Raw genomic sequence first — 57,671 nt, forward strand, 5'->3', positions numbered from 1 at the left:
CGTCTTATTGATTAACTCCATTTGTTTTTGATTAGGGAAGATACGAAACTTAAACGCCTTTTTAACTAACATGATTTCACCTCGCTTTACAGGAACGCACGTTCTAATTTTACCATGACAGTGAGTGTTTTGGCTATCGCCAACCTCCATTCATCTCCCCCTTATCGCTAAGCTAAATCTCATCACGCGCTTGAAGAGGGAGTCTTCTGTCGGATAAAGATAAAGATATGCCGGCAGAACCCAGGTATCAGGCCAACCAGGATGGCGGCAATATCTCTTTCCTTGGTCACTGTATTCTCTCCATATGCTGGCATATTTTCCTAACTTGATGTTTTTAATTCAAAAGTTTTAGAAAATTTTGTACAATTAAGACAAGAATGAGAGGAGGGTTTCTGTGAAACGGGAAGAATTAATTGCGCCAGAACAGTATAACTTTGTATCTGAGATAGAAAAGTATGCAGCTGATAAAGAAAAGGTTGCCCTGATATGGGAAAATGAAAGCGGAAACAAAGAGGAACTTACCTACAAGGAACTGGTGAATGAAGCCAATAAAACAGGCAGTGCATTGTTAAAGCTTGGACTGGTTCAAGGGGACAAAGTCCTCGTGATGATACCAAGAATGGCTGAAGCATATTCAGTTTATCTTGGTGCCCTTAAAGCAGGCTTAGTCGTTATTCCCTGTTCGGAACTTTTGCGAAAGAAGGATCTGGAGTACAGAATATCTCATGGGGACGTAAAAGCAGTTGTAACCTATCATTCATTTGCTGATCAGTTTGAGGAGTTAGAAGAGCTGAATGAAAAGCTGTTTTGCCTAACTATAGGCGGAGTGAGGAAAGGCTGGTTGAAGCTTGAGGATTTAAAGAAATCTGAGGACGAATCTCTGCAGGCTGCGGATACAAGCAGACATTCTTTTGCCTTCTTATCTTACACGTCAGGCACCACAGGAAATCCTAAAGGAGTTGTACATACACATGGCTGGGCTTATGCCCATCTTCGGACTGCAGCCTCTCACTGGCTTTCTATCAGTGAAAGAGATGTTGTGTGGGCAACAGCAGGTCCAGGATGGCAAAAATGGATTTGGAGTCCTTTTTTATCTGTGCTGGGAAGCGGGGCTGCAGGTTTTATCTATAATGGGAAATTTGATCCTCAAAAGTATCTTTCGCTGCTTGAGAAATATCAAATAAATGTCCTTTGCTGCACCCCGACAGAGTACAGGCTGATGGCAAAGGTTGATAACCTGGAAAGCTACTCTCTTCCTGAACTTCACAGTGCCGTCTCTGCTGGGGAACCTTTAAACAGAGAGGTCATTGATACTTTTAATAAATATTTTCATATTGATGTACGGGATGGTTATGGTCAGACAGAAAACACCTTGCTTGTAGGTGTGCTGAAAGGAATGCAGCTTAAGCCTGGCTCAATGGGCAAACCTACCCCGGGGAATCAGGTGGATATCATTGATGAAGAAGGTTTTCCTTGCAGTCCAGGAGTAGTGGGGGATATCGCAGTTCATGTCCAGACGCCGGCGCTGTTTCAGCAATATTACAAAGACCCGGAACGAACCGCCATGCAGTTCAGGGGTAACTATTATATTACAGGTGATCGTGCAAAAAAAGATGAGGATGGATACTTTTGGTTTGAGGGCAGGAGGGATGACATTATCATCAGCTCAGGGTACACAATCGGGCCATTTGAAGTGGAAGATGCCCTGGTGAAACACCCGCTTGTCAGAGAATGTGCAGTTGTGGCAAGCCCCGATGAGGTTAGAGGATCAGTCGTTAAAGCTTTTGTCGTATTAAAAGATGGGGCAGCTGATATGGAGACCGAAAATATTGTCTTACAGCTTCAGGAATATGTTAAGAAACTGACTGCCCCCTATAAATATCCGAGAAGAATTGAGTTTGTTCAGGAGCTGCCTAAAACAACTTCTGGTAAAATAAGAAGAATAGAGCTTAGAAACAAGGAACTGGGCAATTCTAAAACAGCACAGCAGTCTTAAAATTGAGAGACAGGCAACCGCTGCCTGTCTTCTCTTATTAAGGCTCTACAAGCGACAGGACGTCGGACAGTCATGCGTTGCCACAGGACGTGGCGCTCTTAGCATGACTTCCTTTACTACGCCTTCCGCTTTTCTACATTGTCCAGCTCCGCCGGCCAGCTGCTCGAGGTCATAAGCTGTCTTGGCCACAAGGGCAAAGAACGCCCTTCCGTCCAAGCCATCTTATGCTTGTCGCAGCTGAACAGGCCGGCTCCGCTTTTCGGTTTGTCCAGCTCCGCCGGCCAGCTGCTCGAGGTCATAAGCTGTCTTGGCCATAAGGGCAAAGAACGCCCTTCCGTCCAATCCATCTTATGCTTGTCGCAGCTGAACAGGCCGGCTCCGCTTTTCGGTTTGTCCAGCTCCAGGCGCCAGCGGCTCGAGGTCATAAGTCATCTTGGTCAAGAGGTCAAAGAGCGACCTCATGCCCAAGCTGCCTTATGCTTGTCGCCGCTGAGCAGGCGCCTTCCGCTTTTCTATTTGTCCAGCTCCACCGGCTAGGCCCTCGAGGTCATAAGCCAATCATCTAAAAAAGGCAAAGAGCGCCTTTTAGAGATGCTAGTCTTATGCTTGTCGGAGCCCGACACGACGTCGGACAGTCATGCGTTGCAACAGGACGTGGCGCTCTTAGCATGACTTCCTTTACGGCGGTTGCACTTTTCACATTGTCCAGCTCCACCGGCCAGCCCCTCGAGGTCATAAGCCAATCCGGCCTGAAGGTTAAAGAACAACCTTCATACCGGCTCGTCTTATGCTTGTCAGGGCTGAGCGGCGCCTTCTACTTTTCGGTTTATCCAGTTCCAGGCGCCAGCCCTTCGAGGTCATAAGCTGTCTTGGCCATAAGGGCAAAAAGCGCCCTTACGTCCAAGACATCTTATGCTTGTCAGGGCTGAGCGGGCGCCTTCCACTTTTCTACATTATCCAGTTCCAGGCGCCAGCCCCTCGAGGTCATAAGCCACCTTGGTCAAGAGGTCAAAGAGCGACCTCATGCCCAAGCCGTCTTATGCTTGTCGGGGCTGAGCGGGCGCCTTCAACTTTTAAAATAATCGGAGGAATTTTCATGCGGACTCTTTGGTATGGAGGAGCCATTTACACGATGGCTGCTGAATTTGAGCAGGTTGAAGCTGTTTTGACAGAAGGAGGAAAGATTGTTGCAGCAGGGACTTTGGATGATCTGAGGCATATGCCTGGAGAGATTAACAGAGAGAGAAATCTTCATGGGCAAACAATGATTCCCGGACTGGTGGACAGCCATCTGCACTTGATTGGTCACGGAGAAAGACTGCTGAGGCTCGACTTGACGGAGTGCAGCACGATAAAAGAGGTGCTGCAGCTGCTTCAGGAAAGAGCGAAGTCCCTTCCTCCCGGTGAATGGCTGATAGGGGAAGGATATAATGAGAACACTTTGGAGGAAAGAAGAATTCTTCATAGATTCGAACTTGATGAAGCATTGCCGAATCATCCAGTTTTACTGAAAAGAATTTGCCGGCATGCCATGATTGTAAATACCAGCGGGCTGGAGGCTGCGGGTATCCGTCATGATACCCCTAATCCAGATGGCGGCGTAATTGACCGGGATGATCACAATGAACTCACAGGCTATCTTTTGGACAGGGCTCAAGAGGCTGTTTATGAATGCCTTCCTGACGTATCATCGCACTATCTGGAGCATGCATTGAGAATGTCTATTGAGGATTGTCTCTCTAAAGGACTGACAGGCGGGCATTCTGAAGATCTGTCCTATTATGGAAACAGCCGCAAAACCTTTCATGCTTTTCAGCAAGTGCTGGGTGCCGAAAAAACAAAGTTCAGAGCACATCTGCTGGTCCATCATACAGTTGCGGAAGAGGTTCTGCTTCGCTGCAGTAACGAACAAACCGAGTTTGTTGAGCTGGGGGCCATGAAAGTTTTCGCCGATGGATCACTCGGAGGAAGAACAGCGCTTTTGAGCGAGCATTACTCAGATGACGAAACAACAAGCGGAGTATCCATTCATTCACAGCAGGAGCTGAACCGCCTTGTGAAAAAAGCGAGAGATATGCAAATGGAAGTTGCAGTTCATGCCATTGGTGACAAAGCATTTCAAATGGTATTGAATGCAATTGAGGAGCATCCTCCGGCAAAAGGGAAGCATGACAGGCTCATTCATGCGCAGATATTGACTCCTGAGTTAAGGATGAGGGCCAGTAAACTTCCTGTTATTCTTGATATTCAGCCTGGATTCGTCGTAAGCGATTTTCCCTGGGTGGAGGAACGTCTTGGAATTGAGCGGTTAAAGGAAAGCTTTGCCTGGAAAACGCTTTTAGAAGAGGGCTTTCATTGTGCAGGAGGATCCGATGCCCCGATTGAACCCCTTTCTCCTATTTATGGCATTCATACGGCTGTTAACAGAACCTCCAGCCATTCTCCGGATTTGAAGGAGAGTATGGAAAAAGAAAAGCTGACTGTATTTGAAGCGGTAGCCCTGTATACAGCTGGAAGTGCCTATGCAATACATAAGGAGCATCAGCGGGGACTGATAAAAGAAACTTTCGATGCGGATTTTACAATTCTAAGCCGTGACATCTTTCAGGTTCCGCAGGAATCTATAAAGGATATAACAGCATCCATGACTGTAGTGGCAGGAGAAATTGTGTACAAGAGTGACTTCCAGCCTGAAAAAGAGCCGCTGCTGCCTAATTAAAGGCAGGGCGGCTCTTTTGTAACAGGTTGTTTTTCAATTACAGGAACAGCCTGCGGCTTTCTATAGAAATGTTCTTTTTACTTTTTCCCAAAAAGAATTGTCTTTCAGTTTAACTGTTTTAATTTTTTTGCCGCTTAACGAAATCTCCAGCTTTTCCACATGGCGGATACTGAGAGCTTCATTATCCATCCCAATGACAGGATAATCATTTCCATCCTGTATAATTTTAAGGGTAAGCTTTCTTTCACCGCTGAGAATGAAGGAGGAACCAAGTGTCCTATATTCATTATTATTGAGAGAAGCGAGTTCGCTTACTTGTAGGCAGTCGAGCATCGGATCAACCACAGCGCCGTTAACTGACTTGGAATATGCGGTGCTGCCGGTCGGTGTAGCCACAATCATGCCGTCTCCCCTGAAGGTTTCAAAATGAAGGTCATCTATGTAGACGTCCATCGCAAAAGTTTTGATGATGCTTGAGCGGATAGAGCATTCGTTCAAACATTGAAAAGATGTCCCATGGTCTGCTGTCACAGTGAGTACAGGATATCTTCTGACTTCTATTTGCTCCTCCATCATTGCTTCTATCATTTTGCCTGTGTCATCAATGCTGAAATCACAGTACAGGCTGACATTCCCTTTTGTTGTTACCCCCACGTACAAGCAGTCATCCCTGAAATTCGATTGTCGCACTGCCTGCAAGAAAGTGCCGTCACCGCCGATGCTGACGATAATATTTGCCTGATGGTGATCTTCAACAACTGTAAACCGATATTTTTCAGCAAGCTCGATCAGGGAGCGCACCTTATCTGCCAGTTCTTTTTCCTGCTTGTAAAAAAAGTAAACATTACTGCGATCAGCCATTCAAATTCCTCCCTTTGGATTGGAAAGTATCTCCACACATAGAAAAAAAGTATGGTAAAATACTCTTTGTGTTCAGTGTACCATTTTTTTATGAGAGAGCAACGTTTTGGAAAAGGATACAGCACTTGGAAAAGAGGCTGAAAAAGGAGGAAGAGTGATGAACGGGAAAAGATGGAGTGCGCTCATTATTGCGGCTGTATTGTTTGTATTTGCTTCTATCACAAGCATACTTAGTATTGCAGGAGAACAGCAAAGCGCTTTTTCAGAAGCTTTCAGTTCTTCGGAAGCTTTTAGTGAAAATGTCTTAAGAGAAGGATCGCCAAACCAGAAAATTGCAGTGCTGACTGTTGATGGCGTCATACAGGATACTGGAGATGCTGGTTCACTTTTTGCAACAGGAGGTTATCATCATCAAAATTTCCTGAAAATGATCGACAAGGCTGCCCAGGATGAGAGTATTCAGGGCGTTATTCTGAAAGTAAACTCTCCCGGCGGAGGAGTCGTTGAAAGTGCAGAATTACATAAGCATTTAATGAAATTGAAAGAAGAAACCGACAAACCGGTATATGCTTCTATGACAACGACAGCAGCTTCAGGCGGCTACTATATTTCAACTGCAGCAGATAAGATTTTTGCTGCTCCTGACACTTTAACGGGATCTCTCGGTGTTATTATGCAGGGAATCAACTACAGCGGGCTTGCTGAAATGTACGGCGTGGAATTCAATACAATAAAAAGCGGGCCGTATAAGGATATTATGTCTCCTGCCAAAGAGATGTCAGAGGAAGAAAGAGACATCCTGCAGTCTATGGTAGACAATGCTTACCAAGGATTTGTAGACGTGATTGCCGAAGGGCGGGACATGTCTGAACAACAGGTGCGCAGCATTGCTGATGGCAGAATTTATGACGGACGTCAGGCAAAAGAGAACAATCTGATTGATGAATTGGCCTATTTTGACGATGTAATCGAAATACTAGGGGAAGATCTTGAGCTGAGTAATCCACAAGTGATTGAATATAAATCAGGAACAGGGCTTGGTTCACTTCTTTCCATGAGTTCTCAAAAGATATTCAGCGATGACTTCAAATTATTATCTATGCATGAACTCTTTACCCGGCCGAATTCGTCTCGCCTGATGTATTTATATGCTGAATAAGGAGGGTTCCAAATGGATGCAACGGTAAATGAAATAAAGCAGGAACATCCTCCTGTTGAAAGCAGAAAGATTGAATACCAAGAATATTTCAGTGGATTCTGGATAAGATTCTGGGCATATTTATTAGATTTGCTCATCATCATGAGCATTAACGGCATTTTAGTAAACCCTGTGTTTCGCCTTGCTGGATGGGAAACATCAGGAAATATGTTTGCACCGGTCAGCATCATCAAAGCCATTGTGTTTTTTGGATACTTTGTGCTGTTGACAAAATATCTCGGCCAGACCCTTGGGAAGATGACGTTTGGCATAAGAGTTGTCTCTTTGCATCCTGAGGGGCTGTCTTGGAAGACCATTTTGTTTAGAGAACTAGTGGGACGATACATCTCAAAAACGATTTTTATTGGCTATATCATTACGGCTTTTACAAAGAAGAAACAGGGCCTGCACGACCTGTTTGCTGATACTGCAGTTATCCATCAAGACCTTTACCTGAAAAAAGAGACGATGATACCTGCATCAAACACTCCCCAATAAACCTGCCATGAGGCAGGTTTATTTTTTTTGCACAAGGGCGATAATGAGGGATTGAAAGGAAGTGTGTACGGTGTGGTGGATATTATGGCTTTTTCTTATACTTGCTGCGGTTTTTATCCTGATGATTCCTTTTTTACGCATGACCATAACAATCAGCTTGAAACATATTGGGGATGATGACAGCATCAGCATCAAATTCAGAACTTTATTTGGGCTGCTGCGTTATACATTGAGAATCCCTATGGTGAAGGTGGACAATAGCTCCCCTGGTATTGAGCTAAGGAAGGAAAAGAATTTTGGGGAGGATCGGCAGGTGCCAGACTCACAGAAGCACTACGATAAAATAACCAAGAAAGATGTCCTGACTGATATTAAGGATATAAAGGAACTGTTAGAGCATATTGTTACTTTTCACGAGATAGTGAAAAGGTTTTTCCGAAAGGTAACTGTCACAAAGTTTGAATGGCATTCTCAGTTTGGTATTGGAGATGCTGCTGCAACTGGAGTACTGACCGGTGCAGCATGGTCCATTAAAGGGGCGCTGATTGGGATCCTAAGCAGTTATACCAGGCTATCGGTCCTGCCAGCCCTAAGCATTACTCCTGTTTTTGTACATAAAGATTCAAAAACAGTTCTGCACTGTATGATTCATTTCAGAATCGGGAATGCTATTTTGGCAGGGTTGCGTGTTTTGAAACATTGGAAGGGAGGACTTCCTTTTATCAGAAATCGTCCTTTTCCTTTCCTAACTCGCCAGCAGAATAATAAATCGGTCTAAGGAGGCAGAATTACTATGAGTGAACATCCAATACAAGGGTTAATGAAACATGCCATGGAAAATTTAAAAGAAATGATTGATGTTAACACCATTATAGGCGATCCTGTGGAAACACCGGATGGGAGCGTCATTCTAACAGTTTCCAAAGTTGGTTTCGGCTTTGCTGCCGGTGGAAGCGACTATAATGTTGCCGGCTTGGAAGAGCGCGGGGGCGACCATAACAGTGAACGCAAGATTCCTTTTGGCGGCGGTAGCGGTGGCGGTGTATCCATTACTCCTATTGCATTCTTAATTGTAGGAGCAAATGGAATCAAAATGCTTCATCTTGATGAGAGTACACATCTTTACGAAAAAATTCTCGATTCAGCGCCTAAGGCTATCGAGAAAATTCAGCAGATGTTTTCAAGCAAAGATAATGAATCCGGAGAACAAGGCGGAAAGCCGCTTCAAGCTCAAAACAGCATTTATGCAGAAGAAAAACAGGAAAAGAAGGATTTGGAATTTTAAAGCCAGCTGCTTGTCAGTTGGTTTTTTTATGTTGCTATGGCTTTTTGCTGTAACTGCTGAACCAGAAAAAACTGCCCGCCAGGTATCTGTCGTGAGTTGTTCCAGCCGAATCGTGTTCATTGCAAACTTTTCTGAAAAGCATTATAGTTACACTGTATATAATCTATCAGGGAGGCTGGTAATATGGCGAAAATCACGTTTAAAGGGAAAGAGGTTACTTTGCTGGGCAGTGAGTTAAAAGCCGGGGATAAAGCACCGGATTTTACAGTGCTTGCAAATGATTTATCTGAAGTTACTCTAGCTGATTCCAAAGGCCGTGCCCGTTTAATTTCAGTGGTGCCTTCTATTGATACAGGCGTATGCGATGCACAGACAAGAAGGTTTAATGAGGAAGCTTCGCAGCTGAACAATATGTCTGTCCTGACCATTAGTACAGACCTGCCGTTCGCTCAGCGCAGATGGTGCGGTGCCAACGGGATTGAAAATGTCCAAACGTTGTCCGATCACCGTGACATGTCATTCGGAGAAGCATATGGTGTATACATAAAAGAAATGCGCCTGCTTGCCAGAGCCGTATTTGTAATTGACAGCAATGATCAGGTTACCTATGCAGAATATGTGAGTGAAGCTACCAACCACCCGGATTATGAGGCTGTCATGGAGGCAGTCAGAGCGTTACAGTAAATGTTCAAACAAGCCTCAGTGTCAGTTAGATACTGAGGCTTTTCCATTAAAAGAGTTCAGGAGGAAAATACATGCAAGGCGGTACAAAAGTAGAAAAACTATTTGCAGGCATTAACGAAACTGCAGACTTGCTGGCAAGGGAGCTGGATCTTTCCTATATCGAAGCAGTGGCGGAAACAGGAGAAAATATGTTTCATGAAGCAATACTGCAGGAAGGACTAAGCGAAGTAAGTGAAAGGAAGCTGAATGGGGTTTACAGGCAGCTCCTGCTTGCCCAGTATAGCAAAGAAGAAATCCGAAAATCTTTTCAGCTTGCCATTTTAAAGGGATTAAAAGAAGGTTCCTCCCCTAACCACCAAATGACCCCTGACACTGTAGGAATTTTTATGGGCTATTTGGTTTCAAGGTTTACGGAGGGGCAAAACCATCTGACTATATTGGATCCTGCTGTAGGAGCGGGGAATCTTTTAACTACTGTTCTAAACAATCTGGGTGAACGAGAGGCTGAAAGCGTCGGTGTTGACGTGGACGAACTGCTCATTAAACTCGCATATATAAACGCTAATCTTCAAAAACACCCTGTTCAATTTTTTAATCAGGACAGCCTGCAGCCGCTATTGGTCGATCCGGCAGATATTATTGTCAGCGATCTGCCTGTCGGGTATTACCCAAATGATGCCGGAGCAAAGGCTTTTAAGCTTGCAGCAGAAAAAGGGCATTCCTATTCACATCACTTATTTATTGAACAAAGCCTGAACTATGCAAAGCCTGGAGCCTATTTGTTTTTGGTTATTCCAAATCAGCTGTTTCAATCTCAACAAGCTGATAGTCTGCGGGCCTATTTGAAAGAAACAGCATATGTGCAGGGACTCCTGCAGCTTCCGCTTTCCATGTTCGGATCTGAGAACCATGGCAAAAGCATTTTTATTCTTCAGAAAAAAGGTGAAGGAATTCAGCCGCCAAAAGAAGCCATGCTGTCAAAACTGCCGAAATTCAGCGATGCTGCTGCCATGAAATCTATTACCAATCAAATGAATACATGGTTTACTAACAACAAGTAAAGGTAAAAAGTAAAGGGATAAAAAATGAGGAGACCGAATACAAGGTCTCTTTTTTGTACCCTCATGAATACAAAGGGAGATACCCGCTGCATCCTTGTAACCGAGTGAAAAACAACGCAGAAGTTGAAAACAGAGTTCAAGAAAAACAGACTGCTGATCTTTTTCAGAAAATAATAACATTTGACTGTAAACGATTGCATCCTTTCAACCTACTTGAAATGTATAACTTGCAGTGTTTAAATGAAAAAGTCAGATATTTTTCGGGAGTTTGTAAAGAATAAATATGTGTTGATATCCAAGCGGTACATAATATAAAGGAGCGGTAAAAATATGGCAAAAGTTATTGCAATTAATGCAGGAAGTTCTTCCTTAAAGTTTCAGCTGTTTGACATGCCGTCAGAAGAGGTTGTAACGAAAGGGCTTGTTGAAAGAATCGGACTTGATAATTCTGTCTTTACCATTAGCGTAAATGATGAAAAGCAAGAAGAAATAACAGACATTGCAGATCACGCAGTGGCGGTGAAAATGCTTCTTAATAAGTTGACAGACCTTAACATTATTGAATCTCTTGATGAAATTGAAGGGATTGGACACCGTGTAGTACATGGAGGAGAGCTGTTCAATGACTCTGTACTGATCACTGAAGAAACTCTGGAACAGATTGAAGAGCTGTCCGACCTTGCTCCGCTTCATAATCCTGCAAACTTAGTAGGAATACAAGCCTTCCAAGAGGTGCTTCCTAATATCCAGGCAGTTGCAGTGTTTGACACAGCATTCCATCAATCCATGCCAGAGCAGTCTTTCCTGTACAGCCTTCCTTATGAATATTATGAAAAGTACGGCATCCGCAAGTACGGTTTTCACGGCACATCACATAAATATGTTTCTCAAAGAGCAGCAGAACTGCTTGGACGTCCTGTCGAACAGCTGAGACTTCTTTCCTGCCATTTAGGAAATGGAGCCAGTATTGCTGCAATTGAAGGCGGAAAATCTATTGATACCTCCATGGGCTTTACGCCGCTGGCTGGTGTAGCAATGGGGACACGCTCAGGTAATATCGACCCTGCTTTAATTCCTTTTATTATGGGCAAAACAGGGAAGACAGCTGATGAAGTTCTTGATATTCTTAATAAAAAGAGCGGATTGCTGGGTGTTTCCGGTTTATCAAGCGATCTTCGCGACATTCAGCAGGCTGCGGAAGCAGGAAATGACAGAGCCAGAACAGCTTTGGAGGTTTTCGCTAACCGTATCCATAAATATATCGGTTCTTATGCTGCAAGGATGTCAGGAATTGATGCCATCATCTTTACAGCCGGGATTGGTGAAAACAGCATTGAAATTCGTTCCCGTGTTTTAAAAGGGCTTGAATTTATGGGTGTTTACTGGGATCCTGCATTAAACGAGGTTAGAGGCGAAGAGGCATTTATCAGCTACCCTCACTCTCCCGTAAAGGTTCTTATTATTCCTACAAATGAAGAAGTGATGATTGCCAGAGACGTTGTACGTTTGACGCAATAACCATCACAGAAAAGGCGGTCCCAACAGGGCCGCCTTTTCTTTTGCATATCTGACTGTTTCTTGAGCTGCAGCCAAGGAAACGCTCCCAGATTCTTTATGCTATAATGGAGGAAAATAAAGGACGGGGGGAAGGTAATGAATTTTTCAAAAAGTGAACAAGTACTCCTGGATGAACTTCAACAATGGGAGAACAAACTGACAAAGAATGAAGGTTATGAACTGCCCGCCGCCTGGCATAACTGGGCTGAAAAGCAGATGGCTTCCATTCCGCCGGAACTTAAGAACAGTTTAACTCTCAAGCTGGATACTGCTGTTTTCCATTTAAACGCCTTCCTGCAAAGCTCCAGCCTGCAGCTGTCTGCCAGGGAGCAGATTTTAAAATCTGCTGCAGCAATAGACAGCCAAGCACGTGAAATAACAGATTTGAGAAATTTAAGCATAGACCAGCTGAATTATATAGCTGATATTCAGCTGTCAAAACAAAGGCTCTATTCATTGGTGCAAGGAGGGCTTACAGGTGCGGGAGGTTTGTTGTTTTTAGGGGCAGACCTGCCTGCGGCTATGATCCTGCAGCTGAGAACAGTTCAAACAGCGGCCCTGTGCTACGGCTATGAATTGAATACTCCCTATGAAACTATGACGATACTAAGGGTCTACCATGCGGCTCTCCTGCCGGGAAATCTGAAGAGCGCACGATGGAAAGAGCTCACAGAAGAACTGTATGAAAGGAAAGAAGAGCCGTTTTTCTATGATGGACCTGAAGAAATTGCGGACGAAGCAAGTTTAAGAGTTTATATAGGGCAGATAGCGAAGCTTTTTGTCCTATCTGCTTTAAGAAAAAAAGTACTCCAGGGAATACCGGTTTTCGGGTTGATTGCAGGGGCAGGCATTAATTACAAGCAGACCCGTGAGGTTGCCCAATTTGCTCAGAAATATTACCAGCTTCGAACTTTATCAGAGAAGAAAGGGTGAATGAAATATGAGCATTGTTCAGCATAGAGATCAAGCGCCTGCAAGTGTAGCAATCAAGGTGATTACTGTCAGTGATACGAGGAAGAAGGAAGATGACAGGAGCGGCGAGCTGATTGTATCCCTATTGAAAGAAGCCGGACATCAACTGATCGGGCATATCATTGTGAAAGATGAAAAATCCTTAATTAGAAGTGCTCTTTTGGATGGCTGTGAAAATAAAAATATAGATGCGGTGATTACGAACGGCGGTACAGGCCTGGCAAAAAGGGACGTTTCCATCGAAGCTTTAAAAATGATTGTTGAAAAAGAAATACCTGGTTTTGGAGAACTTTTTCGAATGCTCAGCTATCAGGAAGGCTTAAAGTCAGGAGCAATGATGAGCAGGGCTGCGGCCGGGATTTCGATGGATACAGTGGTGATCGCTCTTCCCGGTTCAACAGGAGCTGTAAAGCTTGCAATGGAAAAACTTATCCTTCCTGAGATAGGGCATCTTGTCTTTGAGGCAAAAAAAGATCTTTAGAGGTATATACTTTTCGCTCCTTCACAATAATAGAAAGACAGCTTGAATGAGGAGGAGTAGGATATGAGCGGCGAAAAAAGAATTACCCGGCAGACTTATTATTATGATCACCTTGGAGAACTTGAAACCAACTATCAAATTGCTGATGCCTACAGCAGCGGGGTCGTTGAACAGCAGTATGATTTGAATTTTCTTCAGGAGCAGCTCAGGCATTACCGGAAGGATCTATAAAGAATACTGTAGTGACGGTCAAAACAGAACATAGAAAAAAGCCATCAATCTAGATGGCTTCAGACTGTCGAGAAACTCTCGACAGTCTTTTATTTTTATCTGAAGTGTTTTAAATATTTGGATACCTGGACACAAGAGACTAAGCTTTGCGGCGCTGAAGGCAGTTAGGGGTTCATTAAGAAAATGCTCTTGCTGTAACTGGTTTTTTGCTTTGTTATACGATTTCAGAGTTACTATAACAAAACATCATATTCGTTACACAACTGAAGTCAATTCCAAAGCCAAAATTAACATAGTAATTGTATATAGCCTTTTCTACAAAAAAAGCGAAAGCCCGACGCTGTCGCTCAGCTTGTGGAGAAAGGTACTATATGTTTCTTCCACAAGCTCAAGCCATCAATCAAGATGGCTTTTTTCTATGTTCTATAGCTGCATGTAATAGTATATAAAAGGCAGAAGTTATAAAAAAACAAAGAAACCCAGGTGATGCGGCTTCAGGAAGACTGAAATAAAGAATTACCCCAAGAGCGATGGAAGCTCCTGCCGGCCAATTGATTCTCTTTGCGTTAAGAATATCTTCTTCTGAGATTCTGCATTTTTTTACAGCTAAAAAATCTGCTGCAATGACACCGGAAAGAGGGATCACAAAAGCACCGAGAAACGAAATATAGGCGGAGGCGCTTGTTACAAGGGAAGGCATTGTGCTTAACAGCACTGCTGCGGCTCCAAAAACTGCGGCACTGCGGATCCTCCCCAGTGAAGGAATGAAGTTAAGCAGGCTGAATCCTCCCGTATAGGCATTGCTTAAGTTAATTGAAAACATCGAGAGGATAGCACATAAAAAAATCCCGCCTGAAAGCAGAGGGTGGTCCGTCAGCAATGATGCCGCAACAAATGCATTATATTCCGCAAAAGCAGCGGCACTCGTGACTGCAAGAAATGCAGTCATCATGAATCCGGCCAGGTTTCCTGCGAAAATTCCTGCCATTCCTTGAACGGGAGTCTTGGCATATCTGGTCATATCAGCCGAAGCACTTACTCCAGATACATATTGAACGAACACAAGGCTACCATACAACATGATGGTGGAGAAAGGTGCAGCAGATTCTGCAGCATTGTTTGCAAGTGTTTTGAATGAAATTGTAGTAGAGTATAAATAAAGAGTGACTACCTGTCCTGCCAGCAAGAAAGGAAGAAAAAATTTGGCAGCCTTTTTGACTGCTTGAAAGCCCACTGCTGCAGTCACGACTATCAGCAGGCTCAGCAAAACAGAAACAATAATGGAATTGGGCGTAAAGCCTGTGTATGTTCTGATTGTTTCCATCACAATCATGGAACCCCCGATGGTTTGCACGGCAAACCAGTAAAGGGAGGTAGCTGTCCGTACCGGTGAGGCCAGATTTCTTGATAGCTGATATCCCAGTATCGAACGAAGGGCATACTGGCCTGGTATTCCCTTTAGGGAGCCGGGAAGTGATAGCAGAGACACAAAGATAAACGCAAGGGCAGCACCACATACAGTGGTGAAGAACGCTTGAGTGATACTGAGTCCGCCCTGAAGGACTGCGAGAGCGGGAAGCAGGAAATTGCCTGCATTTACCGAAAAAGCAAACTGTATAATAAAATAATCATGCCACGGTGTTTGTCTCAAATGGGCAGGTACAGGCTCAAGGCCAAACTGCTCTATTCCCGACCGTTTTTCCAACATGTGAGCCACAAGGGTTCCTCCTTAAAGGATTCATTATGATTATTGTAAGGCTCAAGGTAAAGAATCACAATCATACAAATATGTATTCCATAAACTGAGAGAGGGGCTGCATAAATGAGACATGCACTGGTAACTGCAGGCTCAAAAGGACTAGGAAGGAAGGCAGCCGAGCAGCTGCTTGAAATTGGACATTCAGTGACAGTTACTTACCGCCGGGATACAGAGGGAGTAAGGGAGCTGCAGGAGAAGTATTCCAAGCTGTCTGACCGGCTCCTTTTTATCCAGGGAGACGTTACAAAAAAAGAAGATCTATATAATATGGTAGATGAAAGTATTGCAGCCTTTGGAAGGCTCGACTTTCTGATTAATAATGCCGGTCCCTACATCTTTGAAAGAAAAAAACTTGCCGATTATACAGATGATGAATGGTATAACATGGTGGAAGGAAATTTAAGCGCCGTTTTCCATTTGTTTAAAAGAGCTGTTCCCCATATGAGAAAACAGGCATTCGGAAGAGTCATTACATATGGTTTTCAGGGGGCCGGCCATGCACCGGGCTGGGTGAACCGTTCCGCTTTCAGCGCTTCTAAGACCGGAGTTGCATCTTTAACAAAAACAATCGCACTGGAAGAGGCGGAAAACGGGATTACCGCGAACATGATTTGTCCCGGCAATATTGTTGGAGAAATGAAAGAGGCAGGAATCATTGATGCCAGGCAAATGACCGGCATCAGCAATACACCGATAGGCAGATCTGGAACTGGTGAGGATATTGCCAGGCTTGTTGCATTTTTGTGCGAAGAGGATTCTGACATGATTACGGGCTCTGTTATAGAAGCAACCGGCGGAGCAAACGTCATTTACAGATTTCAGTAAATGAGGATGGTTTTTGTATGACTTCTGTGAGCATGTTTAGTACGATAGGGATGATAACAAGTTCAAAGGAGTGAAGCGTGTTGAAAGTATCGTATCATGGACATTCTGTAGTGAAAATCGAGGCTAACGGAAAAAGAATTTTGATTGATCCATTCATCTCGGGAAATCCCCAGACTGACCTGAAAGCTGATGAAGTTCAGGCGGATGTGATCCTGCTGACGCATGGCCATTCGGACCACGTGGGGGATACGCTCTCCATTGCTCAAAATAATGATGCTCTCATTGTGGCTCCTTTTGAGCTTGCCACATACCTTGGCTGGAAAGGTGCCAGGACTCATCCCATGTCCATAGGCGGCTCTTATCAGTTTGAATTCGGAACAGTAGCGCTGACACAGGCATTTCACAGTTCAAGCTATACAGAAGAGGAAGATCAGAAAATCATTTATACCGGCATGCCGGCAGGAATACTGTTTACTGATAATCAAAAAACAATTTATCATGCAGGTGATACAGGCCTTTTTACTGATATGAAAATGATTGGTGAGAGAAACAAGATCGATATTGCATTTCTGCCAATTGGAGATAATTTTACAATGGGACCAAAAGATGCTGTCACAGCAGCAGAGTGGCTGCAAGCCAAGAAGGTAGTGCCGATTCATTATAATACGTTTCCGGATATTGAACAGAATCCAGAGGACTTTGTCAGCAGCCTTCCTGAAGGAGTTGGCACGGTTTTAAAAGCTGGAGATACAATAGATTGAATGTTGCAAAGCCGGCTGATATGGACCGGCTTCTTTTTTTGCCGTTTTCTGCATAGAATGAAACAAGCAGTCAGAGATGGGGGAGAAAAAGATGAACAAGCTGAAAGTAATGTTTGTATGTACCATGATTTTTTTTGCGGTGCCAAAGCTGGAATTCAGCGGTGAGGGACTTCAGGGGATCTATTCACTCGTCTGGCTGGGACTTGCCCTGCTGGTGTTTGGCGGCTGTTTCAGTTCCCTTTTGTTTGAGCCCGTTCTCAAGCGGAAAACCCGCCGTCTGGAAACAGAAAAAGTATTAAAAAGGCGGCAAAAATCAATGCTGCGTTGATATAAGGAATGTTCACCCGTATAATAATGTGTAGAATAACAGAATTCGCTAATAAATTTAGAGGGTGAAAAATGTTTGGCTACTAAGCATGAGCAAATACTTCAATACATAGATTCATTGCCTGTGGGTGAAAAAATTTCAGTCAGGCAGATTGCAAAAGCAATGGCAGTCAGTGAAGGAACTGCCTACCGGGCCATAAAGGAAGCGGAAAATAAAGGCTACGTTAGTACGATTGAAAGAGTTGGAACCATCAGGATCGAGCGGAAGAAAAAAGAGAACTTTGAAAAACTGACATATGCCGAGGTAGTGAATATTGTTGATGGACAAGTTCTCGGCGGAAGAGCGGGACTGTATAAAACACTTAATAAATTTGTCATCGGAGCTATGAAGCTCGATGCCATGATGCGCTATACAGGTGCAGGGAATCTGCTGATTGTGGGCAACAGGACCAATGCACATCAGTTTGCCCTTGAAGCAGGAGCTGCTGTGTTAGTAACAGGCGGTTTTGATACAGAAGATAGTGTTAAAAAACTTGCTGATGAACTGGAACTGCCTGTTATTTCAACGAGTTATGATACGTTTACAGTCGCGACTATGATCAACAGGGCAATATACGATCAGCTGATAAAAAAAGAAATTGTGCTTGTAGAGGATATCCTGACGCCTCTTGAAAAAACGGTATGCCTTTCTTCAACAGACACTATTGAGGAATGGTACACGCGAAATTATCAAACAGGGCATGGAAGATTTCCTGTTGTTGACCAAAACTTAAAAGTGCTCGGAATGGTTACATCCAAGGATGTAATGGGCATCGATAAAAGCACGTATATCGACAGGGCTATGACCAAGAATCCAATCACCGTTGTAGGTAAGACCTCAGTTGCATCTGCAGCTCAGATGATGGTCTGGGAAGGCATTGAAGTCCTGCCCGTGGTAGACCAGAATAATCGGCTTGAGGGAATGATCAGCAGACAGGATGTGTTAAAGGCACTTCAGCTGAATCAGAGGCAGCCGCAAATCGGAGAGAAAATTGATGACATAATTACAAACCAGTTTGTCTCCGCTGATGAAGACGTAAAAAAAATGAATGTATTTCGCTGCGAAGTAACACCCCAGATGACAAACCAGCTTGGAACAATTTCTTACGGAGTTTTTACAACGCTCGTTACAGAGGCTGTTAACAGGTTCCTCCGTTCTCAAAAAAAGGGCGATATCGTTGTTGAGAATATAACCATTTATTTCATCAAGCCGGTCCAGATGGAAACCGTGGTTGAGATACACCCGAAAATACTCGAGGCTGGAAGAAAATTTGGAAAAATAGATGTTGAAGCCTTCAGTGAAGGGGTGCTGGTCGGCAAGGCCATGATGATGGTTCAGCTGATTGAGCGCAATTAAAAACAGGGGCAGTTAGCTGCCCCTGTTTTATACACTGTACCTATGAGGTTTTTGAGTGTTCCTTAGCTTCTCTTGCGGCAAAGGGAAGATAATGCTGATAAGCTTTGTAACCCGCCCAAGTGCTTCCTAGACCAACAAGTGCAAAAATAACGGCAATAACTGCTGCAAGAGTGGATCTGAACATAAACAGCTGATTCAATCCAAAGAAAAATACAAACATGCCCAGCGCCATGCTGGATTTCGCAGACAGCCACTGCTTTTCCATTGGCTTCTTTGTACGGTGGTATTTCACCTTGTAAAATATATAAAAAGAAATAGCAAAAACGATCAATATAGCAAAAATTGGCATTGTAAGCCCTCCAATTATGAGTTCCCTCTATCATTTTAAACAACAATGATTGGAAAATCCATATAAAATAAGGGAGATTAAAATGAAAACGAAAATTTTAGAAGCGATCAGGCAATACGAAACCATCATCATTCACCGCCATGTACGGCCTGATCCGGATGCTTACGGATCTCAATGCGGACTGGCAGAAATATTAAAAGCATCTTTTCCGGACAAAAAAATACATACTGCGGGAGAGGGAGAGAAATCCCTGCAATTTCTATATAAAATGGACCTGGTGGATGACGCGCAGTACGAGGGAGCTCTTGTTATTGTGTGCGACACAGCAAATCAGGAAAGAATTTGCGACCAGCGGTACTCCAAGGGCGACATGCTGATTAAAATTGACCACCACCCTAACGAAGATCAATATGGGGACATTATCTGGGTTGATACAGCAGCAAGCTCAGTCAGTGAGATGATTTACGAATTTTATTTGTCCGGCAGGGAAAAAGGGCTTGCGTTTTCAAAAAAAGCAGCAGAATTAATATATGCCGGCATTGTTGGTGACACAGGAAGATTTCTATTTCCAAGCACAACACCTAAAACATTTCGTTATGTAAGCGAGCTTGTGGATTACGGAGTTTCATTTACTGATATTTATGATCAGCTTTACAGGACCAAAATAAATATTGCCAAGCTTAGCGGACATGTTTTGCAGCATTTTCAAACTTCGTCCTCTGGATCTGCCTGCATGAAAATTACGAAAGACATGCTGGATGAATATGGGGTTACAGCTTCGGAAGCTTCCCAGCTTGTCAGTCTGCTTGGAAATTTAGAGGGTATCAAAGCCTGGGTATTTTTTGTGGAAGAAGATGATCAGATCAGAGTCCGGCTTCGTTCGAAAGAAATTGTGATTAACGGATTGGCTAAAAAGTACAGAGGCGGCGGGCATCCACTGGCTGCAGGAGCATCTGTATACAGCTGGGAAGAGGCGGAACAGGTTCTTACAGGTCTTGAGGAACTTTGCATGAAGAATCAATGAAAAATGCAGGAACCCTGTATATATGATACAGCAGAAAGGGGGCATCTTCCCCCCTTTTCTTATTCACTTCCTGATAAAGGAATAAACCAAAAACCGAATTCTGTTTTATCTTCATATACATTGAGGTTCAATATGGATATTTCCTGCTTTAGCTTTTGTGCCAATTCAAACGTTTCAACATAAGCAGAGTAGCCGTTTTGCAGCCGGATGATCTTCTCTCTGACAATCTGTCCCCGGTTGATAATATACAAAAAAATCCCCTCCCCTAATCTATACATATTTTTGCTTATATATCTATTTTATCTGAAGAGGGTCTGATTGCGATTACATTTTTATGAAAATTTTCTGAAATTTATTCATCAAGTAACAGGAAGGGCTGTGACTTCAATATATAGCTCGGTATAGATGACCATTTCTGTTACCCTGAGCTTATACTGCTTTTCATCAATACTGTACGTCTTATTTTCAATAGCTCTTTTTAAAATTTTTCTGCTGGCAAACGCGCTTTCCACGTCCTTCGCTATTACATCAGCTACATCCTCTTTAACGCTTTTCTCAATTTCAAAGGCAAAATACGAGCTTTTTTCAAAGCGGCTGCTGTTTTCTACATGTACCCTTACATTTTGCACTGTGAGAGTTTCTTGGTTCTTTTTGTTCAAAAGCCGTACTTCTTCCTGCCAAATCCTCATGCTTCTGTTCAGCTCTTCTATCTGGCTTTGCTGTTTTTCTATTGTAACCACCTGTTTTTCCTGCAGAACACCGTACGTAAATAAAAAAACAAGCCAGCTGACGATCGCACCTAACACCATTCCTGCAAAAATCCGCTGCCAGAAGGGATCTTTATGCTGGGTAGGAATTCTCATGAATTCACCTGTTCCTGGGTGAGCCAGGAGATAATCAGCCAGCCTGTTTGAGATCCTCCCATTGCCGACACAATCAGAAAGACTTGTTTAACTGCATCCCTCGTGGCTCCTTCGAAAATTCCCCGTTCAAAACTGTTGAATGTATCAAAGGTGCCTCCAATTGCGGCTACAAGCGCCCAGATCTTCAGAACATTTGAAAGCCTGTGCATTTCCTGAAATGGAGGTTCCCCGGCTAGATATGCTCCGATGCCGCCGATGATTGTCCCTCCAAGCAGCACACCGAGCGCAATAAAATAACTATTAATAAAAGCAGGCATAAATGCTTCTTTCATATCCATGTTCATCATCCTTTCATGAAATATATATGGACGAACTCTTCAAAGTATGTTTTGATAGTTCTCTTATTTGTGCTGCGTTATTTCAAGGCATATAATGAAAAGAGAAATGCTGTAAAAAGGTGGGGTTAGATTGCCGTTTGTACATTTGCAGATAAAAAGTGCATACAGTTTGCTGTCTAGCTCTGTGAAGCTTCAGCAGCTCGTGGAAAGAGCGAAGGAGCTGAATGTTAAAGCGCTTGCTTTAACTGATGAGCACACTATGTATGGATGTATTGCTTTTTATAAACAGTGCTTAAAGCATCAGATTAAACCAATTATCGGGCTGACTGCCTCTGTTATTTATAAAGACGTTTCCCGTCCTCTGGTTCTTCTCGCAAGCAGTAATGCCGGATACAGAAATCTGGTTAAAATCAGCAGTATCCTGCAGACAAAATCGCCAGAAGGACTGCCCCATAAATGGATGAGAAGCTATTCAGAAGGATTGATTGCCCTTACTCCCGGAATAGGCGGTTATATTGAAGAGAAGCTGCTGAACGGTGAAGAAGAGGAGGCATTAGAAGCGGCGCGTGAATATAAAGATATTTTCGGGGAGGAACATTTTTATCTTTCCGTACAGAAAATCAGAGATGATGAGACGGAGAGCCGGGTCAATGAGGGCATAAAGAAGCTTGCCGGTGCGGCAGGTGTTTCAATGGCAGCTACCAATTCTGTGCACTACCTGAAGAAAGAAGATGCTTTTTCCCATAAGTGCCTCCTTGCTATTAAAAATAATGAAAAGCTGTCAGAAATGGAAGAGGACGCTTTTCCTGTTCACGAATATTATTTGAAGTCTCCGCAAGAGATGGCGGAAGCATTTGAAGATTCTCCAGATTGTCTTGAAAATACGTTAAAAATAGCTGACATGTGCAATGTGGACCTTCAGCTTGGCAAGACCCGCCTTCCGAGGTACCCTGCTCCTGAAGCAATGGGGGCAGACGAATATCTTGAAAGACTATGTCTGGAAGGAATGAAGCAAAAAGTAAAAGAGCTTGATGACCATTATTTCGAAAGACTTACATTTGAGCTGGACGTTATTAAGGAAATGAACTACAGTGATTACTTCTTAATCGTCTGGGATTTTATGGATTACGCTAGGCGGAACGGCATTCTCACAGGTCCTGGACGAGGCTCGGCAGCCGGTTCGCTTGTCGCCTTTTCATTGGGAATTACTCAGGTGGACCCTATTCAGCACCGTCTTCTATTTGAAAGGTTTCTGAATCCTGAACGAATTTCAATGCCGGATATTGATATCGACTTTCCGGACAACCGGCGGGACGAAGTAATTGCCTATGTTGCTGAAAAATACGGTAAACTTCATGTTGCCCAAATCATCACCTTTGGAACGCTTGCCGCAAGGGCGGCCCTCAGGGATATCGGCAGGGTCATGGGCGTATCGGCAAAAGAAGCAGAGCAGCTGGCAAAATTCATCCCATCCCGTCCCGGAACAACATTGGAGAAAGTTTACAGCGAATCAGCACAGCTGCAGGACTTCCTGAAACAATCTGAATCTGCCAAAAGAATTTATCAAACAGCAATGAAGATTGAAGGACTTCCAAGGCATGCTTCAACACATGCAGCAGGGGTTGTTCTGAGCGACCAGCCTCTTACAGATATCATTCCCATACAAGAAGGACATAACGGTGTTTATTTGACTCAGTTTTCAATGGATTACCTGGAAGATCTGGGTTTATTAAAAATGGATTTTCTCGGTCTGAGAAATCTTACACTCATAGATTCTATTATCAAAATGATCAGGAGAGAGACCGGCAGGACGCTGTCAGCTGATCAGCTGCCTTATGAGGATGATGAAAAAACATTCAGCCTGCTTTCAGAGGGCAATACTACCGGGATTTTTCAGCTTGAATCAGAAGGAATGCGAAGCGTCCTGCGCAGGCTGGGGCCAACAAGCCTTGAAGATATTACTGCTGTAAATGCCTTATACCGTCCCGGTCCTATGGAAAACATTCCTTTGTTCATAGACAGAAAGCATGGAAGAAAGGAAGTTCATTATCCTCATGCTGATCTGGCTCCGATCTTAATGAATACGTATGGTGTTATTGTCTATCAGGAACAAATTATGGAAATAGCCTCCAAGCTTGCCGGTTTTACTCTGGCAGAAGCAGACATTCTCCGAAGAGCAGTCAGCAAGAAGGAAAAAACAGTACTGGACATGGAGAGAAAGAGGTTTGTCAGCGGGTGTATCCAAAAAGGCTACACTGAAGAAACAGGCAATAGGGTGTATGATTTAATTGTAAAATTCGCCAACTACGGTTTTAACCGTAGCCATGCAGTTGCATACAGTATGATTGCCTGTCAGCTTGCATACTTAAAAGCACATTATCCTTTGTTTTTTATGGCAGCATTGCTCACAAGCGTTTCTGGAAATGAAGATAAGGTGTCTCAATATATTAGAGAGGCGAGGCAAAGCGGAATTGAGGTGCTGCCGCCGTCCATCAACAGCAGTGAATATCCTTTCCTCGTAGAGCAGGAGGGAATCCGATACAGCCTGGCTGCAATTAAGAATGTGGGGATTTCCGCGGTAAAAGACATATTCGAGGCAAGAAGACAAAAACTCTTCGAAGATTTGTTTGATTTTTGCATAAGGGTTTCTTCAAGGTCGGTTAATCGGAGAACACTTGAATGTCTGATCTTGTCAGGAGCCTTTGATGAATTCGGCATGGGAAGGGCTTCGCTGCTTGCCAGTCTGGATATTGCACTGGAGCATGCCGAACTGTTAAAGCCTGCTGATGGAGATCAGATTGATTTTTTCAAAGATGAAGAATTTATGCTGAAACCCAAGTATGTAGAGGTCGAGAATTTCGGGCTTGAAGAAAAGCTGCGATTTGAAAAGGAAGCGCTGGGGCTTTATTTCTCAAGCCATCCGGCAGAACGGCACCGATCCCGCTTTCTGCGCGCCGGAGCTGTTGAAATAGCGGAAGTGCACAAAATGCATTCGGGAAAACATCTTAAACTGGGTGCTTTTATTACAAAGGTGAGAACCATTCGAACAAAAAAGGGGGACTCCATGGCCTTTCTGGCGATCAGTGATGAGAGCGGAGACATGGAAGCAGTAGCTTTTCCTTCTGCTTTTGGAAGGCTTGCCACCCTTCTGCAGCAGGGAGAAGTTGTTCTGCTGGAAGGAAAACTGGATATCAGAGATGAAAGGGAACAGTTTATCATTGAAAAAGCACAGCTTCCTGAGAAACTGGCCGGAGATGAAGGAACATTGTTTCTAAAGGCAAGTGAAGAAGTGCAGCAGTCAGGAAAGTTAAGCGAAGTAAAAAGAATTCTTAAGAAATACAGCGGACGCGTTGCAGTATATTTATATTATGAAAATTCTAAAAAAACAATTCAGCTGCCTTCAGAGTTCCATATTCAGCCTTCGCAAGCCTGCCTTGAAGAGCTGAAGGGCCTTTTGGGCAGTGATCATGTGGTACTGAAAGAAAATATGGAGCAATAAACAACTTTACAAAAAAAAGAAGTATGTTATATTTTAATAAGAAATCCAGTGGTCAGACCACTGGTATTTCAGATACATAAGGAGTGAGAACCTTGTCATTACGTGAAGAAGCATTGCATATGCATCGCATTCATAAAGGGAAACTTGAATCCAAATCAAAGGTTGAAGTTAGAAACGCGAAAGATTTAAGCCTGGCTTATTCTCCTGGAGTTGCAGAGCCGTGCAAAGACATATATGACGATACCAGCAAGGTATATGACTACACAATGAAAGGCAATATGGTAGCAGTGGTATCCGACGGAACTGCTGTTTTGGGTCTTGGAAATATAGGGCCGGAAGCTGCACTTCCTGTTATGGAAGGAAAGGCTGTCCTGTTTAAGAGCTTTGCGGGCGTGGATGCATTCCCAATCTGCTTGAATACAACAGACGTAGACAAAATTGTTGAAACTGTTAAGCTCCTTGAACCAACATTCGGCGGAGTGAATTTAGAAGACATCGCTGCACCGAACTGCTTTGTCATTGAGGAACGGTTAAAAAAAGAGACAAATATCCCTATTTTTCATGATGATCAGCATGGCACCGCAATTGTGACTGTGGCAGGTCTGGTGAATGCCCTTAAGCTTGTTGGAAAACAAATGTCCAGCATCAAAGTAGTAGCAAACGGAGCGGGTGCTGCAGGCATTGCCATCATCAAGCTTCTTTATCGCTACGGCGTGCGTGACATTATTATGTGTGACTCTAAAGGCGCGATTTTTGAGGGGCGGAGCTATGGCATGAATACCGTCAAATCGGAAGTTGCAAAGTACACGAACAGAGACAGAATCGAAGGATCCCTGCAGGATGTCCTGAAGGATGCAGATGTGTTTATCGGTGTTTCTGTAGAGGGAGCTCTGTCCAAAGAAATGGTGTCTTCCATGAAACAGGATCCTATAATCTTTGCTATGGCTAACCCTGTACCGGAGATTATGCCGGATGATGCAAGGGAAGCAGGAGCAAAAGTTATTGGTACAGGAAGGTCTGATTTCCCTAATCAGGTGAACAATGTGCTTGCTTTTCCTGGTATTTTCAGAGGAGCGCTTGATGTCAGGGCAACGCATATCAATGAGCAGATGAAAATTGCTGCTGTTGAAGCGATAGCCGCGCTAGTGCCTGACGATCAACTTTCTTCAGAATATGTGATTCCTGCTCCTTTTGATGTGCGCGTGGCTCCTGCTGTAGCTGCAGCCGTTGCAAAAGCAGCTATGGAAACCGGAGTGGCAAGGATTAAAGTGGATCCGGAGGAAATAGCGGAGAAAACAAGGAAGCTTGCAATTATTGAATAAGCGGGTGAGACCCTCATGAAAGCTTCAACGTCAAAAGTTTATGTAGAAATACTTCGTCAAATTCGGACAATAATTGAGCAGGATGGACTGTCAGCAGGAGACAAAATTCCTTCAGAGCGGGAGCTTGCTGAACGGTTGAATGTTGGCAGATCTTCCGTCCGGGAAGCGCTTCGGGCTTTGGAACTGCTGGGCATGATTGAAACAAGGCGGGGAGAGGGCACATTTATAAAGGACTTCAGGGATCATCACCTGGTTGATCTCCTCGGAACCTTTATCCTTCAGGATTCAAAAGCAGTCCTCGATTTGCTTGACATGAACAATATGCTGGAGAAAAATGCTTTAAACCTGCTGTTGGAAACGGAAAGCACTGACGAATATATGGAAAAGCTTGCCGCTCTTAAAGAACAGAAGCTGGATCACAGGGAATGCATGATGGAACTCGTTGCACTTGCTGATAACAGGCTGCTGTTCCGAATATGGGTTGTCCTGAATGAATATGTCAGAGCAGCTCTTCCATCCGTTTTTTCAAGGGGAACTGATTATACAGAATTAATTGGTGCACTCGCAGAAAACGACAGAGTACTTGTCTATCAGGCATATGAAAAATTAGCCTTGAAGGAAAATGTCGAATAAAATGTGACATCTTTTTACAGAAGAAATGAGACATGTTCGTTACATTAGAATTGCCGATAAGATGGACAGAAAAGAAACAGGGCTTCAGGGAACAGGAGGGAATTCGTTGTTAAAGGATCTGTTTACAAAAAAGAAAAAGTACGCTTCAGTACCTTCTGAACAAGCTAAACAGGATGTGCCTGAAGGAATCATGACCAAATGCTCCAATTGCAAGAAGATCATGTTAACAAAAGAGTTGAAGAAAAACATGCAGGTTTGCATCAGCTGCAGCTACCATTTGCAAATGACAGCGAGGGACCGACTGCTTTGCCTGCTGGATGAATCCTCCTTTGAGGAATACGATGAAGGAATGGTCTCCGAAAACCCGCTGAATTTTCCAGGCTACAGCGAAAAGCTGGAAAAGGACCGTCAGAAATCCGGATTAAATGAAGCCATTGTGACAGGTAAAGGCAAAATAGACGGGCATCCTGCCGTATTTGCAGTCATGGACTCCGGATTTCGAATGGGCAGCATGGGTTCTGTGGTAGGAGAAAAAATCACCAGGGCAATTGAACGAGCAATTGAAGAGGGAATTCCTTTTATTATTTTCACTGCGTCTGGCGGTGCCAGAATGCAGGAGGGAGTTCTCAGCCTGATGCAAATGGCTAAAACAAGTTCGGCATTAAAAATGTTCAGTGATAACAAAGGGCTGATTATCTCTATCATGACCCATCCCACTACAGGCGGAGTATCGGCGAGCTTTGCTTCCTTGGGAGACTATAATTTTGCGGAACCAGGAGCGCTAATCGGCTTTGCAGGAAGAAGAATTATTGAACAAACCATTAGGGAGGATCTGCCGGAAGATTTCCAGACTGCTGAATTTTTGCTGAAACATGGGCAATTGGATGCTGTTATTCACCGTCATCAGCTGAAAGAAAGCCTGGCAAACATCCTGGGCATCCATCAAAACGGAGGCGGATCGCAATGGTAGAACTTGAATTTGAAAAACCTGTAACAGAACTGAGAAAAAAAATAAAAGAGCTGAAGGACTTTACTGCTCATACCGATGTGGATCTTTCAGCAGAAATTATCAGGCTTGAGTCCAGGCTTGAAAAGCTGGAAAATGATATCTATTCAAATCTCAAACCTTGGGACAGAGTACAAATTGCAAGACACCCTAGCAGGCCAACCACTTTGGATTACATAGATGCACTGTTTACAGATTTTTTTGAATGCCATGGTGACAGGCTTTATGGAGATGACGCTGCAATTGTTGGCGGAATCGCAAAGTTTCATGGAAAGCCTGTCACAGTTATCGGCCACCAAAGAGGAAAAGACACGAAAGAAAACATCAAAAGGAATTTCGGCATGCCCCATCCTGAAGGATACAGGAAAGCACTGCGCCTGATGAAGCAGGCTGAAAAGTTTAACAGGCCTGTTATCTGTTTTATAGATACAAAGGGAGCCTATCCCGGCAAAGCAGCAGAAGAGAGAGGCCAGAGTGAGGCAATCGCCAGAAACCTTTTTGAAATGGCCGGGCTGAAAGTGCCTGTTGTTTGTATCGTAATAGGAGAAGGAGGAAGCGGAGGTGCACTTGCACTTGGAATCGGCAACCATCTTCACATGCTTGAAAACTCGACATATTCCGTCATTTCTCCTGAGGGTGCAGCAGCCCTGTTATGGAAAGATTCCACACAGGCTAAAAGAGCCGCAGAAACAATGAAAATTACTGCGCCTGATTTAAAAAGCCTAGGTATTATAGATGAAATCATTCCTGAAACCAGAGGCGGAGCGCATAAGAATGTAGAAGAACAGGCAGAGCAGATTCGGGCGCTTCTCCTTAAGTCATTATCTCAGCTGAGCAGGATGAATGAAGCTGAACTCATTTCCCACCGTTATGAGAAATATAAAAGAATTGGCCAGGTCTCGTTTGCAGAAGAGTTTCTTGGGGTAAAATAAAATAACGTGTAGCCTTTTGGCAGGCACGTTTTTTCTTTGTAAGTCGGTAAATGGTCTGCTGCTGCACAAAAAGTCCTGTTTTTAAAAGTTTAGGCCAATGCTGCTACAGCAACGCAGATGACCAAAATGAAGGATTTTTCTGAATTTTCATATCTTCGTAATTAGCTAAGAAATTTTGATAAAATCTCTTCTGAGTCTTAAAAATACTGTATAATGAATAACGGTCTTAGAAATCGAGTAATTTCGACATTAGCTGTTGTTCTTCTATTGTACAGCTAATGTCTTCATGTTATCTTAATAGCACATACATATTACCTATTGGGGTGAAAAAAATGAAAAGAATTGGAGTATTAACAAGTGGAGGAGATTCTCCGGGCATGAATGCTGCGGTCAGAGCAGTAGTTCGTAAAGCCATCTACCACGATGTTGAAATTTACGGTGTTTACAATGGATACGCAGGCTTAATTGCAGGCAATATTGAAAAGCTGGAGCTCGGATCTGTGGGGGATATTATTCACCGTGGAGGAACAAAGCTGTTTACAGCAAGATGTCCGGAATTCAAAACTGTTGAAGGCCGGGAAAAAGGCATTGAACAGCTGAAAAAATTCGGAATCGAAGGTCTTGTTGTTATCGGCGGCGACGGTTCCTATATGGGAGCGAAAAAACTGACAGAACATGGTTTTCCATGTGTAGGGGTGCCAGGTACAATTGATAATGATATCCCGGGGACTGATTTTACAATCGGCTTTGATACAGCTTTGAACACAGTAATTGATGCTATTGATAAAATCCGCGATACTGCAACATCTCATGAACGTACATATGTGATAGAAGTAATGGGCCGCCATGCGGGCGATATCGCACTGTGGGCTGGACTTGCAGGCGGGGCAGAAACCATTCTCATTCCTGAAGCGGACTACGATATGGAAGATATCATTGACAGGCTGAAAAGAGGACATGAGCGCGGGAAGAAACACAGCATCATTATTATTGCCGAAGGAGTTGGCAGCGGCGTAGAGTTCGGTGAAAAAATTGAAAAAGAAACTCAGTTTGAAACAAGGGTTTCAGTTCTTGGACACATTCAGCGCGGAGGATCTCCAACTGCTGCTGACCGGGTGCTCGCAAGCCGTCTTGGAGCATATGCGGTTGAACTTCTGCTCGAAGGCAGAGGAGGGCGCTGTGTCGGAATCCAAAATAACAAGCTTGTAGATCACGATATCCTGGAAATTCTTGATACAGAGCATACGGTAGATCAAAGCATGTACCGCCTTTCTAAAGAGCTTTCAATATAATATAAAGTTTGGAATCGTTTCCATGAACATATTAGGAGGAAATATAACGATGCGAAAAACAAAAATAGTTTGTACGATTGGACCTGCAAGTGAAAGTGTAGAAATGCTGAATTCATTAATGGGAGCAGGCATGAATGTAGCCCGTTTGAATTTCTCTCACGGTGATTTTGAAGAGCACGGCGCACGTATTAAAAATATCCGGGAAGCAGCACAGCAGCAGGATAAAACTGTTGCGATTCTTCTGGATACAAAAGGTCCTGAAATCAGAACCAACACAATGGAAAATGGTGCTATTGAACTGGAGAGCGGCAAAGAAATTCTTGTTTCTATGAAAGAAGTACTTGGAACAACTGAAAAGTTCTCAATTACTTATGAAGGATTAATTGATGACGTTCAAAAAGGTTCTCTTATCCTTCTTGACGATGGGCTGATTGGGCTTGAAGTATTGGAGCTGAACAAGGCTGCAGGTGAGATTAAAACCAAAATCCTTAACTCCGGCACTTTGAAAAACAAGAAAGGCGTAAATGTGCCTGGTGTGAGCGTAAAGCTTCCTGGTATTACAGAAAAAGACGCCAACGATATTGTTTTCGGTATTGAACAGGGAGTTGACTTTATCGCTGCTTCCTTTGTCCGCCGTGCCACAGATGTGCTTGAGATTCGTGAGCTTCTGGAAGAACACAATGCAGGACATATTCATATCATCCCGAAAATCGAGAATCAAGAGGGTGTTGACAACATCGACGAAATTCTTGAGGTGTCCGATGGATTGATGGTTGCCCGTGGTGATTTGGGTGTTGAAATTCCTGCTGAAGAAGTTCCGCTCGTTCAAAAGATGCTGATTAAAAAATGTAATGCGCTGGGCAAACCGGTTATCACTGCTACACAAATGCTCGACAGCATGCAGCGTAACCCGCGTCCAACGAGAGCAGAAGCCAGTGACGTTGCAAATGCAATCTTTGATGGCACGGATGCAATCATGCTTTCAGGTGAAACAGCTGCAGGTACTTACCCGGTGGAAGCAGTCCAAACAATGCACAATATTGCTTCCCGCGCTGAAACTGCTCTTGATTTCAAGCAAATCCTTGCTAAACAGAGCGCACAATCCTCAATGACGATTACTGACGCGATTGGACAATCTGTTGCTCATACTGCTTTAAACCTGAATGTTCCTGCAATTGTAACTCCAACGGAGAGCGGACATACTGCAAGAATGATCAGCAAGTACCGCCCTAAAGCTCCAATTGTAGCTGTTACTTCGGATGAGTCAGTATCTAGAAAGCTTGCTCTTGTCTGGGGTGTGTATCCGAATAACGGTGAAAAAGCTAATTCAACGGACGAAATGCTTGAAAATGCAGTTCAGACAGCAATTACAAGCGGCCTTGTAAAGCATGGTGACCTGATCGTCATTACTGCTGGTGTTCCGATCGGTGAATCAGGTACAACTAACTTGATGAAAGTATATGTTGTGGGAGATGTAATTGCCAGAGGACAAGGAATTGGACGCAGATCTGCTTTTGGCAAAGCTGTTATCGCCAACTCTGCTCAAGAAGCTGATCAGAAAATGACTGAGGGAGCTGTTCTTGTTACACGCGGAACAGACCGTGACATGATGGGCGCACTTGAAAAAGCTTCTGCTCTCATCACTGAGGAAGGCGGCCTGACAAGCCATGCAGCAGTAGTAGGACTCAGCCTTGGCATACCTGTAATTGTAGGTATTGAAAATGCTACATCTATCTTTAAAGATGGTCAGGATATCACGGTTGATGCAACAAGAGGCGCTGTATACAAAGGACATGCAAGCGTACTTTAATTGAGAAACAATGAAAGAGAAGGGGTTTTCCTTCTCTTTTTTTTATCTTTAACATATACTAAGGACAAGATGATGAGGGAGGGAAGCTAATGAAGTTCCTCGTATTATTGCTGATTATCATACCTGCACTTGAAATTGCAGTTCTCATATTTTCAGGCAACACGATCGGGCTTATTCCAACTGTTCTGCTTATCATAACAACAGGGCTTCTTGGAGCATGGCTTGCAAAACAGCAAGGGCTGGAAACACTCAGAAGGGCACAGGAGCAAATGAGATACGGCCAGGTTCCCGGAGGAGCAATTATTGACGGGCTTTGCATCCTGGTAGGGGGAGTCCTGCTCTTAACACCGGGATTTATCACGGATGGTATCGGTTTTTCTCTTCTGATACCAGCAACTCGGAATCTGATCAAGCCGTTTATCCAGAAAATCATCCGCAGATTAACAGACAGCAGAAGAATAACTATTATCAGGTAAACAGCAGAAGTAAGGCCTCTCCATTGTATGTGGGAGGCCTTACTTCTTTCAACTATTAGTAAAATCAAACCTCTTTTTTCCCCATTATAAACCCCCATATATCATAGAACACGCCCGCTTTATACAACGTGTTGATGATGACAACGACTACGGGACCAATCAAAAGCCCAAGAAAGCCTATCAATTTGAATCCCACAAATAGAGCAATAAGCGTAGCGAGAGGATCCAGACCTATATTGGAGGACAGAATTTTTGGTTCCATCAGCTGCCTCTGTATCAGAACAATCATATAAAGAATGCCGAGCCCGATTGCAAGGGGAAGACTGCCGCTGAGTGCCAGGTAAACGATCCAGGGTACAAAAACAAGTCCAGTACCGAGATAAGGAAGAAGATCTACCAGGCCAATTAAAAGGGCGATGGTAATCGCATATTCAACCCTCAGGATCAGCAGTCCGGCCAAAACAATAACTGTTGTAATGGAAATAAGAGTGGCCTGTGCTTTTACAAAACCAAACAGGGCCTTTTTAAGTTCTTCAAACACCGTTTTCCCGCTTTTCTTTGCTTTGCCCGGCAAAAATCTGCCAAAAAGTCTTTGTAATTTGTACCAGTCCTTGCTGATGAAAAATGTGGCAAGGAGACTGAAGATTATAACGGTGGCAGCGTTGGGAAGCCAGGCGATAATGAGCGGGATATTTTCAAGAAAAGACCTGATAAATGCGCCTACATTTGAAGCAACCTGCTCCCCGACATTCTGGATATTTGCCAGTATGGTTTCTTGCTGATCTGTACCCAAATCATCAAACATGCTGTTAATGCGTTCATAAAAAGGGATGATCTGTCTGGCAAAAATCGTTTCAAAGTAAATAACCAAAGTTTCAAAATGCTGTGGAACAACTCCTGCCAGGTATGTAGTTCCTGATACAATTTCTGCAACCAGCAGGGTAAGGAGAGCACCAATTATTGCTACAAGCAGAATCAGGACGATGAAAACGGCAGCTCCGCGGGGCATCTTTGTTCTGTCCTCAATGAAAGCAATCAGCGGATTAATCATAAATGCAATAATAATGCCGAATACGAATGGATATGTCAGGGCAAAAAGGTGATAGCAGGCATACAATCCTGCGATAATGAATACGGCAACTATAAAACCTCTCATGGCCCTCTGCAAATACAGCACGTTCAAGCAAGATCCTCTCCTCTAGGTTCATACATCTATTATAATAATAATGGCAACCTTATGAACAGAACAACATGAATGTAAAGAAATTGAAAAGTGGTGCAAAGTACATGAATTCAGCGTTTCTTTTTCTGGGCATCCTTCTGGCGGTCGCCCTGCTTGCAAAGAATCAATCACTGATTATTGCAGTGGCTTTTTTGCTGGCTGCCAAGCTTGCGGGGCTGGATCAGAAGATTTTTCCCATCCTGCAGTCTAAGGGCATCAATTGGGGGGTTACCATTATTACAATAGCGGTTCTGGTACCAATCGCGACCGGTGAAATTGGGTTAAAGCAGCTGGGTGAAGCCGTAAAATCTGCTTATGCATGGATAGCGCTGGGAGCGGGAATTGCGGTAGCTCTCATTGCCAAAAGCGGCCTCACGCTTTTGACCGAAGATCCGCATATTACGACAGCTTTAGTTCTTGGCACAATTATTGCTGTTTCCTTATTTAACGGAGTGGCAGTTGGCCCGCTGATTGGAGCCGGCATTGCATATCTTTGTATGCAGGTAGTAAAATTTTTTGGGTAGTATAGCTTTTTTATGGCAAGGCATGCCGACAAAGGGATGCTTTGCCAGTAAATTCGCTAAAAAAACATTTTTCTGACAAATTTTTTTGTTTGTTAAGCGGTTTCCGTTCACAAAAGTCTGATAATTGTTTATAATAAAAATAAGTTTTTTATTTACTGCTTTTTTAAATGATCCGCTTCACCATGACAATTGTTAAGCGGCCGTTTGAAATGAGTGGAAATGTAAGCATTTTCTTTTTTTCGACATCAGCCTTTTTATATGCTTACAGAGTGAGCATACGCTCAATTTGGTTGAAAGTTTAAGTATTTTATACTTATAGCTTTTCATATTAAGAGGAATGGGGAAATATTAAAGCAAAGGAGAGATAGTTATGACAACAACACGCGGTCTTGAAGGGGTAGTTGCAACTACTTCGTCAGTAAGCTCCATTATTGATGATACTCTTACATATGCCGGATTCAATATTGATGATCTGGCTGAGCATGCAAGTTTTGAGGAAGTTGTTTATTTGCTGTGGCATCTTAAACTTCCAAATGAAACTCAGCTGGCTGAAATTAAACAGCAGCTTTCTGAAAATGCTTCTGTTCCAAAGGAAATCTTAGAACACTTTAAGACCTATCCAATTCAGGAAGTTCATCCAATGGCAGCTCTTCGCTCAGCCGTTTCCTTGCTGGGCCTTTACGATTCTGAAGCGGATGTAATGGAGCCTCAGGCTAACTACAGAAAAGCAATCCGCCTTCAGGCGAAAATGCCTACCCTTGTTACAGCGTTTGCCAGAATCAGAAAAGGGCTGGATCCGGTAGAGCCAAGAAAAGACCTCAGCCTTGCTGCTAACTTTTTATATATGCTGACCGGCGAGGAGCCAAGCCCTGTAGCTGAGGAAGCATTTAACAAAGCCCTTGTGCTGCATGCTGACCATGAACTGAATGCTTCTACATTTACTGCCAGAGTATGCGTAGCTACGCTTTCTGACGTTTACTCGGGAGTCACTGCTGCAATTGGAGCGCTCAAAGGGCCTCTTCACGGCGGTGCTAATGAGGCGGTAATGAAAATGCTGACAGAAGTAGGAGAGGTTGGCAGAGCTGAAGAGTACATTAGAGAAAAGCTTGCCAATAAAGAAAAAATCATGGGATTTGGACACAGGGTGTATCGAAATGGAGATCCTCGTGCCAAGCATCTGCGAGAAATGTCAGAAAAGCTGACCAATCTGACTGGAGAGCCGAAATGGTATGAAATGTCTGTGAAAATTGAGGAAGTTGTGACTTCTTCCAAGCCGCTCCCTCCGAATGTGGATTTTTATTCCGCATCAGTTTACCACAGCCTTGGAATTGATCATGACCTGTTCACGCCGATCTTTGCTGTCAGCAGGGTGTCAGGCTGGCTTGCACATATTCTTGAGCAGTATGATAATAACCGTCTGATCCGCCCTCGTGCAGATTACATCGGACCCGACATGCAGACATTTGTAGCGTTGGAAAAAAGATAATCAGAGAGTAATGAAGGACAAAATGTAGTGGAAAAGCAAAAGAAAAGTTCTTTATGAGAGATAAGCGGACGCAGAGAATGTCTGCTGTTCTCTCAATACATAATCAGGAGGTTTTTAATCATGTCAACCGGCGAAAAAATTACTGTTGAAAACGGCGTATTAAATGTACCAAATAACCCTGTAATTCCTTATATTGAGGGAGATGGAACTGGACCTGATATTTGGGCTTCAGCATCAAAAGTACTGGAAGCAGCTGTAGATAAAGCTTATAACGGAGAGAAAAAGATTGTTTGGAAAGAAGTGCTTGCAGGCGAAAAAGCATACAAGCAGACAGGAGAGTGGCTTCCGGAGGAAACACTTGACTTGATCCGCGAATATTTTATTGCGATTAAAGGGCCTCTTACAACTCCTGTTGGAGGAGGAATCCGTTCTTTAAACGTAGCACTGCGCCAGGAACTTGATTTATTTGTTTGTCTGCGTCCTGTCCGCTATTTCCAAGGTGTTCCCTCTCCAGTGAAGCGTCCTGAGGATACGGATATGGTTATTTTCCGCGAAAATACCGAGGATATTTATGCAGGGATTGAATATGCAAAAGGATCTGAAGAAGTAGAAAAATTAATCGGCTTCCTGAAAAATGAATTGGGCGTAAACAAAATCCGTTTCCCGGAAACTTCAGGAATCGGCATCAAGCCTGTTTCAGAAGAAGGTACAGGACGTCTTGTCCGTGCAGCGATTAATTATGCAATCAAAGAGGGCCGCAAATCAGTTACGCTTGTTCATAAAGGAAATATTATGAAGTACACTGAAGGAGCTTTCAAAAATTGGGGCTACGAGCTTGCAGAGAAAGAATTCGGCGATTCTGTTTTCACATGGGCTGAATATGATAGAATCGTAGAAGACGAAGGCAAAGATGCGGCCAATAAAGCTCAGTCAGACGCTGAAGCAGCAGGGAAAATCATCGTGAAAGATTCAATTGCAGATATCTTCCTGCAGCAGATCCTGACTCGTCCTAAAGAGTTTGATGTGGTTGCAACAATGAACCTTAACGGGGATTATATTTCTGATGCTCTTGCTGCTCAGGTAGGCGGAATTGGTATTGCACCTGGAGCTAACATCAACTATGAAACAGGACATGCTATTTTTGAAGCAACTCACGGAACTGCACCTAAATATGCAGGGCTGGATAAGGTAAATCCTTCATCCGTTATTCTTTCCGGAGTTCTTATGCTTGAGCATTTAGGCTGGAGCGAAGCAGCTAATCTCATTCTTTCTTCTATGGAAAAAACAATAGAATCAAAGGTAGTCACATATGATTTTGCTCGTTTGATGGACGGCGCTTCTGAAGTGAAATGTTCTGAATTCGGAGATGAACTAATCAAAAATATGGGTTAATTACCTGCAGGCTGTCCGCCGGGCGGCCTGCATTTATTACATAGGATAAGGGGATGTTTTAGCATGACATTAAGACGAAAAAAAGTATCTGTGATCGGTGCAGGCTTTACTGGAGCAACAACTGCTTTTCTTCTTGCTCAAAAGGAGCTGGCAGACGTAGTAATCGTTGATATTCCTCAAATGGAAAACCCTACAAAAGGCAAGGCGCTTGATATGCTTGAAGCGGGTCCTGTTCAGGGCTTTGACGCAAATGTGACAGGAACTTCCAACTACGAAGATACTGCAGGTTCTGACATTGTTATCATTACTGCTGGAATTGCAAGAAAGCCTGGAATGAGCCGTGATGATCTGGTTGCGACGAATGAAAAGATTATGAGATCTGTCACTAAAGAGGTTGTTGCACATTCTCCGGAAACGGTTATCATCGTCCTGACAAATCCGGTAGACGCTATGACTTATGCAGTTTACAAAGAGTCAGGCTTTCCAAAAGAACGTGTTATCGGCCAATCCGGCGTATTGGACTCAGCCCGCTTCCGTACGTTTGTAGCTCAAGAGCTAAAGCTGTCAGTAAAAGACATCACAGGGTTTGTTCTTGGGGGCCATGGGGATGATATGGTTCCGCTTGTCAGGTACTCATATGCTGGAGGAATTCCACTGGAAACATTAATTCCAAAAGACCGCCTTGAGGCCATTGTTGAACGTACGCGCAAAGGCGGAGGGGAAATTGTGAATCTGTTAGGAAACGGCAGTGCGTACTATGCACCTGCAGCTTCAATTGTGGAAATGGCAGAAGCAATCTTAAAAGATCAAAGGCGTGTGCTTCCTGCAATTGCCTACCTCGAAGGTGAGTATGGCTATGAAGGAATTTACCTTGGTGTTCCAACAATATTGGGCGGAAACGGACTTGAGCAAATCATTGAGCTCAATTTAACTGAGGATGAGAAATCTGCACTCAATCAGTCTGCAGAATCAGTAAGAAATGTGATGAAGGTGCTTTCTGCTAACTAAAAAAGAAGGGTTTCCCCCTTCTTTTCTTTTAATATTATCCAAATAATACTGCTTAAGATTAGTTATACTCTTTAAGTTTATCTGATATAAAGAAACGTGTTCCTAAAGCTGCTGATTATTGAAAACGGTTACAATAGCAAAAGGGGTGGATGTCATGCTGCTTGGAAAGAAACGTAAACTTGGAAGGCAGATCAGAGAAATAAAAATCGGGGAAACATTAAGCTTAACAGAAAAGATTGAGGATAAAGATTTGCTGCTGTACCTGGGCCTGACAAATGATGCAAATCCTCTTTATATTCAGCATGATTATGCTTCTTTAACACCGTGCAAAAAGCCTATTGTACCAAGTGTGATGCTGACCGGCGTTATATCTTCTGCAGTTTCAAAGTATCTTCCCGGTCCCGGAAGCCATATCGTCAAGCAGGAGCTTACATTTTTAACACCGGTTTACCATTACAGTGTTATTCAATATTTTTTGAAAGTGACTGAAGTGTATCTTGATAAAAATAGAATAGAAATAGAAGTACACGGTAAAAATGAAGATGAAAAGCTAGTGCTGGAAGGCAGGCTTGAAGTGTGTCCTCCGCCGACTCTTGCAAAACTCGATGGTCACGCACTAGACAATTTTTAATAAAGTATCTTTTTTGGCTATATCAATAAAAAAAGGTCTCCAATACTCCATACATATGGCGATTGGAGACCTTTTTTCCATGATGAGTTTTTTCTTCGGCCATTATCGACTATAATAGAAGAAAAGATAGCAGGCAATGGATGGGGAAAAAATATAGTTGGAGGCTTTTATGAGTAAGAAAATTCTAGTTGTAGATGATGAACAATCAATTCTTACATTGCTTCAATATAATCTCGAACAAGCAGGGTATGAAGTGCTGACAGCTTTGGATGGAGAAGAAGGCTTCCAGAAAGGGCTGAAAGAGACGCCGGATTTAATCGTTTTAGATTTAATGCTTCCTAAAATGGATGGTATTGAAGTGTGCAAACAATTTAGGCAGAGAAAAATGATGGTGCCAATCCTTATGCTTACTGCTAAGGATGATGAATTTGATAAGGTGCTCGGTTTGGAGCTTGGTGCCGATGATTATATGACAAAACCTTTCAGCCCGCGTGAAGTTGTTGCCAGAATTAAGGCTATTCTAAGAAGAACTCAGTTCTTAGTAGAGCCTGATATTGAAGAAGAAGAAGACAGCACAGAAAAAATTGCAATTGGAGAGCTGAAAATACTCCCAGAACATTATGAAGCTTATTACAGCTCAGATCGTCTTGAACTGACTCCAAAAGAATTTGAACTTCTCGTCTATCTGGCAAAGCACAAAGGGCGTGTCTTAACGCGCGATCAGCTGCTCAGTGCAGTGTGGAATTATGATTTTGCCGGCGACACCAGAATTGTGGATGTACACATCAGCCATTTGCGGGAAAAAATAGAACGAAATACTAAAAAACCTTTATATATCAAAACTATTAGAGGGTTGGGCTACAAGCTGGAGGAGCCAAAAGTGGATGAGTAAGTTCCGCTTCCGTCTGCTTTTTGCTTTAATCTCTCTCATTATTACTGTACTTGTAGGGTTGGGGTTGCTGCTTGGGCAGATATTTAACAGCTTCTACATTAATACATATAAAGATCGTATGGAAAAAGAAGCAAGCTTAATTGCTTTGCTGCTGTCGGAAAAAAAGCTTGGTGACGAAAATATAGACAGTTTGATGCTGGAAGCGAGCAATACGCTGAATTCCCGGTTAACCATTATTGATAACAGCGGTAATTTATTATTTGAAGGCGGGGAAGGCCGCTTTCATCATGAAGAGCTGATCAGCCGTGTATTGAATGAGCATATGGAAGAAACGGACGGATTTCAGATTATTCTTGATGAAGATCGTTTGTTTTACTATGGACTTCCGTTTTACGAGAATGGTGAAAAACAGGGCTTTGTACTATTAAATTCACCTGTGGATTCCTTGAAAAAAGTAAATCAGCAAATATGGAGCCTGCTTGTGGCAAGCCTTGGGCTCTCGCTTGTCATCATCCTTCTGCTAGGAGTAAGAATTACTTCACAATACACAAGGCCGATTGAATCAGCCACAACAGTTGCAATGGAGCTTGCAAAAGGGAATTACAAAGCAAGGACCTATGAAGACCACTTAGATGAGACTGGCATGCTCAGTCAGTCTATCAATATACTTGCAAGAAATCTTCAGGACATGACAAGAGCTCAGGAAATGCAGCAGGACAGGCTGCAAACCCTGATTGAAAATATGGGCAGCGGTCTCATTCTGATTGATGGCAGAGGCTATGTAAACCTTGTTAACAGAGCATATAAAGAGCTGTTTGATATCAATTCAGATGACTTTTTATACAAGCTGTATTATGACGCATTCTCTCATGAAGAAATTATCGGGCTGATAGAAGATATTTTTATGACAGAAGTGAATGTTAGAAAGCAGCTTCTGCTTCCCTTAAAGATTGAGCGGCGCCACTTTGAGGTGTATGGTGCTCCAATTATCGGTCACAATGACGAGTGGAAAGGCATTGTTCTTGTTTTTCATGATATAACGGAACTGATTAGGCTGGAGCAGATGCGTAAGGACTTTGTAGCCAATGTATCACATGAGCTGAAAACGCCCATTACTTCAATTAAAGGATTTTCGGAAACACTGCTTGATGGAGCAATGGATGATAAACAAACGCTGGAATACTTTTTGTCTATCATTTTGAAGGAAAGCGACAGACTGCAGTCATTGATTCAGGATCTTCTTGATTTGTCTAAAGTTGAGCAGCAAGGTTTTAAAATCAACATTGCAGACTGTGACTTGAAAGAGATCCTTTATGACGTATATACAATTCTGAACAGCAAGGCGGAAGAAAAAGAGGTAAACCTCTCAATCGACATCAGGGATGGTATTGTACCAGTCAGGGGTGACGTTCACCGCCTTAAACAGATTTTTATCAACTTGATCAGCAATGCGCTGACCTATACGCCTAAAGGGGGCAGGGTGCATATCACAGCTCTCAATCAGGAAGAACATGCGATCGTGACGGTAAGTGATACAGGAATTGGTATGGATGAAGAAGAACTGCCTAGAATATTTGAAAGATTTTATAGAATAGACAAGGCAAGGAGCAGGAATTCTGGAGGTACCGGGCTGGGGCTGGCTATTGTAAAGCACTTAGTGGAAGCGCATAAAGGCCACATTAAAGTGAACAGCATAGTTGGCGAAGGAACAACCTTTACGATTACTCTGAACAAAGATGAGAAATTTGACTAGTTTACATTAATTTTACAAGCACTTTATGCTGACTTTACAAAATACTGCTAAGATGTACTAGAAAACCCCTTCATCCAAGGAGCCAATCTTTTGGACGAGAGCATGTTGCTCTCGTTCCTTTTTTTTGGAGAAAATTGGTGTTCCGGGTCATAGTCACTATGATTAAACATACTTATAAAAACAGCGGATTCATACTTCAGGTGCAGTTCTCTGTGAGAAAGGAACTCTAAGTTTAGAAGTTAATGAACAATAAAAAAAACAGATGATATTTTTGAAACCTTTTTGTCATCTTTTCGTAATACTCTATATAAACAGATTTAGTTGATAAAGAGAGTGAAAGGCGGGGAAATGCAATGGTAAGCATTAGAAGAATATATGTAATGGCAGGGCTGACGGTATTTATCGCAGCTGCTTTGCTTGTTGGATTAACATCATGGTATACCGTTGATGAATCAGAACAGGCAGTCATTATTACATTAGGAGAAGTAGAAGCAGGGATCAGTGAGCCTGGTCTGCACTTTAAGTGGCCTTGGCCGGTTCAAAGAGTCGAAAAGCTGTCTAAGGAAACGTTCAGTCTTCAATTTGGCTATGAAGAAAAGGATGGAGAAATAAAAGAGTTTCCCGAAGAAACCAAAATGATCACCGGGGATGAAAATATCGTTTTGGCGGATATGGTTGTTCAATGGAAAATTACCGATCCCGGAAAATACTTATTTAATGCTGAAGATCCGCAGGAAATTTTGTTTGACTCTACTTCAGCTTCCCTAAGAAGTATTATCGGCAGTTCCAAAATAGATGATGCCCTGACTTCAGGAAAGGCTGAAATTGAAGCCGATGTACAGGAGCTGCTTTCAGCATTGATGGAAAAATACGATATAGGCATATCAATACTTGCAGTAAAACTGCAGGATGTTGATCTTCCGAATGAGGAAGTACGCAAAGCATTTACAAATGTTACAGATGCCAGAGAAACAATGAACACAAAAATCAATGAAGCGAACAAATATAAAAACCAGCGCACTGAAGAAGCTCAGGGAGAAAAGGAAGCATTAAACTCAAAGGCTCAAGGAGACCGCGTGGCCAGAATAGAACGTGCCAGAGGGGAAGTTGCAAGCTTTAATGCATTATATGAAGAATATAAAGATGCGAAAGATATTACCTCCAAGCGGCTGATCCTTGAAACCATTGATACTGTGCTGCCTGGTGCTGACATTTACATTATGAAAGATGACGGCAACACAATGAAGTATCTCCCAATGAAGGAAGGGCAAAGGCCTGTTCCTGCTGCAGGCAGCGAAGGAGGGGCAAACAATGGACAATAATAAAGTTGTGGAAATGAAAGAAAGAGATCCTTTGTTAATAAAAAAGTATATTAAAACAGGAATTGCACTACTGACCATTATTGTTTTTGCAGCATTGCTTTTCAGTAATTTGTTTATTGTGAAAGAAAATGAATACAAGGTAATCAGGCAGTTTGGTGAAGTTGTCAGAATTATAGAAGAGCCGGGACTTTCTTACAAAATACCTTTTATTCAATCTGTAATCTCTCTGCCAAAATATCAAATGACATATGATGTGCAGGAAGCTGAAATAAATACAAAAGATAAAAAAAGAATGATCATTGACAATTATGCTGTCTGGAAGATTCAGGATCCTAAAAAGATGATCTCCAATGCCAGAACGCTCATTAATGCGGAAACAAAAATGGCAGAATTTATTTTTGCAACGGTTCGTTCTGAATTAGGCAGGCTTGATTATGATGAAATCATCAACGATGAGAAGTCTTCGCGAGGCAGCCTTAACGATCAAATTACAGAAATGGTGAATGCTGCACTTGAAAGAGACGGCTATGGCATTTTGGTTACCGACGTAAGAATCAAACGTACAGATCTTCCGAATGAAAATGAAAACTCCGTGTTTACACGAATGATTTCAGAACGTGAGTCCACTGCACAGGGTTATTTATCAAGAGGAGATGCGGAAAAGAATATTATTGTTGCAAACACGGATCGTGAAGTAAAAGAAATGCTTGCAAAAGCTCAGGCTGATGCAGATGAAATTCGAAGCCAGGGAGAACAGGAAGCTGCAAAAATCTACAATAATTCATATTCCAAAGACCCTGAATTTTATCAACTGTACCGTACACTGGAGTCCTATAAGAAAACAATAGATGAGGAGACGGTCATTATTCTTCCTTTTGATTCTCCTTATGCAAACATCCTAATGGGTGAAATGAATTAATAAGAAACCGCAATTTTTCTTTCTCTTGCAACTTCTGCTAGAATAGAGATTGAAAAATGCGGTTTTTTTTTGAAGCCCCTGAATGATTGAAGGAGGAAAAAAGATGACCAGAAAAAAATTGGTGTTAATTGACGGAAACAGCATTGCATACCGTGCTTTTTTTGCCCTTCCGCTTTTGAACAATGACAAAGGTGTACATACAAACGCGATTTATGGGTTTACAATGATTTTGATGAGAATTCTGGAAGATGAAAATCCTACACATATGCTGGTTGCTTTTGATGCAGGAAAAACAACCTTCAGGCATAAAACATATAGTGAATATAAGGGCGGGCGCCAAAAGACACCGCCTGAGCTTTCTGAACAATTTCCGTTTATCAGAGAGCTTTTGGATGCCTATAAGGTTTCCAGATATGAACTGGAAAATTATGAAGCGGATGACATTATCGGAACATTGTCAAAGCAGGCTGAAGAGGAAGGCTATGAAGTAAAGGTAATATCGGGAGACAAGGATTTAACTCAGCTTGCCTCAAAACATATTACTGTCGACATTACAAGAAAAGGCATCACTGATGTAGATTCTTACACGCCAGAGTTTATAAAGGAAAAATACGGTCTGACTGCAGATCAAATCATAGATATGAAAGGTCTTATGGGAGATTCTTCCGACAATATTCCGGGTGTTCCGGGAGTCGGTGAAAAAACGGCCATCAAGCTGCTGAAAGAATTCCATAGTGTTGAAAAGTTGTTATCATCACTGGATCAGGTTTCAGGGAAAAAACTGAAGGAAAAGCTTGAAGAACATCAGGAGCTTGCCAAGATCAGCAAAGAGCTGGCCACGATTGACCGCGAAGTCCCACTTGAGATTTCACTCTCTGATACCGACTACACCGGATATGATAAGCAGGATGTTGTGAAAATTTACAGGGAGCTTGGCTTTCAATCTCTGCTGGATAAGCTTGGGGAAGAACCTCAGGCGGAAGAACATCATGAGCTGGAAGAAATAGAATTTATAACGGCTGATACTGTAACTGAAGACATGCTTGAAGATGAATCATCTTTGCTGGTTGAAATAACAGAGGAGAATTACCACTCTGCTCAAATAGCCGGTTTCGGGTTGGTAAATCAGTCAGGGAAATATTTTATTCCAGCAGCTGCAGCTCTTGAGTCAGAGCTTTTTCAAGCATGGGCAGCTGATGAAACAAAGAAAAAAACAGTTTATGATGCTAAAAAATCAATCGTATCCCTTAAATGGAAAGGCATAGAGCTTGCCGGAATAGACTTTGATGTTCTAATGGCGGCGTATATCTTAAATCCTTCTCCAAACTTCGATGATATTTCAGGGGTAGCGAAAGAATATGATATTCATACCGTTTCTTCCGACGAAGCAATTTACGGAAAGGGAGCTAAACGGGCCATTCCCGGAGAGGACAAGCTTGGGGAGCATTTAGTCAGAAAAGCAGAGGCTGCATTGATCTTAAGAGACAAGCTGAACAAGGAACTGATTGAAAATGAACAATACGAGCTTTTTAAAGATCTGGAATTGCCGCTCTCGGGTGTGCTGGCTGAAATGGAAGCCACGGGAGTAAAAGTTGACAGGAAAGCATTGAAGGATATGGGGGATGAACTCAAAAAACAGCTTCTCGTTCTTGAAGAGAACATTCACTCACTAGCAGGAGAAAAGTTTAATATTAATTCCCCTAAACAATTAGGCGTCATACTGTTTGAAAAATTACAATTGCCTGCTGCCAAAAAAACAAAAACAGGCTATTCTACTTCTGCTGATGTTCTTGAAAAGCTGGCGGACAAACATGAAATTGTTCAGGAAATTCTCCACTACAGACAGCTCGGAAAACTTCAGTCCACATATATCGAAGGCTTGTTAAAGGTAGTTCATCACGATACAGACAGAGTTCATACACGATATAACCAGACGCTGACACAAACGGGCAGGCTGAGCTCTACAGATCCTAATCTGCAAAATATTCCGATTCGTCTTGAAGAAGGAAGAAAAATCCGGCGCGCTTTTGTCCCATCAAAAAAAGGCTGGGTGATGTTCGCTGCTGATTATTCTCAAATTGAATTAAGGGTGCTGGCTCATATTGCAGGGGATGAGAAGCTGATTGAAGCATTTAACAATGATTTAGATATCCATACGCAAACTGCTGTAGATGTATTTAATGTTAAACCCGAGGAAGTAACTGCCAATATGAGACGCCATGCGAAGGCTGTTAACTTTGGTATTGTATATGGAATCAGCGACTACGGACTTTCTCAGAGTCTTAGCATTACTAGGAAGGAAGCCGGAGAATTTATCAATCGTTATCTCGAGAGCTTTCCAGGCGTAAAGCAGTATATGGATGATATTATTCATGAAGCAAAACAAAAAGGTTATGTGAAAACCCTGCTGCACAGAAGAAGGTACATACCTGAAATAACATCAAGGAATTTTAACCTTCGAAGCTTTGCAGAACGGACTGCTATGAATACGCCGATTCAAGGAAGTGCTGCCGACATTATTAAAAAAGCTATGCTTGATATGGCCTTAGAGCTAAAAGCCAACAACCTTGAAACAAGGCTTCTCTTACAGGTGCATGATGAACTGATTTTTGAAGCACCTGAGGAAGAAGTGGAAATTCTCAGGAAGATTGTTCCTGAAGTAATGGAAAATGCAGTGGAGCTTGAAGTTCCGTTAAAGGTTGATTACTCTCACGGATCTTCCTGGTATGATGCAAAATAAAAAATGAGGGAAGTGGAGCAAATGCCTGAACTTCCTGAAGTGGAAACAGTCAGGAGAACTCTTTCTGAACTGACAGCAGGAAAAACCATTGTAGATGTCAGGATACTATGGCCAAAAATGATCAAAAGGCCTGGTGAATATGAACAATTTATGGATGCGCTCCGAGGCCAGACAATTGAAGAAATCGGAAGAAGAGGAAAATTCCTAAAAATTGTGTTAACTGATTATGTGCTTGTATCCCACTTAAGGATGGAAGGCCGTTATCAGCTGTCCCAATCAGATGAACCGGCAGACAAGCATACCCATATTTTCTTTGTGTTTTCAGATGGAACAGAACTGAGGTACCGGGATGTTCGAAAGTTTGGCACGATGCATCTCTTTGAAAAAGGGACAGAGGAAGGAGAACTGCCTCTTTCTATCCTTGGGCCTGAGCCTTTCTCTCCGGAGTTTACAGAAGAATATTTTGCAGGCAGACTTAAAAAAACGTCCAGAAAAATTAAATCAGCCCTTTTGGATCAAAGTATTGTTGTGGGCCTTGGAAATATTTATGTGGATGAGGCACTGCACAAGGCAGGCATTCACCCAGAAAGGCTTGCTGACAGCCTGAGTCCCGGTGAAATACTAAAGCTGCATAAGCAAGTCATTACAACCTTGAGCGAAGCGGTGGAAAAGGGAGGAAGCACAGTCCGCTCTTATGTGAATACCCAGGGAGAAATGGGTATGTTTCAGCTGGAATTGTTTGTATACGGTCGAAAAGGGGAGCCCTGCAAAACCTGCGGTACGCCATTAGAAAAATCCGTAGTTGGCGGAAGAGGCACCCATTATTGTACAAACTGCCAAACATAACTTCTGCCGGTAAAAAATTGTCCGAAATATTACTTCCTTGTCCCCGATAACATTCTTTGGGCGCCCGTCATATACTAGGGTAGCAACCAAAGGAAGGGGCAAGGAAATGATTCTTTCTGTTTCTCTTTTTTTATTGGCGTTTGCAACCAGCCTCGACAGCTTTACAGTAGGGTTAACATATGGTCTAAGAAAGCTTCATATTCCTTTCCGGGCAATTCTCATTATTGCTTGCTGCTCAGCAGCCACGCTGCTGGCCGCAATGCTGGCAGGAAGCTTTTTAGCCGGATTTCTCCCGGATCATTTAGCAGATCATATTGGCGGAGGCATTCTTGTTATCCTTGGAGCATGGATACTGTACCAGTTTTTCAGGCCGATGAAGGAACCTGCTAAAGAGAAAACTGAAAAAATGATATTGAAATTTGAAATCAAGACGCTTGGCATTGTTGTGAATATTTTAAGAAGGCCTGTTACGGCCGATATCGATAAGTCCGGGTCAATTAATGGAGTGGAAGCTTTTTTGCTTGGATTTGCTTTGTCACTTGACGCTTTTGGAGCGGGAATCGGGGCTGCTATTCTTCAGTTTCCGCCTCTTCCCATGAGCTTGCTGGTCGCATTCATGAGCTCTTTGTTTGTCTACATTGGCATTAAATCCGGACACTTGTTTGCGAACAATACCTGGGCAGAAAAATTAACCTTTCTGCCGGGCGTTTTACTAATTATCATTGGCATTTGGAAAATGTGAGCCATGAAGCAGGAGGTATTTTCTTGACTCTTTTTATTGGTCTGACAGGTGGGATTGCAAGCGGTAAAAGCACCGTCTCCAACATGATTTTGGAGCTGGGAATACCTGTTATTGATGCAGATAAAATCGCAAAAGAAGCGGTTGAACCGGAAGAAGAGGCTTACAAGGAAATTGTTAGAGCCTTTGGAAATAAAGTTTTGAAAGTAGACGGAAATCTGGACCGGGAAAAACTTGGCGAAATTGTTTTTAATTCTCCAGAAAAGAGGCAGCTGCTGAACGGGATTGTTCATCCCGCTGTAAGGAAAGAAATGAACAGGCAGAAAGATATTCTTATAAGTGATGGCATACAGGCTGGCATTCTTGATATTCCTTTATTATTTGAGAGCAAACTTTCCCATATGGTCGATAAAACACTTCTTGTCTATGCTGATGAATCTGTCCAGTTCCAAAGACTTAAACGGAGAAACGGATATAGTGATGAACAAGCGGCTTCCAGAATCGCCTCCCAGCTGCCGCTGAAAGATAAAATTTCTATGGCAGATGCTGTTATCAACAATAATGGAACTATTGAGGACACGAAGAAACAACTGCTCACCATACTTACACAATGGAAGATAAAAAAACCTGCAGAATAACTTGCAGGTTTTTTTCATATCCTCATGTTAAATGGTTATGTCAATCTCCCTTAAATGTGATATACTATTAGTGGTATAAGGAGAATAAAGTATAACACAAAGTCGGAAGGGGTAATTCCATGACAACAAAGGTTGCAATTAATGGGTTCGGGAGAATTGGAAGAATGGTGTTTAGAAAAGCTATAACTGAAAGCGGTCTCAAAGTTGTAGCAATCAACGCCAGCTATCCGGCAGATACTTTGGCGCATTTAATTAAATACGATACAAACCACGGCAAGTTTCCTGGGGAGGTAATTGCAGGGGATGACCATTTAATTGTTAACGGAAACAAGATACTGCTGCTTAATAACCGTGAACCGAATCTGCTTCCCTGGCAGGAGCTTGAGATTGATATTGTTATAGAAGCAACAGGAAAGTTTAACAGCAGGGAAAAAGCCATTGCTCATGTTGAAGCCGGTGCTAAAAAAGTGATTTTAACTGCTCCAGGCAAAAATGAGGATATAACAATCGTGATGGGTGTAAATGAAGATCAGCTGGATGTCAGCCAACACACCATTATTTCAAATGCTTCCTGTACAACAAACTGCCTTGCACCAGTCGTAAAGGTGCTGGATCAGCAATTTGGGATTGAAAACGGGCTGATGACCACTGTACATGCCTATACGAATGACCAAAAAAACATAGATAATCCCCATAAAGACTTAAGAAGAGCCAGAGCATGTGCACAATCTATCATCCCTACCACTACAGGGGCTGCAAAGGCACTTTCACTAGTGCTTCCCCATCTCAAAGGAAAGCTGCATGGTCTCGCACTCAGAGTGCCTACTCCAAATGTATCACTTGTTGACCTTGTAGTAGATGTAAAACAGGACGTAACAGCTCAAGAAGTAAATGATGCTTTTATCACAGCTTCATCCGGGTCAATGGAAGGGATTTTGTCATTGACAAATGAACCGCTTGTATCAATAGATTTTAATACTAATCCAAATTCTGCTATTATAGATGGACTCACAACGATGGTCATTGAAGGCCGCAAAATAAAGGTTCTTGCGTGGTACGACAATGAGTGGGGTTATTCCTGCAGAGTGGTGGATCTTGCAAATCTAGTTGCATCTAAAATGAAAAACCTTTCAGCTGTTTGAAATCGGGGCTCCTTGTAAAAGGCGATTTCATAGTGTACTCATAAAAAACCCATGATGAAGCAGAGGTTTCATTCAGCAGAAGGTAAAAGCAGCTGTTTTAGGCAAAATTTTTTCTAACTATAACCTTATCAGCTTCATAGCAGAAGCTGATTTTTTTATTGCTTTCTTTATTCATCCTGCTGTTAAGATACTGATATTTCAAGCGAGAAAGGAATCTGAAAGCTAATTGCTTGTAGCAGCTCCAGCTGGAGGAGAATTCTCTCAAAGGAAAAGCCGGCTTGAGCACAGAATAGTATAGGAGGACATGCCAAGAGTGAATAGTTCAGTATTTATTATGTCCTCTTAGTTGAAAACTGATGACAGGAAAAGGGGAACGATAATATGAATAAAGTTACATGGGGAATTTTAAGTACAGCACATATTGCACGGACTCAGTTCATTCCGGCAATCGGAAGGGCGGAGAATGCAGAAGTAGCGGGAATTTCCAGCAGGGGCAGTAAAGTGCATGCAGCTGCCTCGGAATTATCAATAGCAAAAGCTTATGAAAGTTATGAGGAACTACTGGAGGATTCAGATATTCAGGCTGTTTATATTCCCTTGCCAAACTCCCTGCATAGTGAATGGGTAGCAAAGGCAGCTAAATCTGGAAAGCATGTGCTATGTGAAAAGCCTCTGGCTCTTAATACAGAGGAAGCTCTCAGCATGTTTCAAGTATGCAGAGAAGCTGATGTTCAGCTGATGGAGGCTTTTATGTATCAATTTCATCCTCAGCACAAGAGAGTCAGAGAGATTATACTGTCCGGGGAAATAGGAGAAGTGAAAATATTTAAGTCGAGTCATTCATTCTATTTGGCTAATAGAGATTCAGATATCAGAATGGTGAAAGAAATGGGCGGCGGAAGTTTATATGATGTAGGCTGCTATAGTATTCATGCTATGAGGACAATCCTGAATGAAGAGCCAGTAAGGGTAAACGTTATTGCAGATATAGATTCAGAATCACAAGTGGATCTATCAGCTTACGGTATTGTTAAAATGGAAAGCGGAATAACTGGAATGTTTGATTGCAGTTTTGATGCAGCAGGACGCAATGAATACGAGGTAATTGGAACAGAAGGCACAATCAAAGTTCCATATGCATTCCGTCCGGACATTAATGGAAATATTGGGCATGTGATCGTGGAAAAACCCGGATCTGTGCGAACCGAAAAGATAGCAGGTGATATTTACCGGGCTGAGGTAGAAATTTTTTCCGAAGCAATTCTGTCTGGAAAAGGAGTTTCACACTTGGAGGCATCAACTATACAAAATATGAAAGTGATTGATGCCTGCTATGAATCTATTGAAAAAGGGAGTTCTGTAGAAGTTCAGTGAGACCAGAAAGGCGCCCGTTAAGCGGTGATCAGCAGAAGAAAAATCCGGCCTGAAGGTTGTTCTTTAACTTTCAGGCCGGATTAGCTTATGACCTCGAGCCGCTGGCGCCGTAGCTAGCCAATGAAGAAAAGCGGAATCGGCTTGCTCAGGCTTGACTAGCATAAGATGGCTTGGACGGAAGGGCGTCAGAAAAAATAAGCGGACATATTCCGGTTAACTGTAATATTTCACTCATTTGGGGCCTTTTAAGGGAAGGATTTCCGGTTAACTCATTGAAAATCCTTCATCTTGAGCTTTTTAGAGCCGATAGGGGAAATTTTTCCGTCTATTGAGGGCTATTTTGATGATATTTAGAGATTAAGCGGAATTCTTACGCCTATTAACCAGCCAAAATGCTCTACCAGACTACCTAATTACTTTCCTTGTTTGGGGAAACCCACCGGGAAAAAATAAGCGGACATATTCCGGTTAACTGCAATATTTCCCTCATTTGGGGCGTTTTAAGGGGAGGATTTCCGGTTAACTCATTGAAAATCCTTCATCTTGAGCTTTTTAGAGCCGATAGGGGAAATTTTTCGTCTATTGAGGGCTATTTTGATGATATTTAGAGATTAAGCGGAATTCTTACGCCTATTAACCAGCCAGAATGCTCTACCAGACTACCTAACCTTTTGCAGGGAGACGCAAAAAATGAAGCTCCCATCAGAAGGAGCTTCATTTTTATTGAATGTGAATTAGTCCATAATGGACCAGTAAGCAGGTTTCAATTTATAATCCGGGTTAAATACAAATGGGGCGTCTTTTCCGACTCCGTTATTATATTCTCTTGCACGATCATCTAACCATGTGTGATTATCGGCAATTCCCCAGAAGGTTACATTGCTGATTTGATCTCCAAGTCTTTCATACAGCTCAAAAATGTCATTATAGCGGGCGGCCTGTTTTTTAAATTCCTCATAAGGAATTTGTGCATATGTTGGATATGCAGGTCTAGGCGGCCATCCATAAAGGCTTACATCAAGCTCAGTTACCTGATTATCAAGCCCAAGACTTGTGAACAGATTAAAGGAATCTTCCATCTGCTTAAGAGTAGGCCAGCCGAGTTGAATATGAGCCTGATGTCCAACTCCATCGATTGGAGTACCTTGCTTTAACTGTTCTTTTACAAGGTTATAAAGGAAATCTCTTTTCTTTTCTACCTCGGTATTGTAATCGTTGATATAAAGCTTTGCATCTTTAGTAGCAAATTTTTTCGCAGTTTCAAAGGCCACCTTAATATAATCTGTTCCAGTGATTTGATACCAAGCTGATTCGCGCAATCCCCTGCTGTTCGGAGCGTAATCATCGATTACTTCGTTCACAACATCCCATGATTTCACATCATGTTTGTAGCGTTTAACAATCGTTTTAACATGTGTTTCTACACGTTTTAAGAGAAGTTTTTTATTTTGTTCACGTTTTTTAGGATCAGTCTCCTTCACCATTTCTTTTCCTTGCTTGTCCAGGAAGAACCATTCAGGTACCTGGCTGTGCCAGATTAATGTATGAAAGCGGACGTCCATATTGTTCTTTCGTGCAAAATTGACGATTTTGTCTGCTTCTTTAAAATTGAATTTACCTTCCTCGGGTTGGATGTTAATCGGCTTCATAACATTTTCTGCAACAATGCTGTTGTAATGGCGTTTTAGCATTTTTCCGCTGGTTCCTTCTAATTGATGAGGCTCCACTGCAGCACCGATAGTAAAAGATTCTTCATATCTCTCATGAATAGGGGCAGCCTTTAAGGCACTTATTTGCGGCCCTCCGGAAGCAGCGGCAGCTCCTGAGGCAGCAGGAATCAGTAAAGCTAGAGCCAGTCCAGAAACTAAAGGTTTTTTCAAAACTTTTAACATCTTAATCTCTCCTTTTAAAGTAGTAAATGTTTACGAAGCTCTGAAGTTATACTGAATATCTATCAATGGGATACTGGTAACCTTGGGTAAGATGATCTTCTGAGGATGTAAAGTAAGTCAGCCTCAGGTTTATAACTTAGCCTCCTTTTCTATGTATTCAGGGATGAAAGGGCTTACAATTATATGTATTACAAACCATTTATTCCCTCTATGCCAAAGATTATATCAGCTTCTTTTTAGTTTAACCAGTGAATAAACTAAGTTTTTTGAATATTTTTACTAGTACGTTTTAACCATTTTTTTGAATTTGCATCTGCATGGGGAGTGAATAAAGAAAAAGATCCGGCAAAAGTACCGGATCTTGAGGTTTTATTGATTCATTAAGTTTAATCTGCTTTTTAAAAAGTTTTCAGCCGTATGAGCAGCAACTCCCAAAGCTGTGGAAGGAATGCTTAAATCAGAAAAAGTTACGTTGATCTCTGACTGGTGAAATGACTGGGCAAAACTTGAGACCTCGTCATGAATAGCGGGCTCAAGCCATTTCCTGGCCCCAGCAAGACGATTGCCGATAATAATTTGCTGCGGGTTAAAAGCATGAATGCTGTTCACAATTCCAATTCCAATATTTCTGCCTATATCTTCGAAAAGGCCGATCGCTTTTCGGTCCCCGTTCCCGGCATACTCCATAAGGATATCAAGACTGACGGGAATGTCGTGATAAAGTGAACGTGCTTTAGTCAGCAGAGCCTGCTCGGATGCATAAAGCTCCCAGCAGCCTTTATTCCCGCACCGGCATACTTCTCCATTACGGTCAATGGTCATGTGTCCGAGTTCTCCGGAATAACCGCGGCTTCCTCTGAAAAGCTCTCCGTTAATTATAATTCCTGCACCGATTCCAATTCCTGCACTTACATAGATTAAATTATTGTATCTCTGCCCCGCTCCAAACTTTTTTTCACCATAAGCGCCTGCATTGGCTTCATTTTCAATCAATACGGGAATATGAAAAGCATCTTCCAGATGTTTCTGTAAAGAAACATTGCTCCAGCCGAGGTTGGGCGCAAGCAGAATATCTCCATCATGATTTACGATGCCCGGAGCACCTAATCCGATACCAATGACACCATAAGGAGAAGGGGGCGCTGCTTTCATTAAAGTTTTAATCACATTTTTTATATGATTCAGCGTTTCATCAAAAGAATAGTTTTCATATTTTTCAGTAACTCTCTCGATGATACCACCCGAAATATCCGTTAACACACCAAGTATGTAATTTACCCCCAGATCTATACCGATTGCAAAACCTGCGCCTTTGTTAAAGAGGAGCATGACTGGCCGTCTGCCTCCGCTGGAAATTCCAGGACCGGATTCATAAATCAACTGTTCCTCAAGAAGTTCGGCAACCAGAGAGGAAACGGTTCCCTTATTTAAACCTGATTTTTGTGCGGTATCCGCTCTCGAAATAGGCGACGAGTTAAGAATGAGATTTAGTACGATTGCTTTATTTTCTTTTTTTACCACATGCTGATTCCAAGTTACTCCCATTTTTCTTTTCCCTTCATTGTCATTTGCTATTTCATTATTATATCAATAATTATTAATTAACTATAGTCAATAAACATAGTTTATCCAATAGACAAAGTCTAGAAGTGGTGTTATAATTTAAATCAGCAGGACAGGTTACATAAAAACTTAATAAATTTTACTTTAAATGTAAGCGATATCAATATTTTATTCAGGAGGGAAACACAATGACTTATTTCCAAAACATCAGCAATATCAAGTATGAGGGAGCACGTTCAAAAAATCCTTTTGCTTATAAGTACTATAACCCGTCTGAACTGGTAAACGGAAAGTCTATGGAAGAAACTCTTCGTTTCTCAGTAGCATACTGGCACACATTCACAGCTGATGGTACTGATCCATTTGGTGCTGGAACAGCGGTGCGTTCTTGGGATCGCCATACGGGACTGGATTTGGCAAAAGCACGCGTCGAAGCCGCATTTGAATTATTTGAGAAGCTTGATGTACCATTTTTCTGCTTCCATGATTCCGACATTGCTCCAGAAGGAGATACCCTTAAGGAAACGTATGAAAATTTAGATCCTATCGTAGCGATGATTAAAGATTACATGAAAACCAGCAAAACTAAATTATTGTGGAATACTGCCAACATGTTTACTCACCCGCGTTATGTACACGGAGCTGCAACTTCCAATAATGCAGATGTTTTTGCATATGCCGCTGCAAAAGTAAAAAGAGGTCTTGAAGTAGGGAAAGAGCTGGGTGCTGAAAACTATGTATTCTGGGGAGGCCGTGAAGGCTATGAAACGCTCTTAAATACAGATATGAAGCTAGAGCAGGACAATCTTGCCCGCATGTTCCATATGGCAATTGATTATGCTAAGGAAATTGGATTTGATGCGCAATTCCTTATTGAGCCAAAGCCAAAAGAGCCTACTAAACATCAGTATGACTTTGATGTTGCAACAGGTCTTGCATTCCTTCAAAAATATGACCTTCAGGATCACCTGAAATTTAATATTGAGGCTAACCATGCGACGCTCGCAGGCCATACGTTTGAACATGAATTAAGAGTTGCCCGTATTAATGGCATGCTTGGGTCTGTTGATGCAAACCAGGGAGATACTTTGATTGGCTGGGATACAGATGAATTCCCGACAGACTTGTACTCTACTACTCTTGCAATGTATGAAATCCTTTTGAACGGCGGACTTGGCAGGGGCGGATTGAACTTCGACGCTAAGGTAAGAAGAGGATCTTTTGATGCTGACGATTTGTTCCATGCTCATATTGCAGGAATGGATGCTTTTGCTATCGGACTGAAAGTAGCATCAAAGCTGATTGAAGATCGTGCTCTCGAGGATGTTATTGCAGACAGATACAGCAGCTTCAGAGAAGGCGTAGGCCTTGAGATTGTTGAAGGTAAAACAGATCTTAGAAAGCTTGAAGAATATGCTTTAAGTATGGGAGAAATCCAAAATAAATCAGGACGTCAAGAACGCTTAAAGGCAGTTGTAAATTCATATTTGCTTGAGACACTTTCAAGTGTATCGGTCTAACTTTTCATAGATATAAACGAAAGTGCTGGAACATGCTTGTCTCCAGCACTTTTTTATCATAAAAATTTATAAATTTTGTCATTTCCACAGCTCTGCTGTCAGTTGAATTGGAAGGGAAGCAAGTACCTCCAAGTAAGCGGAAGCTGATTTTTTACATTGTTGTATACAGCGTCATGAAAATAGCTTATAGAAAAAGGGTGATGAAGTTGAAATATGTGATTGGAATAGATCTAGGTACAAGTGCAGTAAAAGTTCTGCTGGTCAATCAGCAGGGAGAAGTGTGCGGGGAGGTAGCAAAAGAATATCCGCTAATACAGGAAAAGTCCGGCTACAGCGAACAAGATCCGCATCTTTGGGCAGAAAAAACAGCAGAGGCTTTAGCGGAGCTTGTCCAAAGCTTCAATGGCGATGCAGAAGACATTGAAGGCATCAGTTTTTCAGGGCAGATGCACGGCCTTGTTCTGCTGGATGAAGATCATCATATCCTTAGAAACGCAATTCTCTGGAACGATACCAGAACAACAGCAGAATGCGGAGAAATTTATGATGCAGTTGGAAAGGACCGTCTGCTGCAAATCACTAAAAATCCGGCTCTTGAAGGATTTACGCTGCCTAAACTTCTTTGGGTGAAAAAGCATGAAGCTGCTCTTTTTGAGAGAGCAAGTGTATTCATGCTGCCAAAAGATTATTTGCGTTATGCCATGACAGGAAACATACATACAGAGTTTTCAGATGCAGCGGGAACACTGCTTTTGGATGTAAGCAAAAAAGAATGGAGCAATGAAATTTGCGAACTTACAGGCATCAATCCTGATCTTTGTCCTCCTTTAGTGGAGTCATCGGCTTTTATAGGAACAATCACCCCTGAATATGCTTTGAGAACAGGCCTTCCTCAATCTGTAAAAGTATTTGCCGGGGGAGCTGATAACGCTTGTGGAGCGATTGGCTCAGGTATCCTGGCAGATGGAAGAACTCTTTGCAGCATTGGAACATCAGGTGTTGTTCTTTCTTATGAGGAAAATGGAGATAAAGATTTTGACGGCAAGGTTCATTACTTCAACCATGGAGAAGAGGATGCTTACTATACAATGGGTGTTACGCTCGCAGCAGGATACAGCCTCAGCTGGTTCAAGAATATTTTTGCCGAGAATGAAAATTTTGAAAGCTTGCTTGCAGGTATAGCTGAAGTTCCCCCAGGCTCGAACGGTCTTCTGTTTACTCCTTATGTAGCAGGGGAAAGAACACCCTATGCTGATGCTGTGATTCGGGGAAGCTTCATAGGAATGGATGCTTCACACCAGAGAAGGGATTTTGTCCGCGCAGTATTGGAAGGAATCACATTCTCGCTCCATGAATCTATTGAAATTTTCCGGGAGAATGGTAAGACAATTGACAGCATTGTTTCTATTGGCGGAGGTGCCAAAAACGAAGAATGGCTTCAAATGCAGGCTGATATTTTCAATGCTGACATTATTAAGCTCTCCAGTGAGCAAGGTCCAGGCATGGGAGCTGCAATGCTTGCGGCATACGGCAGCGGCTGGTTTACCACCTTGCTTCAGTGCGCAGATGCCTTTACTTCTACCGTAAAAACATACAAGCCTAATTCCGAGAACACAGTAAAGTATCAGGAATTATTCAGCATCTATAAACAAGTATACGCTCAGACAAAGTCTCTTAATAGTGAGCTTCAAAGATTCAGAAAGTAAAGAAGGGGTGAAAGGCATGAATTATCGTCAATTGGGAAACACAGACATCTCAGTAAGCGAGGTGAGTTTTGGAACATGGGCCATCGGAGGCTCATGGGGGAAAACCAATGATGAAGATTCGCTGAAAGCTTTAGACTATGCGATTGGCCACGGCGTTAATTTTTTTGATACAGCTGATGTTTATGGAGAAGGGCACAGTGAAGAGCT

General features: G+C 42.6%; 54 protein-coding genes (1 of these 54 running past the window's edge). 43 read left to right on the forward strand and 11 right to left on the reverse strand.

What is annotated here, in order from left to right:
* Window positions 1–150: helix-turn-helix domain-containing protein (locus GJU40_RS21340; protein ID WP_343031432.1), on the reverse strand; the 150-nt coding region annotated here is incomplete at its 3' end.
* 244 nt (window positions 151–394) lie between these two features.
* Here GJU40_RS21340 and mbcS point away from each other — a divergent pair.
* Window positions 395–1,996 carry an acyl-CoA synthetase MbcS gene (mbcS, locus tag GJU40_RS06045; RefSeq protein ID WP_343031426.1) on the forward strand — a complete coding sequence of 534 codons (1,602 nt, stop codon included), beginning with the start codon at window positions 395–397 and terminating at the stop codon, window positions 1,994–1,996.
* Between the two features lie 116 nt (window positions 1,997–2,112).
* On the opposite strand, the gene GJU40_RS06050 is transcribed toward mbcS, so the two are convergent.
* On the reverse strand, window positions 2,113–2,421 hold the full coding sequence (locus tag GJU40_RS06050) for a hypothetical protein (RefSeq protein ID WP_154306862.1): 309 nt from the start codon (window positions 2,419–2,421) through the stop codon (window positions 2,113–2,115).
* A 671-nt stretch (window positions 2,422–3,092) separates the two neighbouring features.
* Between GJU40_RS06050 and GJU40_RS06055 the strand changes: the two genes are divergently transcribed.
* Window positions 3,093–4,715, forward strand: coding sequence for an amidohydrolase (locus GJU40_RS06055; protein ID WP_154306863.1), 1,623 nt, complete (start codon window positions 3,093–3,095; stop codon window positions 4,713–4,715).
* A 60-nt stretch (window positions 4,716–4,775) separates the two neighbouring features.
* Here the strand turns inward: GJU40_RS06055 and GJU40_RS06060 are convergent, their stop codons facing one another.
* Window positions 4,776–5,576 (reverse strand): NAD kinase, encoded by an 801-nt coding sequence (locus GJU40_RS06060; protein WP_154306864.1) that lies wholly within the window; start codon window positions 5,574–5,576, stop codon window positions 4,776–4,778.
* 157 nt (window positions 5,577–5,733) lie between these two features.
* Between GJU40_RS06060 and sppA the strand changes: the two genes are divergently transcribed.
* The 10 genes from sppA (at window position 5,734) to GJU40_RS06110 (ending at window position 13,543) form a co-directional block, all read left to right on the forward strand.
* Window positions 5,734–6,735, forward strand: coding sequence for a signal peptide peptidase SppA (gene sppA / locus GJU40_RS06065; RefSeq protein WP_154306956.1), 1,002 nt, complete (start codon window positions 5,734–5,736; stop codon window positions 6,733–6,735).
* 12 nt (window positions 6,736–6,747) lie between these two features.
* The gene (locus GJU40_RS06070; RefSeq protein ID WP_154306865.1) at window positions 6,748–7,272 is read left to right on the forward strand and encodes an RDD family protein; all 525 of its coding nucleotides are present in this window, start codon (window positions 6,748–6,750) and stop codon (window positions 7,270–7,272) included.
* Window positions 7,273–7,342: 70 nt separating this feature from the next.
* Window positions 7,343–8,050, forward strand: a complete 708-nt coding sequence (locus tag GJU40_RS06075; RefSeq protein ID WP_154306866.1) for a DUF2953 domain-containing protein — start codon at window positions 7,343–7,345, stop codon at window positions 8,048–8,050.
* 15 nt (window positions 8,051–8,065) lie between these two features.
* Entirely contained in the window at window positions 8,066–8,557 is a 492-nt protein-coding gene (gene ytfJ, locus GJU40_RS06080; protein WP_154306867.1) for a GerW family sporulation protein, read from the forward strand.
* Between the two features lie 183 nt (window positions 8,558–8,740).
* Window positions 8,741–9,241 carry a thiol peroxidase gene (gene tpx / locus GJU40_RS06085; protein WP_154306868.1) on the forward strand — a complete coding sequence of 167 codons (501 nt, stop codon included), beginning with the start codon at window positions 8,741–8,743 and terminating at the stop codon, window positions 9,239–9,241.
* Window positions 9,242–9,312: 71 nt separating this feature from the next.
* Entirely contained in the window at window positions 9,313–10,302 is a 990-nt protein-coding gene (locus tag GJU40_RS06090) for a class I SAM-dependent methyltransferase (RefSeq protein WP_154306869.1), read from the forward strand.
* Between the two features lie 330 nt (window positions 10,303–10,632).
* On the forward strand, window positions 10,633–11,820 hold the full coding sequence (locus GJU40_RS06095; RefSeq protein ID WP_154306870.1) for an acetate kinase: 1,188 nt from the start codon (window positions 10,633–10,635) through the stop codon (window positions 11,818–11,820).
* A 135-nt stretch (window positions 11,821–11,955) separates the two neighbouring features.
* The gene (locus GJU40_RS06100) at window positions 11,956–12,792 is read left to right on the forward strand and encodes an EcsC family protein (RefSeq protein WP_154306871.1); all 837 of its coding nucleotides are present in this window, start codon (window positions 11,956–11,958) and stop codon (window positions 12,790–12,792) included.
* A 7-nt stretch (window positions 12,793–12,799) separates the two neighbouring features.
* Window positions 12,800–13,312 (forward strand): MogA/MoaB family molybdenum cofactor biosynthesis protein, encoded by a 513-nt coding sequence (locus tag GJU40_RS06105; RefSeq protein WP_154306872.1) that lies wholly within the window; start codon window positions 12,800–12,802, stop codon window positions 13,310–13,312.
* Between the two features lie 63 nt (window positions 13,313–13,375).
* On the forward strand, window positions 13,376–13,543 hold the full coding sequence (locus tag GJU40_RS06110; RefSeq protein ID WP_154306873.1) for a hypothetical protein: 168 nt from the start codon (window positions 13,376–13,378) through the stop codon (window positions 13,541–13,543).
* Window positions 13,544–13,943: 400 nt separating this feature from the next.
* On the opposite strand, the gene GJU40_RS06115 is transcribed toward GJU40_RS06110, so the two are convergent.
* Complete coding sequence (locus GJU40_RS06115) at window positions 13,944–15,251, reverse strand: purine-cytosine permease family protein (protein ID WP_154306957.1); 1,308 nt, start codon at window positions 15,249–15,251, stop codon at window positions 13,944–13,946.
* A gap of 114 nt (window positions 15,252–15,365) precedes the next feature.
* Here GJU40_RS06115 and GJU40_RS06120 point away from each other — a divergent pair, with 114 nt between their 5' ends.
* The 4 genes from GJU40_RS06120 (at window position 15,366) to GJU40_RS06135 (ending at window position 18,611) form a co-directional block, all read left to right on the forward strand.
* Complete coding sequence (locus tag GJU40_RS06120) at window positions 15,366–16,127, forward strand: SDR family oxidoreductase (RefSeq protein ID WP_154306874.1); 762 nt, start codon at window positions 15,366–15,368, stop codon at window positions 16,125–16,127.
* A 77-nt stretch (window positions 16,128–16,204) separates the two neighbouring features.
* Window positions 16,205–16,888 (forward strand): metal-dependent hydrolase, encoded by a 684-nt coding sequence (locus GJU40_RS06125; protein ID WP_343031427.1) that lies wholly within the window; start codon window positions 16,205–16,207, stop codon window positions 16,886–16,888.
* Between the two features lie 91 nt (window positions 16,889–16,979).
* Window positions 16,980–17,216: a hypothetical protein gene (locus GJU40_RS06130; protein ID WP_154306876.1), complete on the forward strand. Its 237-nt coding sequence runs from the start codon at window positions 16,980–16,982 to the stop codon at window positions 17,214–17,216.
* A 75-nt stretch (window positions 17,217–17,291) separates the two neighbouring features.
* Window positions 17,292–18,611, forward strand: coding sequence for a CBS domain-containing protein (locus GJU40_RS06135; protein WP_154306877.1), 1,320 nt, complete (start codon window positions 17,292–17,294; stop codon window positions 18,609–18,611).
* A 40-nt stretch (window positions 18,612–18,651) separates the two neighbouring features.
* Here the strand turns inward: GJU40_RS06135 and GJU40_RS06140 are convergent, their stop codons facing one another.
* Window positions 18,652–18,960 carry a YtpI family protein gene (locus GJU40_RS06140; protein WP_154306878.1) on the reverse strand — a complete coding sequence of 103 codons (309 nt, stop codon included), beginning with the start codon at window positions 18,958–18,960 and terminating at the stop codon, window positions 18,652–18,654.
* 82 nt (window positions 18,961–19,042) lie between these two features.
* Between GJU40_RS06140 and GJU40_RS06145 the strand changes: the two genes are divergently transcribed.
* Entirely contained in the window at window positions 19,043–19,984 is a 942-nt protein-coding gene (locus tag GJU40_RS06145; protein WP_154306879.1) for a DHH family phosphoesterase, read from the forward strand.
* 59 nt (window positions 19,985–20,043) lie between these two features.
* On the opposite strand, the gene GJU40_RS06150 is transcribed toward GJU40_RS06145, so the two are convergent.
* The 3 genes from GJU40_RS06150 to ytrH form a co-directional block, all read right to left on the reverse strand.
* Window positions 20,044–20,235 carry a YtzJ family protein gene (locus tag GJU40_RS06150; protein WP_154306880.1) on the reverse strand — a complete coding sequence of 64 codons (192 nt, stop codon included), beginning with the start codon at window positions 20,233–20,235 and terminating at the stop codon, window positions 20,044–20,046.
* A gap of 108 nt (window positions 20,236–20,343) precedes the next feature.
* Entirely contained in the window at window positions 20,344–20,847 is a 504-nt protein-coding gene (ytrI, locus tag GJU40_RS06155; protein WP_154306881.1) for a sporulation membrane protein YtrI, read from the reverse strand.
* Window positions 20,844–21,185 carry a sporulation membrane protein YtrH gene (gene ytrH / locus GJU40_RS06160; RefSeq protein WP_154306882.1) on the reverse strand — a complete coding sequence of 114 codons (342 nt, stop codon included), beginning with the start codon at window positions 21,183–21,185 and terminating at the stop codon, window positions 20,844–20,846. Before ytrH ends, ytrI begins: the two co-directional genes overlap by 4 nt.
* Before the next feature lie 130 nt (window positions 21,186–21,315).
* On the opposite strand from ytrH, the gene dnaE reads away from it, so the two are divergent.
* The 8 genes from dnaE to GJU40_RS06200 all read left to right on the forward strand — a co-directional run bounded on the left by dnaE (window position 21,316) and on the right by GJU40_RS06200 (window position 32,155).
* Complete coding sequence (gene dnaE / locus GJU40_RS06165) at window positions 21,316–24,684, forward strand: DNA polymerase III subunit alpha (protein WP_154306883.1); 3,369 nt, start codon at window positions 21,316–21,318, stop codon at window positions 24,682–24,684.
* Window positions 24,685–24,776: 92 nt separating this feature from the next.
* Complete coding sequence (ystJ, locus tag GJU40_RS06170) at window positions 24,777–26,006, forward strand: NADP-dependent malic enzyme (RefSeq protein WP_154306884.1); 1,230 nt, start codon at window positions 24,777–24,779, stop codon at window positions 26,004–26,006.
* 15 nt (window positions 26,007–26,021) lie between these two features.
* Entirely contained in the window at window positions 26,022–26,639 is a 618-nt protein-coding gene (locus GJU40_RS06175) for a FadR/GntR family transcriptional regulator (protein WP_154306885.1), read from the forward strand.
* 106 nt (window positions 26,640–26,745) lie between these two features.
* A complete protein-coding gene (accD, locus tag GJU40_RS06180) occupies window positions 26,746–27,609 on the forward strand; it encodes an acetyl-CoA carboxylase, carboxyltransferase subunit beta (protein WP_154306958.1) in 864 nt (287 codons plus the stop codon).
* Window positions 27,603–28,577 (forward strand): acetyl-CoA carboxylase carboxyl transferase subunit alpha, encoded by a 975-nt coding sequence (gene accA, locus GJU40_RS06185; protein WP_154306886.1) that lies wholly within the window; start codon window positions 27,603–27,605, stop codon window positions 28,575–28,577. The genes accD and accA overlap by 7 nt, the downstream gene beginning before the upstream one ends.
* A 332-nt stretch (window positions 28,578–28,909) precedes the next feature.
* A complete protein-coding gene (pfkA, locus tag GJU40_RS06190; protein ID WP_154306887.1) occupies window positions 28,910–29,869 on the forward strand; it encodes a 6-phosphofructokinase in 960 nt (319 codons plus the stop codon).
* A gap of 49 nt (window positions 29,870–29,918) precedes the next feature.
* Window positions 29,919–31,679: a pyruvate kinase gene (gene pyk, locus GJU40_RS06195; RefSeq protein ID WP_154306888.1), complete on the forward strand. Its 1,761-nt coding sequence runs from the start codon at window positions 29,919–29,921 to the stop codon at window positions 31,677–31,679.
* Window positions 31,680–31,768: 89 nt separating this feature from the next.
* On the forward strand, window positions 31,769–32,155 hold the full coding sequence (locus GJU40_RS06200) for an FxsA family protein (RefSeq protein ID WP_154306889.1): 387 nt from the start codon (window positions 31,769–31,771) through the stop codon (window positions 32,153–32,155).
* 64 nt (window positions 32,156–32,219) lie between these two features.
* On the opposite strand, the gene ytvI is transcribed toward GJU40_RS06200, so the two are convergent.
* Window positions 32,220–33,338, reverse strand: a complete 1,119-nt coding sequence (gene ytvI / locus GJU40_RS06205; RefSeq protein WP_154306890.1) for a sporulation integral membrane protein YtvI — start codon at window positions 33,336–33,338, stop codon at window positions 32,220–32,222.
* Between the two features lie 104 nt (window positions 33,339–33,442).
* Here ytvI and GJU40_RS06210 point away from each other — a divergent pair, with 104 nt between their 5' ends.
* From GJU40_RS06210 to GJU40_RS06280, 15 genes are all read left to right on the forward strand, one after another.
* Window positions 33,443–33,901, forward strand: a complete 459-nt coding sequence (locus GJU40_RS06210) for a DUF441 domain-containing protein (protein WP_154306959.1) — start codon at window positions 33,443–33,445, stop codon at window positions 33,899–33,901.
* A gap of 370 nt (window positions 33,902–34,271) precedes the next feature.
* A complete protein-coding gene (gene citZ, locus GJU40_RS06215) occupies window positions 34,272–35,387 on the forward strand; it encodes a citrate synthase (RefSeq protein ID WP_154306891.1) in 1,116 nt (371 codons plus the stop codon).
* Window positions 35,388–35,507: 120 nt separating this feature from the next.
* Window positions 35,508–36,779, forward strand: a complete 1,272-nt coding sequence (gene icd / locus GJU40_RS06220; RefSeq protein WP_154306892.1) for an NADP-dependent isocitrate dehydrogenase — start codon at window positions 35,508–35,510, stop codon at window positions 36,777–36,779.
* A 63-nt stretch (window positions 36,780–36,842) separates the two neighbouring features.
* Complete coding sequence (gene mdh / locus GJU40_RS06225) at window positions 36,843–37,787, forward strand: malate dehydrogenase (protein ID WP_154306893.1); 945 nt, start codon at window positions 36,843–36,845, stop codon at window positions 37,785–37,787.
* 154 nt (window positions 37,788–37,941) lie between these two features.
* A complete protein-coding gene (locus tag GJU40_RS06230) occupies window positions 37,942–38,418 on the forward strand; it encodes a MaoC/PaaZ C-terminal domain-containing protein (protein WP_154306894.1) in 477 nt (158 codons plus the stop codon).
* A gap of 169 nt (window positions 38,419–38,587) precedes the next feature.
* Window positions 38,588–39,310 carry a response regulator transcription factor gene (locus GJU40_RS06235; protein WP_154306895.1) on the forward strand — a complete coding sequence of 241 codons (723 nt, stop codon included), beginning with the start codon at window positions 38,588–38,590 and terminating at the stop codon, window positions 39,308–39,310.
* Entirely contained in the window at window positions 39,303–41,063 is a 1,761-nt protein-coding gene (gene pnpS / locus GJU40_RS06240; RefSeq protein WP_154306896.1) for a two-component system histidine kinase PnpS, read from the forward strand. The genes GJU40_RS06235 and pnpS overlap by 8 nt, the downstream gene beginning before the upstream one ends.
* Before the next feature lie 353 nt (window positions 41,064–41,416).
* On the forward strand, window positions 41,417–42,385 hold the full coding sequence (gene hflK, locus GJU40_RS06245; protein ID WP_154306897.1) for an FtsH protease activity modulator HflK: 969 nt from the start codon (window positions 41,417–41,419) through the stop codon (window positions 42,383–42,385).
* Complete coding sequence (gene hflC / locus GJU40_RS06250; RefSeq protein ID WP_154306898.1) at window positions 42,375–43,304, forward strand: protease modulator HflC; 930 nt, start codon at window positions 42,375–42,377, stop codon at window positions 43,302–43,304. Before hflK ends, hflC begins: the two co-directional genes overlap by 11 nt.
* 103 nt (window positions 43,305–43,407) lie before the next feature.
* The gene (gene polA, locus GJU40_RS06255; protein ID WP_154306899.1) at window positions 43,408–46,044 is read left to right on the forward strand and encodes a DNA polymerase I; all 2,637 of its coding nucleotides are present in this window, start codon (window positions 43,408–43,410) and stop codon (window positions 46,042–46,044) included.
* Window positions 46,045–46,065: 21 nt separating this feature from the next.
* The gene (gene mutM / locus GJU40_RS06260) at window positions 46,066–46,890 is read left to right on the forward strand and encodes a DNA-formamidopyrimidine glycosylase (protein WP_154306900.1); all 825 of its coding nucleotides are present in this window, start codon (window positions 46,066–46,068) and stop codon (window positions 46,888–46,890) included.
* Window positions 46,891–46,999: 109 nt separating this feature from the next.
* Window positions 47,000–47,632 carry a sporulation membrane protein YtaF gene (gene ytaF / locus GJU40_RS06265; protein WP_343031433.1) on the forward strand — a complete coding sequence of 211 codons (633 nt, stop codon included), beginning with the start codon at window positions 47,000–47,002 and terminating at the stop codon, window positions 47,630–47,632.
* Window positions 47,633–47,655: 23 nt separating this feature from the next.
* On the forward strand, window positions 47,656–48,267 hold the full coding sequence (coaE, locus tag GJU40_RS06270) for a dephospho-CoA kinase (RefSeq protein WP_154306902.1): 612 nt from the start codon (window positions 47,656–47,658) through the stop codon (window positions 48,265–48,267).
* Between the two features lie 119 nt (window positions 48,268–48,386).
* Window positions 48,387–49,409 carry a glyceraldehyde-3-phosphate dehydrogenase gene (locus tag GJU40_RS06275; RefSeq protein ID WP_154306903.1) on the forward strand — a complete coding sequence of 341 codons (1,023 nt, stop codon included), beginning with the start codon at window positions 48,387–48,389 and terminating at the stop codon, window positions 49,407–49,409.
* A 381-nt stretch (window positions 49,410–49,790) separates the two neighbouring features.
* Window positions 49,791–50,783, forward strand: a complete 993-nt coding sequence (locus GJU40_RS06280; protein WP_154306904.1) for a Gfo/Idh/MocA family protein — start codon at window positions 49,791–49,793, stop codon at window positions 50,781–50,783.
* A gap of 734 nt (window positions 50,784–51,517) precedes the next feature.
* Here GJU40_RS06280 and GJU40_RS06285 read toward each other — a convergent pair.
* Window positions 51,518–52,675 carry an endo-1,4-beta-xylanase gene (locus tag GJU40_RS06285; protein WP_154306905.1) on the reverse strand — a complete coding sequence of 386 codons (1,158 nt, stop codon included), beginning with the start codon at window positions 52,673–52,675 and terminating at the stop codon, window positions 51,518–51,520.
* 369 nt (window positions 52,676–53,044) lie between these two features.
* Window positions 53,045–54,220, reverse strand: coding sequence for an ROK family transcriptional regulator (locus tag GJU40_RS06290; protein WP_154306906.1), 1,176 nt, complete (start codon window positions 54,218–54,220; stop codon window positions 53,045–53,047).
* A gap of 206 nt (window positions 54,221–54,426) precedes the next feature.
* On the opposite strand from GJU40_RS06290, the gene xylA reads away from it, so the two are divergent.
* The 3 genes from xylA to GJU40_RS06305 form a co-directional block, all read left to right on the forward strand.
* The gene (xylA, locus tag GJU40_RS06295; protein WP_154306907.1) at window positions 54,427–55,758 is read left to right on the forward strand and encodes a xylose isomerase; all 1,332 of its coding nucleotides are present in this window, start codon (window positions 54,427–54,429) and stop codon (window positions 55,756–55,758) included.
* 206 nt (window positions 55,759–55,964) lie between these two features.
* Window positions 55,965–57,464 (forward strand): xylulokinase, encoded by a 1,500-nt coding sequence (gene xylB / locus GJU40_RS06300; RefSeq protein WP_154306960.1) that lies wholly within the window; start codon window positions 55,965–55,967, stop codon window positions 57,462–57,464.
* Window positions 57,465–57,480: 16 nt separating this feature from the next.
* Window positions 57,481–57,671 carry the 5' portion of an aldo/keto reductase gene (locus GJU40_RS06305; protein WP_154306908.1) on the forward strand. The gene runs 793 nt beyond the window's last position, so 191 of the gene's 984 nt are visible here — the first part of the coding sequence; its start codon is at window positions 57,481–57,483; its stop codon lies off the right edge, out of view.

Origin of the sequence: Metabacillus lacus (assembly GCF_009674805.1) — a bacterium.
Lineage (GTDB): Bacteria > Bacillota > Bacilli > Bacillales > Bacillaceae > Metabacillus_C > Metabacillus_C lacus.

Excerpts from the sequence above, each read along its gene's own strand:
- GJU40_RS06115 (WP_154306957.1), bottom strand. The coding sequence starts at position 15,251 with ATGTTGGAAAAACGGTCGGGAATAGAGCAGTTTGGCCTTGAGCCTGTA.
- GJU40_RS06200 (WP_154306889.1), top strand. The coding sequence starts at position 31,769 with ATGAAGTTCCTCGTATTATTGCTGATTATCATACCTGCACTTGAAATT.
- GJU40_RS06100 (WP_154306871.1), top strand. The coding sequence starts at position 11,956 with ATGAATTTTTCAAAAAGTGAACAAGTACTCCTGGATGAACTTCAACAA.
- GJU40_RS06140 (WP_154306878.1), bottom strand. The coding sequence starts at position 18,960 with ATGCCAATTTTTGCTATATTGATCGTTTTTGCTATTTCTTTTTATATA.
- ytfJ (WP_154306867.1), top strand. The coding sequence starts at position 8,066 with ATGAGTGAACATCCAATACAAGGGTTAATGAAACATGCCATGGAAAAT.
- GJU40_RS06230 (WP_154306894.1), top strand. The coding sequence starts at position 37,942 with ATGCTGCTTGGAAAGAAACGTAAACTTGGAAGGCAGATCAGAGAAATA.
- ytrI (WP_154306881.1), bottom strand. The coding sequence starts at position 20,847 with ATGAGAATTCCTACCCAGCATAAAGATCCCTTCTGGCAGCGGATTTTT.
- hflC (WP_154306898.1), top strand. The coding sequence starts at position 42,375 with ATGGACAATAATAAAGTTGTGGAAATGAAAGAAAGAGATCCTTTGTTA.
- sppA (WP_154306956.1), top strand. The coding sequence starts at position 5,734 with ATGAACGGGAAAAGATGGAGTGCGCTCATTATTGCGGCTGTATTGTTT.
- GJU40_RS06145 (WP_154306879.1), top strand. The coding sequence starts at position 19,043 with ATGAAAACGAAAATTTTAGAAGCGATCAGGCAATACGAAACCATCATC.
- GJU40_RS06210 (WP_154306959.1), top strand. The coding sequence starts at position 33,443 with ATGAATTCAGCGTTTCTTTTTCTGGGCATCCTTCTGGCGGTCGCCCTG.
- hflK (WP_154306897.1), top strand. The coding sequence starts at position 41,417 with ATGGTAAGCATTAGAAGAATATATGTAATGGCAGGGCTGACGGTATTT.
- GJU40_RS06070 (WP_154306865.1), top strand. The coding sequence starts at position 6,748 with ATGGATGCAACGGTAAATGAAATAAAGCAGGAACATCCTCCTGTTGAA.
- mdh (WP_154306893.1), top strand. The coding sequence starts at position 36,843 with ATGACATTAAGACGAAAAAAAGTATCTGTGATCGGTGCAGGCTTTACT.
- xylA (WP_154306907.1), top strand. The coding sequence starts at position 54,427 with ATGACTTATTTCCAAAACATCAGCAATATCAAGTATGAGGGAGCACGT.
- GJU40_RS06050 (WP_154306862.1), bottom strand. The coding sequence starts at position 2,421 with ATGACCTCGAGCCGCTGGCGCCTGGAGCTGGACAAACCGAAAAGCGGA.
- mutM (WP_154306900.1), top strand. The coding sequence starts at position 46,066 with ATGCCTGAACTTCCTGAAGTGGAAACAGTCAGGAGAACTCTTTCTGAA.
- GJU40_RS06280 (WP_154306904.1), top strand. The coding sequence starts at position 49,791 with ATGAATAAAGTTACATGGGGAATTTTAAGTACAGCACATATTGCACGG.
- polA (WP_154306899.1), top strand. The coding sequence starts at position 43,408 with ATGACCAGAAAAAAATTGGTGTTAATTGACGGAAACAGCATTGCATAC.
- pyk (WP_154306888.1), top strand. The coding sequence starts at position 29,919 with ATGCGAAAAACAAAAATAGTTTGTACGATTGGACCTGCAAGTGAAAGT.
- GJU40_RS06175 (WP_154306885.1), top strand. The coding sequence starts at position 26,022 with ATGAAAGCTTCAACGTCAAAAGTTTATGTAGAAATACTTCGTCAAATT.
- pfkA (WP_154306887.1), top strand. The coding sequence starts at position 28,910 with ATGAAAAGAATTGGAGTATTAACAAGTGGAGGAGATTCTCCGGGCATG.
- GJU40_RS06290 (WP_154306906.1), bottom strand. The coding sequence starts at position 54,220 with ATGGGAGTAACTTGGAATCAGCATGTGGTAAAAAAAGAAAATAAAGCA.
- pnpS (WP_154306896.1), top strand. The coding sequence starts at position 39,303 with ATGAGTAAGTTCCGCTTCCGTCTGCTTTTTGCTTTAATCTCTCTCATT.
- GJU40_RS06130 (WP_154306876.1), top strand. The coding sequence starts at position 16,980 with ATGAACAAGCTGAAAGTAATGTTTGTATGTACCATGATTTTTTTTGCG.
- GJU40_RS06110 (WP_154306873.1), top strand. The coding sequence starts at position 13,376 with ATGAGCGGCGAAAAAAGAATTACCCGGCAGACTTATTATTATGATCAC.
- tpx (WP_154306868.1), top strand. The coding sequence starts at position 8,741 with ATGGCGAAAATCACGTTTAAAGGGAAAGAGGTTACTTTGCTGGGCAGT.
- GJU40_RS06235 (WP_154306895.1), top strand. The coding sequence starts at position 38,588 with ATGAGTAAGAAAATTCTAGTTGTAGATGATGAACAATCAATTCTTACA.
- GJU40_RS06060 (WP_154306864.1), bottom strand. The coding sequence starts at position 5,576 with ATGGCTGATCGCAGTAATGTTTACTTTTTTTACAAGCAGGAAAAAGAA.
- GJU40_RS06120 (WP_154306874.1), top strand. The coding sequence starts at position 15,366 with ATGAGACATGCACTGGTAACTGCAGGCTCAAAAGGACTAGGAAGGAAG.
- GJU40_RS06095 (WP_154306870.1), top strand. The coding sequence starts at position 10,633 with ATGGCAAAAGTTATTGCAATTAATGCAGGAAGTTCTTCCTTAAAGTTT.
- GJU40_RS06285 (WP_154306905.1), bottom strand. The coding sequence starts at position 52,675 with ATGTTAAAAGTTTTGAAAAAACCTTTAGTTTCTGGACTGGCTCTAGCT.
- GJU40_RS06055 (WP_154306863.1), top strand. The coding sequence starts at position 3,093 with ATGCGGACTCTTTGGTATGGAGGAGCCATTTACACGATGGCTGCTGAA.
- GJU40_RS06105 (WP_154306872.1), top strand. The coding sequence starts at position 12,800 with ATGAGCATTGTTCAGCATAGAGATCAAGCGCCTGCAAGTGTAGCAATC.
- GJU40_RS06090 (WP_154306869.1), top strand. The coding sequence starts at position 9,313 with ATGCAAGGCGGTACAAAAGTAGAAAAACTATTTGCAGGCATTAACGAA.
- GJU40_RS06275 (WP_154306903.1), top strand. The coding sequence starts at position 48,387 with ATGACAACAAAGGTTGCAATTAATGGGTTCGGGAGAATTGGAAGAATG.
- accA (WP_154306886.1), top strand. The coding sequence starts at position 27,603 with ATGGTAGAACTTGAATTTGAAAAACCTGTAACAGAACTGAGAAAAAAA.
- icd (WP_154306892.1), top strand. The coding sequence starts at position 35,508 with ATGTCAACCGGCGAAAAAATTACTGTTGAAAACGGCGTATTAAATGTA.
- ytrH (WP_154306882.1), bottom strand. The coding sequence starts at position 21,185 with ATGGATATGAAAGAAGCATTTATGCCTGCTTTTATTAATAGTTATTTT.
- citZ (WP_154306891.1), top strand. The coding sequence starts at position 34,272 with ATGACAACAACACGCGGTCTTGAAGGGGTAGTTGCAACTACTTCGTCA.